Raw genomic sequence first — 56521 nt, forward strand, 5'->3', positions numbered from 1 at the left:
TATGGTCGGATCGAGGAAGTCCGCGACCGCGTCGATCTCCACCCCGCGGCCGGCCAGCACCCGTGCCAGCATTTCCGGCAATTGGTGCTGTTGCACGATGGCGAGCGCCTTGGCCGCCCCGCGCGCATCCAGCCGGTCGCGCCAGACCTTGTCGGTGAGCGAGCGCGCGACGCCCAGGAACGCCTGGGGCGTCTCGACGGGGAGTGCCGATGCAGGAGGAGCCATATTGCTTCAGTCCGTACGACGAGGGTAGCACATGGGGCAATCACCCGATGCCGCGGCCGACGGGTTTTGCACAGCGGAGCCGGGATTTTCGGCATCTGGCGGGACGCCGGAATCCACCCGCTCTGCACAGCATCTCCTGAAAAGCCCCGTATTTCGGCCCATCGGAACGCGCTGATATCCCGTCGGATCGACATCCGCAGGGGCAATCATGCAGGCCGCAACCTTGGACGCCGGCGTCATAAAGGACGCGGTCTCGCGGTTCGCAATCCCCTTCTGGGCCACGCTCGCTCTCAACATCATCGCGCGTGGCCAGGCCCTGTTTGCGCCGATGTACTCCATCGACAGCTACGACGTCGCCCGGAAGTCGTTCAGCGGCGAAATCGCCTATTCGCTCAGCGACGGGCGCTTCGTTCGTGCGGCAATATGGTGGCTGCAGGCGCAAATCGGGTTCCTGCCGATCGAATCCATGTCGGCGTCGATGTCGCTGTCGGTTCCGCTTTTCATCATTTCTGGCTTCATCTTCGCGGCCGCGATCATCGAGGATATCAGGCCGCAAGAAGCATTCGCATTTGCGGCACTGTTCACGCTGCATCCCTTCGCCACCGAATATTTCTATTACGGCGAAGTCACCTTCGCGACGGTCCTGGCCGTCTTCTGCGCGGCGGTGGCTGTATGGAGCGCCTATCGCGCGCCGCCGTCCTGGCACTGGCGTTCCCTTGCTATCGGAGCCGTCGTCCTTGCCCTGGGTAACTATCAGGTCGTGATCGGCCACATTGCTGCAGCAGGTCTGCTTGTCCTCGTCGCTGACCTCAGCCGCGGTACCGCTTCGAAGTCCGGGCTTTCGGTTCTGCTCGGTCGTTTCGTGCGCCGCACGATTGTGCTGCTGGCCGGCCTCGCCGTTTATGTGCTGTGCTTGATGGCGACCAGGCATCTGTTTCCTGCGGTTGCTTCAGGGAGGGCCTTTCGTTCCGGTTCACCGGATCTCTCTCAAAAGCTTCACACGCTCGGGGCGGCGATGCGGATTTCCTTTCTGCCGGCGCAGGACGCGATCCCCGCGATTTCGATCGTGGCAGTCCTCGCGCTCGTGCTCGGCGTCCTCCTGCTGCTGCGAATGATCCGGCAGCGACGGGGCATTGTCGCAGCGCTCGTTGCGGCACAGGTCATCGTGCTTGCGACGGCGTGTGCCGTGGTTGCCCCACTCATCGGCGGTGTCGCCTCGCTCGCGCCGAGACTGCTGTCGCCGGTCGCGCTATGTATCGCGGCGCTCGGCGTGCTCGGCTTTCGATCCGCGTTCGCCAAGCTGAGCCTCTGTCTCGCCGTCGCATTTGCCATTGTCGTCGCGGGTTACGTTGGGGCCGATGCCTCGATCCTGTTCGATCAGCGGCGCATGAATTTGTGGGATCATCAGGAAGCAAGCCGCATCATCGCGCGGCTTGAAGCCGAGCCCGCCTTCGGCCAGGTAACATCGCTGGCTGTCGTCGGTCGTCGGAAGACCCATCCTCTTGCGCTGCGGACGTCGTCTGTCGACATGAACACATCCGGTCTCGGCTCGCCGTGGTCCAAGCTGGGGCTGTTCGAGCAAGCGACCGGCTACCGCTTCGCGTCGCCGACGGACGCCCAATGGCAAACCGCGATCGACTATTGCGGGCACGGGGCGGTCTGGCCGGCGCCAGGTTCGGTCGGCCTGATCCGAGAGCTGGCCGTTGTCTGCCTTCCTCAGTCCCGCTGATCTCGCGAAACGCGGGTCGCGCCGGCGCCCGGATTGCCGCTTTGTTGCGCGGGCTGACTATCATTTGAGCAGCCCGCAAAACAGCAAATTAAGCAGGCGTTAGGCGGAATCTTCGAAAAAGAATCGTATTCGATCTGTGATTTGTAGTTCCGGGTTCGTTGCAGATCAGACCTCATTGCCAAAGGGAAATCCCCGATGTCTGCTGCGCTGGGTCTGAAAGCCAAGCCGATTGCCGCCGAACCCGCTGACGACGATTCCGACATCTCCGCGCTGATCAATCGCCTGACCGCGGAGGTCAACCAGATCGCGGTCGACAAGACCAAGGCGATCCAGCAGATCACCAACCAGATGAAGATGCTGGCGCTGAACGCGCTGATCGAGAGTTCGCGCGCCGGCGCACAAGGCGCGGGCTTTGCGGTGGTGGCGCAGGAGGTGCGCGGCGTCGGCCAGCAGGTCGAGACCATCGCCCGCGAGCTCGAAAGCCAGCTGACGAAGCGGACCGGCGACCTCGTCTCCTCGATCGACCGCATGAGCCAGCGTTCGCGCGGCGAGCGGATGATGGATCTGTCGCTGAACGCGATCGAGCTGATCGACCGAAACCTCTATGAACGCACCTGCGACGTGCGCTGGTGGGCGACCGATTCCGCCGTCGTCGACTGCGCGGCCTCTCCGAGCGCCGCTGCCGTCTCCCACGCCTCGCAGCGCCTCGGCGTCATCCTCGGCGCCTATACCGTCTATCTCGATCTCTGGCTTTGCGACCTCGACGGCAATGTCATTGCCAACGGCCGCGCCGACCGCTTCCGCGCCGTCGGCCAGAACGTCGCCCACACCAAATGGTTTCGCGAGGCGAAGGGCCTGCGCTCCGGCGACGACTATGTCGCCGGCGATGTCGAGAACCAGCCCCTGCTCGGCAATGCACAGGTCGCGACCTATTGCGCCAGCGTCCGCGCCGGCGGCCAGGCCAACGGCGCGCCGATCGGCGTGCTCGCCATCCATTTCGACTGGGAGCCGCAGGCCCGCGCCATCGTCCAGGGCGTGCGCATCGGCGACACCGACAAGGCGCGCGTGCTGCTGGTCGATTCGAACTTCCGCGTCATCGCCGCCTCCGACGGCCAGGGCATCCTCAGCGAGCGCATCTCGATCTCGCTGAACGGCCAGCGCTCGGGCTTCTATCACGACCGCACGGGCGCGCTGGTCGCCTTCCATGCGACGCCGGGCTACGAGACCTATCGGGGCCTCGGCTGGTACGGCGTGATCGTCTGCGGGGCGTGAGCCTGCAGGCCGACTTCAAAATTGCGAAAACAACCCCATGCACAGTAGGCTCGGGGTTGTTTTCATTGCTGTTTTTCAATCGCCAGAATGCTTCGCCAAGTGCTTTGACCCGTCGGGCAAAACACCGGCGATAGGCGACGCTCGATCCTGGCGAGAATGCCTTCAGGCCGTCGAGGTTTGCGCAGCCGTGCGCGGAAGCGAGGCCAGAAAAAGAACGGCGCAGACGCACAGCAGCACGATATCCTTGAACAGGAACTCGCCCGCCAGATTCCACGCCATGGGATCGGTCGAGAGGCTCCACTTCACCACGCCCGGCGTCGTGAAGAAGAACGACCACGTCACCGCAAAGGTGACGATGCCCATCAGCGAGCCCAGCGCCGACAGCATGGGGCTGAAGGCCCCGGCCGCGAGCAGGCCCGCAATCGCGAATTCGACGATGCCGAGAAGATAGGCCTCGCCACGGAGCCCGAACAGCGACAGCCACGACACGAACGGGCTGTTGGTGATGAACTGGGCGATCCCCTGGGCCGACTGCAACGTGAATTTCTGCATGCCGAACGAGATGAAAATCACGACCATGACCCAACGCAGGATGGCCAGCGGCCGGTAGGAGCCGCTTCCCTTTTCGGCGACATTGAACGATATGCTCATTTGAGGCACTTCTTCCCTTGACGTTTGATTGAACCAGCCCTCGCCATCGCTCTCTACGGTCGGCTGACCCCGGCGTTACGGTCATCTGCCGACCCGCCTCTCACAAGAGCGTGCGTGCAGTGTGAACGCTCCCAGACGGCGGTCGACCGAAGTCGCTGTGCGACATCCCTGGGAGGACGGCATCTTTCCACCTCAGGTTCCAACGCATTCTCTCGGGCGATTTCGACAAGGAACCCCTGTTTCGGGCGAGAGAGCCTCACGGCTCTGCTAGTATGGGCTCGGGATCCTGATGGGCGTGAGCGCGAGAGCAGGAACCAGCCCTCATCATCGCGGCCCGTAACGTTGAGGAGATAGGCCATGAAGATTGTCGTGATCGGCGGCACCGGATTGATCGGATCCAAGCTCGTGGCACAGCTCAAGCAACACGGCCATGAGGCCCTGGCAGCTTCGCCCAAATCGGGCGTGAACGCCGTGACCGGCGAAGGCCTCGCTGCGGCGCTGGCGGGCGCGGATGTCGTCGTCGATGTCGCCAACGCGCCGTCCTGGGAGCCCGCCGCCGTGCTCGAATTCTTCACGCGTTCGAGCAAGAATCTCGTCGCGGCGGAAGCGGCCGCGGGCGTGAAGCATCACGTGGCACTGTCGATCGTCGGGACGGAGCGGTCGCCCGACATTGCATATTTCCGAGCCAAGCTGGCCCAAGAGACCATCATCAAGTCCTCTGCAGTCCCCTATTCGATCGTGCGCGCCACCCAGTTCTTCGAATTCCTCGGCGCCATCGGCGAAATGGGCGCGATTGACGGCAAGATCGTCGTTCCCTCGGCGCAGTTTCAGCCGATCGCGGCCGAGGACGTGGCCGATCGCCTGGCAGAGGTCGCAACGGGCAAGCCGCTCAACGGCACGATCGATATCGCAGGGCCGGAGAAAGCTCCCTTCAACGAATTCATCGCGCGCCGCCTGAAAGCGTCCGGCGACGCCCGGCCAGTGATCGGAGACGCAAAGGCGTCCTACTACGGCGCCCCCATCGACGATGCATCGCTGAACCCGCTCGGCGAAGCCCGGCTTGGGAAGATCCCGCTCGCAACATGGCTCGCGAGCCTCTGAGACGGACGTCCTCTTCGCCGTTTCTGCACGATCAGCCGGCGCGGCGCCCCGCCATCTCCGCCGCCAGCAGCACGGCGGCGCGGCTGGCGCCGATCGAGGCGATGCCCTGGCCCGCGATGTCGTAGGCGGTGCCGTGCGCGGGCGTGCAGATCGGGAACGGGAAGCCGCCGAGCAAGGTCACGCCGCGATCGAAGCCCATCAGCTTCATCGCGATCTGGCCCTGGTCGTGATACATCGTGAGCACCGCGTCGAACGCGCCGCCCTTGGCGCGCAGAAACACGGTATCGGCGGGAAACGGTCCCTCCGCGACAATGCCCTTGCGCTGCGCGTCCGCGACCACGGGTGCGATGATGTCGATCTCCTCGCGGCCGAAATTGCCGCCGTCTCCGGCATGCGGATTGAGCCCGGCGACCGCGATGCGCGGCTGCGCGAAGCCGGCCTTGCGCATGCAGGCATCGGTCAGCTCGAGCGCGCGCTGGATGCGTTCGCTCGACAGCCGTTCGGCGACATCCCGGAGCGGAATGTGTGAGGTGACCCGCGCGTTCCACAGTTCGCCCAGCACGTTGAATTCGCTGGCAGGCGTCTTGAGGCCGACCACCTCCGCGGAGAAAGCGATCTCGTCATCATATCCGGCGCGGGCAAGCCGCATCGCCTGCTTGTTGAAGGGGGTGAAGCAGACAGCATCGACACGCGCGTCGCGACCAAGCTCCAGCGCATGCCTGTAGTTGGCGAGCGCGAACCGACCGCCGGCCAGCGTCGCGGTTTTCGGCTCGACCTCTGCGAGGGCGAGATGGCGGAGATCGACAAATAGCGCATCACCCTCTGCAGCGCGCGGGTCAGCGCCCTGCTCCACGGGCGTCAGCTCCGGCTTGACGCCCGCGATACGCATCCCCTCGTCGAAGATGCGGCGGTCACCGATCACGACGAGCCGGCAGCGGGCGCGGATGTCACTCTCGGCCAGGAGTTTCGCCGTCAGCTCCGGGCTGATGCCGGCGGGATCTCCCATCGCCAGCGCAACGAGCGGCTTTGCGGTCATATGATCACTTTCTCCTGGGCCGTCTCGGCCGTGGGCGATGCGGGCTTGCGCCAGAGGCGCGTCAGCTGCAGCACGAGCGGCAGCAGCAACAGCGCGATGCCGGCGACGATCAGGCATGTCACCAGCTTGTTGGCGAAGAAGATGCCAAGGGACCCCTTCGACATCAGCATCGACTGCCGGAACGCGTCCTCGGCCTTGTCGCCGATGACGATGGCGAGCACGAGCGGCGCCAGCGGATAGAACAGTTTCTTGAAGAGATAGCCGACGACGCCGAAGCCGAGCATCATGACCACGTCGAGATAGGAGTTCGAGACGGAATAAGCGCCGACGACGCAAATGATCACGATCAGCGGCGCGATCACCACGAAGGGAATCCGCATCAAGGCGGCAAAGACCGGAACGGTCAGCAGCACCAGGGCCACGGCGACGATATTCCCCACATACATCGAGGCGATCAGGCCCCACACAAAATCCTTCTGGTCGACGAACAGCATCGGCCCGGGATTGAGGCCCCAGATCATCAGCCCGCCCATCATGACGGCCGCGGTCGCCGAACCGGGAATGCCGAGCGAGAGCATCGGCAGCAGCGCGCTGGTGCCGGCGGCATGATCGGCGGTCTCCGGCGAGATGATGCCTTCGACCTCGCCCGTGCCGAAATAGCGGCCACGACGCGAGAAGCGGCGGGCGATGCCGTAGCTCATGAACGATGCCGCGGTCGGGCCGCCCGGCGTGATCCCCATCCAGCAGCCGATCGCGGCGCTCCGCAGCAGCGCCACGCCATGCCGCGGCAGGCGGCCGACGGCGCGAAACACCTCGGCCCAATCGATCTTGGAAGAGACCGCGCGGGCGTGAAACTCCTCCTCGACCGCAACCAGCAGCTCGCCGATGCCGAACAGGCCCATCACCGCGACGACGAAGTTGACGCCTTTCACGAGCTCGTCGACGCCCATGGTGAGGCGGACGCTGCCGGAGACCGTGTCGATGCCGATCGCCGCGATTGCAAAGCCGATCGCGAGCGCCACGATTGTCTTGACCGGCGCGGCGCCGCCCATGCCGACGAAGCTGGCAAAGGCCAGGAAATAGACCGCAAAATATTCCGCCGGTCCAAAGGCGAGTGCGACCTGCGCTACCCAGGACGCCAGGAAAGTGATGAGGATGACGCCGATCAGCGCGCCGAACGCGGCCGAGCCGAAGGCGGTGGCGAGCGCCGTGGTCGGCCGGCCGTCGCGCGCCATCGGATAGCCGTCAAAGGTGGTGGCGACCGACGAGGGCTCGCCGGGGATGTTGAACAGGATGGAGGTGACGGAGCCGCCGAACAGCGCGCCCCAATACATGCTGGAGAGCAGGATGATCGCCGACACCGGCTGCATGCCGAAGGTCAGCGGCAGCAGCAGCGACACCCCGTTGGGGGCGCCCAGCCCCGGCAGCACGCCGACGAGAATGCCGAGCAGCACGCCGACCACCATCAGCGCGAGATGCGGCACCGTAACTGCGATGGTGAAGCCGTGCAGGAGTTCCCCGAGATTATCCATCGGCCTCTCCGTCAGAAGCCAAGGGCGGCAGCGAGCGCGCCATGCGGCAGGCTGACCTGGAACATGCGCTCGAACACAACATACAGCGCCGCTGCCGTTGCCCCCGCCATGGCGAGCGCGCGCGGCACCGATTGGTGCCGCGGGATCGCCAGCACCGCAAAGACGTAGAGCGCCGAGGCGACATACATCCCGGCAAGCGGGATCGCTGCGACGAAGATCGCGGCGGGCACGAACAGGCCGGCGAGCCGGCGCAGCTCGACCTGTGTGATCGCGATTGGCACGTGAGCCAGGGACGCCATCGGCAGCACGCCCCGCACCAGATTGTAGAGGCTTCCGAGCACGATGATGCTGCCTGTCAGGAACGGAAACGTCCCGGCGTCGACGCCCGCGCTCGACCAGCCGATGCCGTTGTCGAGACTCTGGACCACGACGGCGACACCAAAGCCGCCGGTGAGGATTGCGGTCGCAAGTTCGAGCGCGCGGCGCGAGATCATCGGGGGCTCCGCTGCGGCGGCGTATTGTGGTCGAGTGTGACCCAAGCATTTTCCCAGCGCTCGGTGTCGTCCCTGCGAACGCAGGGACCCATAACCCCGGGAGCAGATTGACGACGATACGACGCCACGTCGGTATGACGACCAATGCACATCGAGAGATCACGCGGTATGGGTCCCCGCGTTCGCGGGGACGACAGCGGAGCGTGTGGCACGATGCGAGCGTCCCGCCTCACTTGACGAGCCAGCCCTGCTCGCCCGCGACCTGCTTGACGTGCTCGAGATCCTCCTTGATGAACTTGTCGAACTCGGCGCCGGTCAGGAAGGTGTCCACCTGCGAGGTCTTCTCGATGTAGTCCTTCCACTCCGGCGTCGCCTGCACCTTCTTCATGAGGTCGACATAGAACGCGGCCTGGTCCGGCGTGACCTTTCCGGGCAGCCACACCGTGCGCGGCTGCTCATATTGCTTGATGTCGAGGCCTTGCTCGACGCAGGTCGGAACGTCGCCCCAACCTTCCGTCGCCGTGACCTTGGCGCCTTGCGGCAGCCGCTTGGGGCTGAACACGCAGAGCGGTCGCTGCGTGCCGCCGCGCCATTGCCCGAGGCTTTCGCTGGGATTGTTGACGTGGGAATCGAGGTGTCCGCCGGCGAGCTGCACGGCAGTCTCGGCGCCGCTCTTGAAGGGGATGTAGGTCAGCTTGACCTTGCTGGCCTTCTCGATCATGCGCGTCAAGACCTCGTCGGTGTCCTTCGACTGCGCGCCGCCCATCTTGAACTCGCCCGATGCGGCGGCCTTCAGATAGTCGCCTGCATTTTTGTAGGGCGCGTCCTGCTTGACCCAGAGCAGGAACTCGTCCTGCGCCATCGCCGCGATCGGGGTGAGATCGGTGTAGTTGAAGGCGACCTTGGAGACGAGCGGCTGCTGCCAGGCATTCGAGGTGCCGAAGATCACCTTGTAGGGATCGCCCGCCGAGGCCTTGCCGTAGACATAGCCTTCCGCGCCGCTGCCGCCGCCCTTGTTGACGACGACGATCGGCTGCTCGGTCAGCTTGTGCTTGGTGATGATGTTCTGCACGGCGCGGGCGAGGTTGTCGGTGCCGCCGCCGGGGCCGGCGGTGGCGACGAACTCGATCGGCTTTTGCGGTTGCCAGGCGGCGAGCGCCGGCATCGTGCCGGCAAATACAATTGCGGCTGCGGAGAGCAGAAACGTTGACGGCCGACCCATGATTTCCTCCAGCTGATTTTTGTCTTTGTTGTCTTATCGACGGTCCGGTCAGGCGACGCGTTCCTCGCGTCGTTCCCGGGCCGAAACGATTGCGCCTTCTTTTTCGAGCGCTTCGATCTGCGTCTGGTCGAAGCCGTGCTCGGCCAGAACCTCTCTTGTGTGCTCGCCGTAGACCGGCGCGCCCGACAGCACCTTGCCCGGGGTCTCCGAGAACTTGACGGGAAGCCCGATCGTCTTCACGGGACCGAGCGTGGAATGATCGACCTCGACGACCATGTCGCGCGCCAGCGTCTGGGGATCACTGAGCGCCTCCAGCATGTCGTGCACCGGGCCGCACGGCACGCCCTTCTCGTCCAGCGCCGCGAGCCAATGCGCCCGCGATTTGGTGCGGAAGCGCTCGCTGAGGACGGCTTCGAGCTCCTTCAGATTGGCCATGCGGTCGGAGCCGTTGACGAAGCGCGGATCGGCGGCCAGCTCGCTGGCGCCGAGCGCCTCCAGCATCAAGAGCCAGTGCTTCTTGTTGGCGCCGCCGACCACGAGCCAGCCGTCCGAGGCCTCGAACGCCTGATACGGCGCGTTGAGCGGATGGGCCGAGCCCATCGCGCGCGGCGCAGTGCCCGCGGCGAGCGCGATGGTCGACTGCCAATAAGTCTGCACCAGGGCGGCCTCGTAGAGCGAGGTCTCGACCCACTGCCCTTCCCCGGTCTTGAGGCGATGTGTGTAGGCGGCAAGAATGCCCATGCTCGCGAGCAGGCCGGCGGTGATGTCCGACAGCGGCGGGCCGCATTTCACGGGCGGGCCATCCGGGCGCTCGCCGGTGAAGCTCATGATGCCGCTCATGGCCTGGGCGACCAGATCGAAGCCGCGGCGATGCTTGTAGGGGCCGGTGCGTCCGAAGCCCGACAGCGAGCAGTAGATCAGCGAGGGGTGCTGCTTGTGCAGCTCTTCATAGCCGAAGCCGAGCCGCTCCATCGCGCCCGGCGCAAAATTCTCGACCAACACGTCCGCATCCGCGATCAGCCGCCGCAGCACCTGCTTGCCGCCCTCGGTCTTGAGATCCAGCACGATGCCGCGCTTGTTGCGGTTCATCATCAGGAAGGACGCCGCCTCATCGCCGATCTTGGGCGGCACCGAATGACGGGTGTCGTCGCCGTTCGGGGATTTCTCGATCTTGATGACGTCGGCGCCCATGTCGGCCAGCATCAGGGTGCAGGTCGGCCCCGCCATGACATGGGTGAGATCGATGACCTTGAGGCCGGCCAGCGGTCCCGAACGGCGGGAGCCGGATTGCGAGCTTTGCATCAGGGGGCGTCCTATTGGCCGCGCCATTGCGGCGCGCGCTTGTTGAGGAAAGCATCGAGCCCTTCGCGAAAGTCCTGGCTCGTGTAGCACATCAGGATGAGGTCCTCGCCCTCGTCCTTCGTCAGCCGCTTCTGCAGGCGGGCCACCGCCTGCTTGGTCGCATTCAGCGTCAGCGGCGCATGACTGGCGAGGAGCCGGGCGACCTCCTCGGCCCGCTTCTCCAGTGCGGCGAGATCCTCGACCACCTCGCCGAGCAGCCCGACACTGGCGGCCTCCGCGGCGTCAACCAGACGCGCCGTGAAGATCAGATCCTTGACGCGCGCGGCGCCGATGAGCGCGGTGAGACGGCTGACATTGGACATCGACAGGCAGTTGCCGAGCGTCCGGGCGATCGGAAACCCCAGCTTGGCGCTCCGCGTGCCGATGCGCAGGTCGCACGCCGCGGCAATGCCCGCCCCGCCGCCCGTGCAGAACCCGTTGATCGCCGCAATGGTCGGCACCCGGCACTGTTCCAGCGTGGTCAGAACCCGATCGATGCGGTTCTCGTAGTCGATCGCGTCCTGGGGTGTCTTGAATTCGCGGAACTGGTTGATGTCGGTGCCCGAAGCGAAGGCTTTGTCGCCGGCCCCGCGCAGCACCAGCACCTTGATCGAATGGTCGCGGTTGGCTTCCTCGCAGATCCCGGCGAGGCGCTCATACATCGCGAAAGTAAAAGCGTTGCGGGCCTGGGGGCGGTTGAAGGTGATCCACCCGATCCCATCGTTGCATTCAAAAACGAGGTCGTCCGCCTGCGCCGCCGGGTCCATTTCCTCATATCCTCTTGTTTTTTACATTTTTGAATGCAAAATCTGCGATTAGCAAGCCGGAACTTGGAAATACCTGTCGGCTATTCACATTTTGCATTCAAATCGGAGCGCTGGTCCCATGCTTCACGAGGAGGTCGTCGGACGTATCCGCGCCATCCTGCTCGACGGCGAGATCCCGCCGGGCGCACGGATTCCCGAGCGCGAGCTGTGCGAGCGGCTCGAGATCTCGCGCACACCGCTGCGCGAGGCGCTCAAGGTGCTGGCCGCCGAGGGGCTCGTGCAGTTGCTGCCGCATCGCGGCTCGCGTGCGGCGAAACTGACCGACAAGGACATGCGCGACCTGTTCGAGGTCTGCCAGGGTCTGGAGGCCCTCGCCGGCGAGCTCGCTTGCGAGCGCATCACCGATGCGGAGATCGACGCGATTGCCGCGGCGCATGCGGCCATGGTGCAGCATTATCGCGAGAGCGACCTGATCCAGTACTATCGCGGCAACCGCGCCATCCACGAAGCCATCGTCGCAGCGGCCGGAAATCCCGCGCTCACAGGGCTTTACACATCCGTGACGGCGCGCATCCGCCGCGCGCGCTATGTGACGCCAATGACGCCGCAGCGCTGGGCGCTCGCCGTGAAGGAGCACGAAGCCATCCTCAATGCGCTGGAGCGCCGCGACGGAGCCGGCCTCTCCCACATCCTGCGTGCGCATCTGCGCCATAAGCGCGAAGAGGTTTTGCAGGCAGGTTTTGCCGAGACCGAGGGCAACGATCTCGCATTGCGGATCGCGTAAGCGGGGCTGCCGGCGACACAATCGGCAGACATAATCGCGACACAATCATTGATTGCATTGCTGCAAGCCTGAGAGGGTCATCCTGTCGACGATAGTCGGCAGCCGATGCTTTTTGTCGTGCGCCGGAATTGCATTTCGAATTCCGACGCGCTCCGCACGCTGGAAACCAATTCTACTTGCTAGCTTGTCTGAACCGGCGCAGCATCCAACCGCTGGCTTCAGGCCGACATAACGCGCGACAAATTCGCGCAACTCAAAAGAACAAGTGGAGGAAACGAATGACACTTAATGTCTCACGTCGATCCCTGCTCGCGCTCGGCGCAGGATTGGGAGCCAGCACCATGCTCGGCAGCAGCGCGATCGCGCGCGCACCCAAGCTCGGCACCCAGACGCCCTACTGGCACCGCTTCAATCTCGGCGATGCCGAAGTGACCGTCGTCTCCGACGGCCCGCTTCCGCTCGGCGATCCCTCCGGGACCTTCACCGGCGTTCCCAAGGAGGAGGTGAAGAAGATGCTGGCGGACAATTTCCTGTCGCCGGACAACGTCGTGCTCGAGCAGAACTCGCCGATCGTGAACACCGGCGACAAGCTGATCCTGTTCGACACGGGCATGGGCTCGTCCAAGATGTTCGGTCCCACCACGGGCCGGCAGCAGAAGAGCATGACCGAGGCCGGCATCAAGCCCGGCGACATCGACGCCATCGTGTGCTCCCACGCCCATATCGATCACATCGGCGGTATCGTGGACGACGGCGGCAAGCCGCTGTTTCCGAACGCGCAGATCTACATCTCCCAGACCGATTTCGATTTCTGGACCGACGAGGGCAAGCTCGGCAGTCCGGCCAAGGACTTCGTCGTTCACGCCCGCAAAAACCTGCTGCCGGTCCGGGACCGGATCAAGTTCTTCAAGGATGGCGAGGAATTCCTGCCCGGCGTGCAGGCGATGTCGGCGCCCGGCCACACCGTCGGCCACACCATCTTCATGGTGTCGTCGGCGGGCAAGTCCTTTGCCTTCCTCGGCGACCTCTCGCACCATTCCGTGCTGCTGCTGGAGCGGCCGCGCATGGAGTTCTCCTACGACACCGATCCCAAGCAGGCGGCGGAGTCGCGGGTGAAGCTGCTAACGATGCTCGCGGCGAACAAGATTCCCGTGATGTCGTACCACTTCGCATGGCCGGGCTACGGCCACGTCGCCAAGGCGGGTGAAGGTTTCCACTATTATCCCGAACCGATGCAGATGACGCTGTAGGTTTTCGCACACGGGTCCGGGCGGCATATGGCGCCCGGACCATCTCTCCACCGCACACTACAATTTCTGCTCTTCCTAATATCGACGAAGTCGATAGTAACCGTTGATATTATTCGTTTGTCAAAATCATTCTCCTGCGTAGCGTGAGCGACGTGGCATCGCCGGCTGGCCGCAAAGGCCGTGTCTGGCAGACGCCTCACGCACACCAGGAGCGACCATGACCACGACATCACAGAGCGACGAGTCATTCTCCCAACTGCTGCTCCGCTGGATCGCCTATCGGCTGTCAGTGACGATGGTGGCGATCACGCCGGTGCACCGCGCCAGCGACATCGCGGCCGCAGCAGCGGCGAGCAACAATCCCTGCGGGACATAAGCCGGCCGTCAGCGGCGCTTGCGCAAGTTGCGCGCGGGCGCTTCCGAAACGCGACGGGTCTGCTCGGCGGCGAGATCACGCATGAGCGCGATCGCGCTCGCAACGTGCTCCTCCGGCTGGTCGGCCGAATAGACCACATAGGCCGGCATCGAGAATTTCGGCGCGCCGCCGACCAGATGCAGCCGCCGCGCCTTCAGCAGCGGCTCGACGATCCGCTGCGCGAAATAGCCGGCGCCGCCGTTCGCCAGAACGTGCTGCAGCCCGAGCCAGCCGATATTTGCCGTCAGCGCAGGCCCGGCGAAATTCGGGAAGACGGCGGCGTGGCGGGCGTAGAACTCCGGGCCCCAGTCGACATAGACGTAGCCGTCCTGCGGCTCGGGTTCGCTCCTGGGGTTGGTCGAGACCAGCACGAGCTGCTCCTCGAACAGCAGCTCGACCTTGAGGCCCGGCCGGCTTTGCGGCGTGTACATCACGCCGATGTCGATACGTCCCTCGACCAGCCCTTGCATCAGCTCCGGCTCGAGCGCGCTCTCGGCGCGGATCGAGATCTGCGGATTGGCCTCCTGCATGCCGGGGACCCACAGCAGCAAAAATTCCTCCCAGAGGCCGATGCGTCCGCCGACCACGAGCCCACCGCTGAAACCCTTGGGCACTCCGACGTCGTGCCGGGCCTGCTCGACGGTGCGCACCAGCGTCGCGGCGTGGCGTTGGAACTGCCGCCCCGCCGCCGTCAGGGCTGCGCCCGCCTTGTTGCGAACGAACAGCGTGCAGCCGAGCAGCTCTTCGAGGGAATGAATCCGCGTGCTGACCGTGGACTGGCTGACATGAAGCCGCTCGGCGGCCGAGATGAAATTGCCGGTCGCCACCACCGTCAGAAATGTCCGCGCGAGCTCGGTATCCACGGCACGCTCCTCACATCGATCTTTTCGATATGAAAGACGTTCGTTTTGGGGATGTCAAACCAGCAAGCTAGCCTATTCCGCCGGCTCGGCGGCGGGAGCCGAAACCGGCACGCCCGCGTCCGTCCGCCTGCCCGGGAAGATCCGCTTCACCAGCACGAACAGCGCCGGCACGAAGAAGATGCCGAGCACGGTGGCCGCGATCATGCCGCCGGCTACCCCGATGCCGACCGCGTTCTGGCTGGCCGAGCCCGCCCCTGTCGCCACCGCCAGCGGCAGCACGCCGAGGATGAAGGCGAGCGAGGTCATCAGGATCGGGCGAAGCCGCTGGCGGGCCGCATGCAGCGTTGCGTCGACGAGGCTGCGACCGGAGGCGATCTGGTCCAGGGCGAATTCGACGATCAGGATGGCGTTCTTCGAGGCGAGGCCAATCGTCGTGAGCAGGCCGACCTGGAAATAGACGTCGTTGGCCTGGCTGAACAGGCTCGCCGCCAGCAGCGCGCCGAGCACGCCGATCGGCACCGTCAGCATCACCGCGAAGGGGACGGACCAGCTCTCGTACAGCGCGGCGAGGCTGAGGAAGACGATCAGCAGCGAGATCGAATAGAGGTACAGCGTCTGGCTGCCGGTCAGCCGCTCCTGGAACGACAGGCCGGTCCATTCGTGGCCGTAACCTTTGGGGAGCTTGGCCATCTGCTCCTCCACCGCCTGCATCGCGACGCCCGAGCTGGTGCCCGGCGCGGCCTGGCCCTGCAGCTCGACGGCGGCAACGCCGTTGTAGCGCTCGAGGCGCGGCGAGCCAAAGCTCCAGCGATCGGTGGCGACCGCCGAGAACGGCACCATCGAGCCCGCGGCGTTGCGGACATACCAGCGGCCGATATCGCTGCTGTCCATGCGGAACGGTGCATCGCTCTGCACATAGACCTGCTTGACGCGGCCGCGGTCGATGAAGTCGTTGACATAGGCCCCGCCCCACGCCGCCGACAGCGTGGTGTTGAGATCGCTCAGGTTGACGCCGAGCGCCGTGGCCTTGGCCTGGTCGACGTCGAGATTGAACTGCGGCGTGTCGTCCTGGCCGTTCGGCCGCGCCTGCGCCACGCGCTTGTCCGCCGCGAGCTGGCCGAGCAGCTGGTTGCGGGCCTGGATCAGCGCGTCGTGGCCGTTGCCGCCGGTATCCTGCAGATAGAGGTCGAAGCCGCCGGCATTGCCGAAGCCCGGAATGGAGGGCGGCAGCACCGCGAACACCATGGCGTCGCGGATCTTCATGAACGCCCCCATGGCGCGGCCGGCCACCGCCTGTGCCGAGGCTGCGGGGCTCCTGCGCTCGTCGAACGGCTTCAGGCTGACGAAGGCAAGGCCCACATTCTGGCCCTGCCCCGCGAAGCTGAAGCCGCTGACCGCGAACACGCCTTCGACCGCATCCTTCTCGTTGTCGAGATATTGGTGCTCGACCTGCTTGATGACATCGAGCGTGCGCGTCGAGGTCGCGCCGACCGGAAGCTGGATCAGCGTCATGATCGTGCCCTGGTCCTCCTCGGGCAGGAACGAGCTCGGCAGGCGCTGGAACAGGACAACCATGCCGGCGACGATGGCGGCAAAGGCGACCAGCACGACCGCGACGCGCCGGATCGCACCGCCCGCGGTGCGCTGATAGCCGTGCGCCATGCGCTCGAAGCCGCGGTTGAACAGGCCGAACAAGCCGCGCTGGTTGCCATGGTGCTTCGCCGGCTTCAGGATCGTAACGCACAGCGCCGGCGTCAGCACCAGCGCCACCAGCACCGACAGCAGCATCGCCGTGACGATGGTGAGCGCGAACTGGCGATAGATGATGCCGACCGAGCCGTTGAAGAACGCCATCGGGATGAACACGGCCGAGAGCACGACGCCGATGCCGACCAGCGCGCCCGTGATCTCGCGCATCGATTTCTCGGTCGCCTCGCGCGGGCCGAGGTTTTCCTCGGCCATCACGCGCTCGACGTTCTCGACCACGACGATGGCATCGTCGACCAGCAGGCCGATCGCCAGCACCATCGCGAACATCGTCAGCGTGTTGATGGAATAGCCCGCGAGCGAGAGCACGCCGAAGGTGCCGAGCAGCACGACGGGCACCGCGATGGTCGGAATCAGGGTCGCGCGCCAGCTCTGCAGGAACACGAACATCACGACGAAGACCAGCGCGATCGCCTCGAACAGGGTGTGGATCACCTTCTCGATCGACAGCTTGACGAAGGGCGTGGTGTCGTAGGGATACACGACCCGCAGCCCCTCCGGCATGGTCGCACTGAGCTGGGCCACGCGCGCCTTCACCGCTTCCGAGGTCGCAACCGCATTGGCGCCGGTCGCAAGGCTGATGCCCATGCCTGAGGCCGGCTTGCCGTTGTAGCGCGCCGCGGAATCATAGGACTTCGAGCCGATCTCGACACGCGCGACGTCGCCGATGCGCACCGTCTGGCCTGATGTCGCGGTGCGCAAAATGATGTCCTTGAACTGCGCGACCGTCTGCAGGCGGCTCTGCGAGGTGATGGTGGCATTGAGCTGCTGGCCGCCGACCGCCGGCAGGCCGCCGAGCTGGCCGGCCGTCACTTGCGTGTTCTGGGTCTGGATCGCGGCGGTCACGTCGCCGGGCATCAGATTGTATTTCGCCAGCTTGTCGGGATCGAGCCAGATGCGCATGGCGTATTCGGCGCCGAACAACGTCACCTGGCCGACGCCCGCGACGCGGCTGATGGGATCGTTGACGGAGGATGCCACGTAATCGGCGATGTCGCTGGCGGCTAGCCTTCCGTCCTCGGAGACGAAGCCGAGCACCATCAGGAAGCTCGCCGACGACTTCACGACCTTGATGCCCTGCTGCTGCACGACCTGCGGCAGCAAGGGGGTGGCGAGCTGCAGCTTGTTCTGCACCTGCACCTGGGCGATGTCGGCATCGGCCTCGTTGGTGAAGGTCAGCGAGATCTGCACCTGACCGGTCGAGGTGCTCGACGACGACATGTACTGGAGATAGTCGAGACCGGTCATGTTCTGCTCGATGACCTTGGTCACCGAGTTCTCGGCCGTCTCGGCGTTGGCGCCGGGATAGGTCGCCGTGATCGTGACCACGGTCGGCGCGATTTGCGGATATTGCGCGATCGGCAGCCGCATGATCGCGAGCACGCCGCCCAGCATGATCAGGATGGCGATGACCCAGGCAAAGATCGGCCGCTTGATGAAGAAATGGGACATGACTTTATTGTTCTGTGGTGGCGGATGCTGGCCGCGCATCGGCCTGCCGCGTCGGGTTCACGGTGAGGCCGGTTGCAGTATCGACCGCGACCTCGACGGTCTTGACGGGGGCGCCGGGGCGCGCCTTCTGCGTTCCCTCCAGGACGAGGCGATCGCCGGCCTTGGCGCCGGAGCGAACCAGCCAGTTGCTGCCGACACCCTCCCCGAGCTCCAGCGTGCGCTGCTCGACCTTGCCGTCCTTGTCGACGAACATCGCCACCGCCTGCCCCAGCGGATTGCGCGAGACGGCGCGCTGCGGCACCAGGATCGCGTTGGGATCGACGCCGGCGACGACGCGGGCGCGCACATACATGCCGGGCAGCAGCGCCCGCTCGGGATTGGCGAAGACCGCGCGCGAGGACACCGAGCCGGTGCTCTCGTTGACGCTGGCGTCGGTGAAACCGTACTTGCCCTTGTGGCCGTAGGTCTTGCCGCTCTCCATCAGGAGCTCGACCTGCACGCCCTCGGCGGGTCGCTTGAGCTTTCCGCCTGCGATCTGGCTGCGCAGGCACTCCATCTCGGAGGTCGACTGGTCGAGATCGACATAGACGGGATCGAGCTGCTGGATCGTGGTCATCGCCGTCGCCTGGCTCGCAGTCACGAGCGCGCCGGGCGTGATGGTCGACTTGCCGATGCGGCCCGAGATCGACGCGGTGACCTTGGTGCGGTCGAGCGAGATCGCGGCGGTGTCGCGGTTGGCTTCCGCAGCCTTCAGGTCGGCCTCGCCCTGCTTGTAGGCGGCAACGGCATCATCGACATCCTGCTGGCTGGCCGCGTTGGTTTGAAGGAGCTGGGTCTTGCGCGCAGCCTTCAGCTTGACGCTGACGAGGGTTGCCTCCGACTTCTGCACCGCGGCCTCGGCGCTCGCCAGACCTGCCTTGTATTGCACCGGATCGATCTCGTAGAGCAGATCGCCTTCCCTCACCTCGGCGCCTTCGACGAAGTCGCGCTTGAGCAGAATGCCGGTGACTTGCGGCCGCACCTCGGAGACCTGGTAGGCGACGACGCGGCCCGGCAGAACCGTCGAGATCTTCGCCTCCTGCGGCTTCAGGGTCATGATGCCGACCTCCGGCACCATCTGCGGCGACGACGCCTGCGGGCTCTGCTCGCCGCATGCCGCAAGCAGCAGCGCAATCAGGGGGGCGGCGCGGAAGATCAGGGGAGTCATCAAGACGATCCATGGGTAAGCCTGCGGTCCGTCAAACGGAAACACGCACGGAAACATTCGGAAACTATTCAGTTTCCATCTGGAAACTTGGTAGTTTCCTTGCCTTAAGTCAAGTGCTAGGCTGCCTCCGAAACGGCGTTCAAGCAGTCGTGAAGCAGCTCAGATTCAAGGCGGGTGTTTCCATGGCGAGAGAATCCAGCAGTCAAAGACGCGCGAACCCGCCGTCGGAGCGGACCGGGACGACCGCGGGTCTCCCCGCCCCGGACGCGCGCATGTTACAATTGCTGGCGGCGGCAAAGGACACCTTCACCAGCAAGGGCTTTGCCGCGACCACCATGGACGACATCGCCAGTGCCGCCGGGATGTCGAAGAAGACGCTCTACAAATTGTTCGAGAGCAAGACCGAGCTGTTTCGCGCCATGCTGCTGCGCAGCCTGCCCGCAGCGGACTTCACCGATGCGTCCCTGGAAGGCTCACCCGTGACCCGGCTTCGCAGCATGCTGCGCGAGGCCGCCGACGTGGCGTTGTCGCCGGGCGAGATCGCGCTGCAGCGCCTGATCATCGGCGAGCGCCAGGCCTCGCCTGCGCTCGGGCGCATGTTCGCCGAGGTCATCATGGACTCCGGCACCGATCAGGTCGTCGAGCTGCTCAAGGCGGCGGGTCTGGAGCCTCGCTTCGAAGGCGTGCCGCTTCGCCTGGTCGCCGAGATGCTGTTCGGCATGGTGTTCGGCCACGACCATTTCAGGCTGTTGACCGATACCGGATTCAAGCTCAATCGCCGCGTGCTGGACAAGCGGATCGATCTGGCGATCGCGACGTTCTGTGCGCCCGACGATCAGGCGAGCGCGCCGCAGCGCCCGGTCTGAGCGAAGCTCAGCAGCCGAGCTTGTCGGCGATCCCGCCGAAATCCCTGGCGACGATGTCCCAATTGCCGGTGGCCTCGAAATCGACCTTCTGAAGCGGGCCGTACTCGGTCGGCCTCGCCACGAACGCGGTCTTCAGCCCGTTCTTCTGCGCAGCGGCGAGATCGCCATTGTGCGCGGCGACCATCATCACCTCGTCCGGCTTGAGGCAGAGCAGCTTGGCCGCGCCGAGATAGGTCTCGGGATCCGGCTTGTAGTGCTCGAACAGCTCGGCCGACATGACGAGGTCCCACGGCAGGCCGGCGAACTTCGCCATATTGGTGAGCAACGCGACGTTGCCGTTGGAGAGCGGCGAGATCACGAATTTCGTCTTCAGCCGCGTCAGGCCGGCGACGCTGTCGGGCCAGGGATTGAGGCGGTGCCAGCCTTTGGTAAGGTGGTCGAGATCGGCTTCGGTGAGGCCCTTGATCGCGAATTGATCGACCAGCTTTTCCAGCGAGCGGCGATGCAGATCGTCGAGCATGACATAGCCGCGCTCGGGATGCCGGCGCACGTCGTCCATCGAGGCCATGTACATGCCGCGCCAGCCGTCGACCAAAGCGGTCCAGTCGGCCTTGATACCACGCTGCCTGCTCCACCACATGAAGTCGGAGATCAGGCTGGTGCGCCAGTCCACGACCGTGCCGAAGACGTCGAAGACGAGGGCTTTGACGGCGGAGAGATCGGACATGCGCGCTTCCCTCTTGTTGTTCTTGTTGTCATTCCGGGGCGACGGGACCGCGCAAGGCGCGGCCCGGAGAGCCCGGAATCCATTTCACACCGACTTTGCCGCCCGATGGATTCCGGATTCTCCGGGCCGCACTTTGCGCGGGCCCGTCGCCCCCGGAATGACGGAGGTCTTAGTCCAGGTGGAACTTGGCGAGCTCGCGGTGCTCGGCCTTGATGTAGCGCACGGTACCAGTGACGGAGCGCATCACCACCGTCTCGGTTTCGATCACGCCGTCCTTGCGGAATTTCACGCCCGACAGCAACGAGCCCGTGGTGACGCCGGTGGCCGCGAACAGGCAGTCGCCGCGCGCCATGTCCTCGATGCCGTAGATCATCTTGGGATCGTTGACGCCCATCTTGGCGGCGCGCTCGATCTTCTCGCCGGAATCCAGGATCAGGCGGCACTGCATCTGGCCGCCGATGCAGCGCAGCGCAACGGCCGCGAGCACGCCTTCCGGCGCGCCGCCGGTGCCGAGATACATGTCGACACCGGTGTTGTCGGGGTCGGCGCAGTGGATCACGCCGGCGACGTCGCCGTCGGTGATCAGGCGCACGGCAGCGCCGGTCGAGCGCACGCTCTCGATGATGCTGGCATGGCGCGGACGATCGAGCACGAGCACCGTGATGCCGTCGGGCTGGACACCCTTGGCCTTGGCGAGGCGGCGGACGTTGTCGGCGGGCGAGGCATCGAGATCGACGACGCCCTTGTCGTAGCCGGGGCCGATCGCGAGCTTCTGCATGTAGACGTCGGGGGCGTGCAGCAGGGTGCCGCCGTCGGCCATCGCCATGGTGGCGATCGAGCCCGGCATGTTCTTGGCGCACAGCGTGGTGCCTTCGAGCGGATCGACCGCGATGTCGACCTGCGGGCCGGCGTTCATGCCGACCTTCTCACCGATGAAAAGCATCGGCGCCTCGTCGCGCTCGCCCTCGCCGATCACGATGGTGCCCTCGATCGGAAGCTTGTTGAGCTCGCGGCGCATGGCGTCCACCGCGGCCTGATCGGCCGCCTTCTCGTTGCCGTGCCCGCGCAGCCGCGCCGACGATACCGCCGCCCGCTCCGTCACGCGCACGATCTCCAGCGTCAGGATGCGCTCGAGCAAGGCTTGCGGCGGGACTGAAATATGGGTCGACATCGGCTAACTCCTTCGAAACGGTTCTGGACGGAAATCTCCGCCCGCATCAACTCGCAACAACGGCGGTTCGTTCGAACCGCCTGGTGGCTTTCACGCTCAGTTCTTCTCGATCCTGATGACCTGCGGCCGCCCGCTGATCACCTTGTCCTTCTGCACGGCGGCGAGCGCGCGGCGCACGGCGTCCTCGTGGGTGGCGTAAGTGATCAGGATGACGGGCACGGGGACCGCCTTGCCGTTCGCGGGGGCAACGCCGCCATTGGGATGACGCTGCACGATCGACTCGATCGAAATCTTCTGCTCGGCAAGCCGCGTCGCGATCGCAGCCGCGGTGCCCGGGAAGTCGCGGGCCAGGAGGCGGATGTAATAGCCGCCCTCGTGGCGCTCCATCGGCGCCTTCTTGGTGTCACGCAGCTGCGCGATCGGCCGGCCGAACGGATTGGCGCGGATGCCGCGCGCAACGTCGGCGATATCGGCGACGACGGCGGACGCGGTGGCAGCGCCACCCGCACCGGGCCCGACCAGCGTGATCGGCGGAATCCCCTCGCCGTCGATCGTGACCGCATTGGTGACACCCATCACCTGCGCGATCGAGGAGGATTTCGGAACCATGGTCGGATGCACGCGCTGCTCGATGCCCTTGGCGGTGCGAACGGCAACGCCGAGCAGCTTGAGCCGGTAACCGAGATCGTCGGCGGCGCGCAGATCCTCCGGCGCAATGGATGAGATGCCTTCGACATACACCGCGCTTTGAGCAACTTTCGTGCCGAAAGCGAGGCTGGCCAGGATCGCGAGCTTCTGCGCGGTATCGTGACCGTCGACGTCGAAGGACGGGTTGGCCTCGGCATAGCCGAGCCGTTGCGCGTCCTTGAGACATTCGGCGAAGGACAGCCCTTCCTGCTCCATCCGCGTCAGGATGTAATTGCAGGTGCCGTTGAGGATGCCGTAGACGCGGTTGATGCCGGTGCCGGCAAGACCCTCGCGCAACGTCTTGATCACGGGGATCGCAGCGCCGACGGCTGCCTCGAAATTCAGCGCGCCGCCGTGCTTTTCGGCGGCTTTCGCGAGCTTGATGCCGTGCTTGGCGAGCAAGGCCTTGTTCGCGGTGACAACCGACTTGCCGGCGTTCAGTGCGGCTTCGACCGCGGAGAGCGCGGGATCGCCGGCGCCGCCCATCAGCTCGACGAAGCAATCGATGCCGGGATGCGTCGCCAGCGCCATGGGGTCCTTGGCCCATTCGACGCCGCGCAGGTCGATGCCGCGCTTCTTCGCTTTCGAGCGCGCGGTGACGGCAACGACGCGAATGCCGCGGCCGCTACGGCCCGCGAGCACGCGCGCCTGCGTTTCGATCAAACGGACCACTTCGGCGCCCACGGTGCCGAGCCCCGCTATGCCCACTTTCAGGGGTGCAACCATGATGTCTTAGAAAACCTGCCGAAGAGAACTTAACGCCGATTGGCGAGCGGAACGACGTTGTGCAACGTTTCGATGCCGCTTTCAAGGAAGCGGCGCACGCCGCGGGCGGCCTGCCTGATCCGTTGCTCGTTTTCCACCATGGCGATGCGGACATATCCTTCACCATGCTCGCCGAAGCCGACGCCGGGCGAGACCGCGACGCCGGATTTCTCCACCATCAAGGTGGCGAACTGCATGCTGCCGACGCTGCGGAAGGCTTCCGGCAGCGGCACCCAGGCGAACATCGAGGCCTCCGGCGGCGGGATGTCCCAGCCGGCGCGGCCGAACGATTCCACCAGCGCGTCGCGGCGCTTGCGGTAGGTGTCGCGCATCTCCTTGATGCAATCGTCCGGGCCGTTCAGCGCGGCGGTCGCCGCGACCTGGACCGGCGTGAAGGCGCCGTAATCGAGGTAGGATTTGACGCGGGCGAGCGCGGCGATCACGCGCTCATTGCCGACCGCGAAGCCCATGCGCCAGCCGGCCATCGAATAGGTCTTGGACATCGAGGTGAACTCGACGGTGACGTCCATCGCGCCCGGCACCTGCAGCACCGAGGGCGGCGGGTTGCTCTCGTCGAAATAGACCTCGGCATAAGCGAGATCGGACAGGATCAGGATCTCGTGCTTCTTCGCGAAGGCGACGAGGTCCTTGTAGAAATCGAGGCTCGCGACATAGGCGGTCGGGTTCGAGGGATAGCAGACGACGAGCGCGAGCGGCTTCGGGATCGAATGGATGATCGCCCGCTCGGCCGCCTCGAAGAATTCCGGCGTCGGCTCGGAGGGCACCGAGCGGATCACGCCGCCCGCCATCAGGAAGCCGAAGGCGTGAATCGGATAGCTCGGGTTCGGACAGAGGATGACGTCGCCGGGCGCGGTAATCGCCTGCGCCACGTTGGCGAAGCCTTCCTTGGAGCCCAGCGTCGCCACCACCTGGGTGTCGGGATTGAGCTTCACGCCGAAGCGGCGGGCATAGTAGGCGGCCTGGGCCTTGCGCAGGCCGTTGATGCCGCGGGAGGCCGAGTAGCGGTCCGTGCGCGGCTTGCCCAAGGTCTCCTTGAGCTTCTCCAGCACATGGGCCGGTGCCGGCAGGTCCGGATTGCCCATGCCGAGGTCGATGATGTCGGCGCCGGCATTCCGCGCGGCCGCCTTGGCCCGGTTGACCTGCTCAAACACGTAAGGCGGAAGGCGGCGGATGCGGTAAAATTCTTCCATGGCTCTCTGGGCTCCGGGCAACCGGTCAGGACAGAATCGACAGGACGGACGGCGATTCCGACTGGGGCTCCGCGTCGCCGTGAAAATTACTCAAAATCAAATACTTAGAGCAATCATCGACAACGAGAGCTGAAGTCGTTCGCCCTGACTCTCGGCTGAACTGGCATCTTTTAGCACGGCAAGGCGGGGGCGCCAGCGATTACCTTGCACTGCCTCATTTCGCATCCTTGCCGGCAACGGCCTGGCGATCGCGCGCGGCGGCGAGCTCGGCCTCGATCTTGGCGCGCTGCTCGGGCGAGATGACGGCCTGATCGCGATCGGGGGGCAGATCGTGCACCGGCAGGTAGGAGCCGGGTTCCTTGGGATGCGCCTGCGCGTCCGCCGGCGTCATATCCGCGAGCTGACTCGAACAACCGCCCAGCGCGAACGCCACGCTCAGCAGCGCGCCGCAGAGCAGCGACTTTTGCAGGTCCCTCAACGCCAACACTTGGGAAATCCCCTACTCGTCCCAATGCAAGCTGCCGCACACTAACCCGACAACCTGCCCAAGCTCAAACCATTGCTGCCCACAAATGGTACGAGCGAGAAAACATCCAAGGCCCACGGCCAAAAGGGTTGCACCGCGATTGTGACAAAACCAAGAAACTTTGTCGCAGTGCAGCACATCTTGGAGCGTGTTTAACGCCAAACATGCGAGCTTCGCGGTGACGAATACGGAATGAGTCGTTACTGTTCTGCCCATGAGTATGGCCACGACTGAAACGCCCAAACCCGAGACGAAGTTCGATGCGGAAGCCTTCGCGATGAATGTCGCGCGGGCGATGGAAAGCGGCGGCAAGGCGCTGGCCGCCTATCTCAAGCCGCGCGAGAGCGGCGAGGTGCAGGATCGGCCGCCGGCCGAGCTGGCCGAAGTGATCAAGGCCTTCACCTCGGTCGCCGAATACTGGCTGTCGGATACGTCCCGCTCGTCCGACCTGCAGACCAAGCTCGCCAAGGACTATCTCGACCTCTGGGGTTCGGCGGCACGCCGCATGGCCGGTCAGGATGCTCCCCCCGCGATCGCCCCCTCGCCGCGCGACAAGCGCTTTGCCGATCCGGAATGGAAGTCGAACCAGTTCTTCGATTTCGTGATGCAGCTCTATCTGCTCACGACCAAATGGGCGCAGGACCTGGTGCGCGACGCCGAGCTCGATCCGCACACCCGCCGCAAGGCCGAGTTCTACGTCCAGCAGGTCACAAACGCGCTGTCGCCATCCAATTTCGTGCTGACCAATCCGGAAGTGCTGCGCGAGACCGTGGCCAGCAACGGCGGCAACCTCGCGCGCGGGCTGACGATGCTGGCCGAGGACATCGCGGCCGGCAAGGGCATGCTGAAGATCCGCCAGTCCAACCCGGACAACCTCGTCGTCGGCGTCAACATGGCGACGACGCCGGGCAAGGTGATCTACCAGAACGAGATGATGCAGCTGATCCAGTATTCGCCGACCACGGAGACGGTGCTGCGCACCCCGCTCCTGATCGTGCCGCCCTGGATCAACAAGTTCTACATCCTCGATCTCAAGCCGGAGAAATCCTACATCAAGTGGTGCGTCGACCAGGGCATCACCGTGTTCGTGATCTCATGGGTCAATCCCGACAAGCGGCTCGGCAACAAGAGCTGGGAAGACTACATGAAGGAAGGCCCGCTCACGGCGATGGACGTGATCGAGAAGCTTACCGGCGAGATGAAGGTGCACACCGCGGGCTATTGCGTCGGCGGCACCATGCTCGCGACCACGCTGGCCTGGCTCGCCGAGAAGCGCCGCCAGCGCGTGTCGTCGGCGACGTTCTTCGCCGCGCAGGTGGACTTCACCCATGCCGGCGATCTTCTCGTGTTCGTCGACGAGGATCAGATCGCCGCGCTCGAGCAGGACATGAAGACGGCCGGCGTGCTCGAAGGCTCGAAGATGGCGATGGCCTTCAACATGCTGCGCTCCAACGACCTGATCTGGTCTTACGTCGTCAGCAACTATCTGAAGGGCCAGCAGCCGAGCGCGTTCGACCTGCTGCACTGGAATTCCGACGCCACGCGCATGACCGCGTCGAACCATTCCTATTATCTGCGCAACTGCTATCTGGAGAACCGGCTCTCCACCGGCACCATGGTGCTGGACAACACGCTGCTCGATCTCTCCAAGGTCAAGGTTCCCGTCTACAACCTCGCCACGCGCGAGGACCACATCGCGCCGGCGGAATCGGTGCTGTACGGCTCGCAGTTCTTCGGCGGCCCGGTGAAATATGTGCTCTCGGGCTCCGGCCACATCGCCGGCGTCGTCAACCCGCCCGCCTCGAACAAGTACCAGTACTGGACCAACGACAACGTCAAGGACGTCAACGTCGCGCAATGGATGAAGGGCGCGGTCGAGCACAAGGGCTCGTGGTGGCCGGACTGGCGCCAATGGCTGGGCGAGCTCGATCCGGAGCAGGTTCCGGCGCGCAGCGTCGGCAGCGACGCCCTGCCCCCCATCGAGGATGCACCCGGCAGCTATGTCAGGGTTCGCGCATAGCGGAATCGGCTGCGCTTTCGTATAGACTCTTCGCTCACCACAGCGACGACAGAGGGGACTGAACCATGACGCGCGAATTGTTCTGGCTGACACTGACGGTGATCCTGACCGGGATCCTCTGGGTCCCCTACGTCATCAACCGCTGTCAGGTTCGCGGCCTCGGCGGCGCCATGGCCAATCCCTCGCGCGGCGACAAGCCGCAATCCGAATGGGCCAACCGGCTGATGTTCGCGCATGACAACGCGGTCGAGAACCTCGTGATCTTCGCGCCGCTCGTGCTGATCCTGAACGCGATCGACTATTCGACGAAATGGACCGTGCTCGCCTGCGCCGTCTATTTCTGGTCCCGCGTCGCGCATCTCATCGTTTATGCGATCGGCATCCCCGTGTTCCGCACGCTGGCCTTCAGCGTCGGCTTCGCCGCCCAGGCCGTGCTGGCTCTGGCGATCTTCAAGGTGCTGTGAGCTTTCGGAAAGCCGTCGCAAGCCCCGGCGACCTGCGTTATTATCGCGCGGGTTGAGGCAACCGAAGCGAGGATCCCGATGCGGACCTTTCTTTCAGCCGTGGCAATGATCGCGCTCGCCGGATTTGGCGGCGAGGCGCAGGCCCAATGCCCCGAACTGGCCCGCCTGCGCGGCGAGGCCGTCGAGGCGACAAAGCCGATGAATCGCGGATTGATGCCGAACCGCTGCGACGCCTACATCCGCGCATCGCTCGCCTGGAGCTCCTTGCGCAGCTACGCGCAGGACCACCAGGAGACGTGCGGGATTTCCAGCCGCTCGCTCGGCGACATCGAAAAGTCTCAACGCGACGCGGTGATGGCGCGCAACAACGTCTGCGCCGGTCGCCCCGTTCGACCGTTTCCGGCTGACATCGTCTTGCAGTGAATGAAGTCCCGGTGCGGTGAGGCCCGGGCCCCGGCTTTGCAGCGCATCACTGAAGAAGTGCTGCGCTGCGTCGGGGCACGAGACTGCCCTACATCTCCGGCAGGCCCAGCATCAGCCGCATGTTCTGCACGGCGGCGCCGGATGCGCCCTTGCCGAGATTGTCGAGCCGGGCGACCAGCACCGCCTGGTGATATTTGTCGCTGGCGAACACGTAGAGCTCGAGCATGTTGGTTTCGTTGAGCGCCTCCGGCTCGATCCGGCCGCCTTTGCTCGCCTCGTTCTGCAGCGGCATCACCTTGACGTATTTCGAGCCGGCATAGCGCTTGGCGAGCGCGGCCTGAAGGTCCGCTCCACCGGGCTTGCCCGGCAGCGTGTCGAGCTGGAGTGGCACCGACACCAGCATGCCCTGCCGGTAATTGCCGACCGAGGGAACGAAGATCGGCCGCCGCGTCAGGTTCGAATAGAGCTGCATCTCCGGTAGATGCTTGTGCTCGAAGCCGAGGCCGTAGAGCTCGAAGGACGGCGCGCTGCCGTCTTCGAAGCTCGCGATCATCGACTTGCCGCCGCCGGAATAGCCGCTCACCGCGTTGACGGTGACGGGATAGTCTGAGGGCAACAGACCGGCATCCACGATCGGCCGCAGCAGCGCAATTGCGCCGGTCGGATAGCAGCCGGGATTGGAGACTTTCTTCGCCGCCTTGATCTTGCCGGCCTGGTCAGCCGTCAGCTCCGGAAAGCCATAGGCCCAATCGGGCGCGACCCGATAGGCGGTGGACGCATCCAGCACCTTCGGGCCCGAGGCGCCCATGCTGTCGACGAGCGCGACCGTCTCCTTGGCGGCATCGTCGGGCAGGCAGAGGATGACGAGGTCCACCTCCTCCATCAACGCCTTCTTGGCCGCGGGGTCCTTGCGCTTGTCGTCGGGAATCGTCTTCACGACGACGTCGTTCTGGAGCTTGAGCCGCTCGTTGATGCCGAGCCCGGTGGTGCCGGAGCCGCCGTCGACGAAAACGGTGGCCGGCTTCTTGGCCGCGCTGGTGGTCGGGGCTTTGGCGGTGTCCGTTAGGCTCATGATACGGTCCTTTCGAGCTTGTTCGTGTCGTGGCGGCTCGCCTTATGGAAACAGCGCGATCTGCTCCAGGCCCGCGGTTTCCGGCAATCCAAACATCAGGTTCATGTTCTGGATCGCCTGACCGGCCGAGCCCTTCACCAGATTGTCGAGCGTCGAAAGCACGATCGCCCGATCCTTGATGCGGTCGGCGACGACGCCTATCTGAACATAGTTGGAGCCGCGCACATTCTGCGTCTGCGGCAGCACGCCCTTTTTGGCGACATGCACGAACGGCTCGTTGGCGTATGCAGTCTGCAGCGCTTCCCGCAGATCGTCGGGCGTTGCACCGTTGAGCTTGACGTAGGAGGTGCAGAATTCGCCCCGCGCCATCGGGATCAGATGCGGCGTGAAATTCACCGTCACCGCGGCGCCCGCCGCGAGGCTGATTTCCTGCTCGATCTCGGGCGCGTGCCGGTGAGTGCCGACCGAATAGGGCGACAGCCCCTCGCCCGCTTCGCTGAATAGCGTGTTCTGCTTCAGCCCGCGGCCGGCGCCGGTGAGGCCTGATTTCGCGTCGATGACGATGTCGTTCACGTCGATCAACTTGGCCTTCGCCAGCGGTACCAGCGCCAGCAAGACCGCGGTCGGATAGCAACCGGGACAGGCGACCAGCCGGGCGGAAGTGATCTTCTCCCGGTAGAATTCGGTCAGCCCATAGACAGCCTCGCCTTGCAGCTCGAACGCCCGATGCTCATGGCCGTACCACTGCGCGTAGGTGTCCTTGTTGCGCAGCCGGAAATCCGCGGACATGTCGAGGATCTTGATCCTGGGATTGGCCTTGAGCACGGCCGCGATGATCTCCTGCGTGGTGCCGTGCGGCAGCCCGCAGAGCACCGCGTCGAGCTTGGTCCAGTCGACCTTTTCCCACTCCACGAGTTCTGGCAGGTCGAGCATGAAGAAGTGCGGAAACACCTCGCTCATGGCCTTGCCTGCATGGGTGTTGGCGGTGAGCGCCGAGATCTCGGCATTCGGATGCCGCGCCAGAAGGCGCACCGCGTCGGCTCCGGTGTAGCCGGACGCACCGAGAATGCCGATCTTCTTCCTGCTCATCACACGCCCCCTTCAGGCGTCATCGCTTGCTGCGCTTGTACCGTGTCTGTTGCGAAGGCCAACGGTCTCGCTTCGCGCATCAGGCCTGCGACCGTGCGCGAGTCCGCATCCGTTTGCGCGCCGAGCGCATTGGCGATCGCCGCATAGTCGGCTTCGGACTTGTGCTGGTTCAGCTTGAAGCTGCCCTCCACCTCCTCGACGGTCATGACCATGCCCACGATCCCCTTCTTCATCGCCTCGAGCCGTCCCGCCGTCATCTTGCCCGAGGTCCACGGCTTCTTCGGCAGCAGCCAATTCTCGAACTTGTCGCTGAGCGTATCGATCTGCACCGCCAGCTCGTCGTCCGACAACAGCCGCACCGGCCCGCTCAGATGCACCGACTGGTAGAGCCAGGTCGGAACCTGATCCGGCGAGACGTACCAGTCCGGCGACACATAGGCATCGGGGCCGTTGACCGCGAGCAGCCAGGACGCATCGCCGCCCGCCAGCTTTAGCAAGGGATTGTGACGGGCGACATGAAAGGCGGCCTGCGGCGTGCCGTCGGCGGCATAGGTCAGATAGAACGGCAGCGGGGATGCGACCGGCTTCTTGCCGTCGAAGGCACACATGGTGCCGAAGCCGCGCTCCTCGGCGAATTTCAGGCTCGCGGTGCGATCTTGCTTGAAATGGGGTGGCGTATACATCGTGGTCTCCTGCGGGGCCTCGTTGGGGGCCGCCGGATCAGATCGCGCTGACAGGAGAGAGAATGCCGCGGATCGGATCCAGCGGCAAAGACGATGATCTCAAACGCGATCGACCGCCCAAACCGCAAGACTGCGGCGGCGGCGACGGGCGAACAGAATGGTCGCGGCGTTGATCATGGCGCGGGGCTATAAGGCCGGATCGCGTTTTCGTCAAGGTAACCACTGTCATTCCGGGGCGATGCGCAGCATCGAACCCGGAATCTCGTGCCAAAACCTCCAGATTCCGGGTTCGCTCGCTTTGCAAGCGCCCCGGAATGACTGCAACTAGATCACCCGCCAGATCCATTCCATGATCTTGGCGAGCACGTCACCGAACAGCAGGAGCACGGCCGACCAGACCAGGGCGGAGATGAAATTGGCGGCCTGGAAGCTCCAGTAAGGCATCTCGAAGATCCCGGCCGCGAGCGGCACCGAGGCGCGCAAGGGGCCGAAGAAGCGACCGATGAAGATGCTGGGGATGCCCCAGCTGCGGACGAAGGCCTCGCCCCTCGGCAACAGTTCGGGATAGCGCGAGAGCGGCCACATCTGGGCCACCCGCTCCTTGTAGCGAAAACCGAACCAGTAGGAGACCCAGTCCCCCAGCGCCGCGCCAAGGCCGCCTGCGATCCAGACCGGATAGAAACTGATGCCGCTCACCCCGATCAGTGCGCCGATCGCGACCAGCGCGCCCCAGGCCGGGATGAGCAGCGAGATGAAGGCCAGCGACTCCCCGAAGGCGAGCAGGAACACGACGGGAGCCGCCCAGGCCTGGTGAGCGCGCACGAAATCGGCCAGGGCGTGCGCAAATTGCTCCATCAAAAATAGCCTTCCCGCCCCGTCTCAAGGTGCTGCTCGATGAAAAAGACTGGTAAGCCAAGGGCTTGTGTGACATCAAGTCACAAAACCCGACCCGGGCCGGACCGGGACGTCAAATTGCCGGGATTTGGTTGGCCTGCGGCGTAAAATCGCCGGGATTGGCTCCCAACCACGCGGCCCGGCCGGCCCTGCGATAACCTTTCCAAGTCAGAAGTGGCATAGTCGGCCTAACCGATTCGCCGCCTACGCGGCCCCGAAAGCACATCAAGACATATGTCCAAGCAATTGAAGCCCAAAGCAAAAGACGATTTTTTCGGCGGCGACGAGCCGAAGCCCCGCGCGGCCGCTAAAGCGGCGCCGCGCGGAACCGGCGGAGAAGCCGATTACACCGCAGCCGACATCGAGGTGCTCGAAGGCCTGGAGCCGGTGCGGCGCCGGCCGGGCATGTATATCGGCGGCACCGACGAGAAGGCGCTGCATCATTTGTTCGCCGAAGTCATCGACAACTCGATGGACGAGGCGCTGGCCGGACACGCGACCTTCATCGGCGTCGAGCTCGGTGCGGACGGGTTTTTGACCGTCACCGACAACGGCCGCGGCATTCCGATCGATCCGCATCCGAAGTTTCCGAAGAAGTCGGCGCTCGAAGTCATCATGTGCACGCTGCATTCGGGCGGCAAGTTCGACAGCAAGGTATACGAGACCTCGGGCGGTCTGCACGGCGTCGGCATCTCCGTGGTGAACGCCCTCTCCTCGCGGCTCGAAGTCGAAGTCGCACGCGGTCAGAAGCTGCATCGCATGACCTTCGAGCGTGGCCATCCCAAGGGCAAGCTCGAGGACCTCGGCAAGGTCAACAACCGCCGTGGCACGCGCGTGCGCTTCAAGCCCGACACCGACATCTTCGGCGCCAAGGCCGCGTTCAAGCCGCAGCGCCTGTTCAAGATGACGCGCTCGAAAGCCTATCTGTTCGGCGGCGTCGAGATCCGCTGGAACTGCGCACCCGAGCTGCTCAAGGGCGTCGAGGATGTGCCGGCGGAAGCGACCTTCCACTTCCCCGGCGGCCTCAAGGATTACCTGGCGGCGGCGATCCACGCCGACACGCTGGTGCATCCCGACATCTTCTCCGGCAAGTCCGGCCGCAACGGCGCGCATGGCGCCTGCGAATGGGCGGTGGCCTGGACAGCGGATGCCGACGGCTTCCTGTCCTCCTACACCAACACCGTGCCGACGCCCGACGGCGGCACACATGAATCCGGCCTGCGCAGCGCGCTGCTGCGCGGCTTGAAGGACCACGCCGAGCGCGTCGGCCAGGGCAAGCGCGCCTCGTCCATCACCTCGGAAGACGTGATGGTGGGGGCGGCCGTGATGCTCTCCGTGTTCGTGCGCGAGCCTGAATTCCAGGGCCAGACCAAGGACCGTCTCGCCACCGCCGAAGCGCAGCGCATCGTCGAGCAGGCGATGAAGGATCCGTTCGATCACTGGCTGTCGGGCAATCCGAACATGGCCAACAAGCTGCTCGACTTCGTGATCGACCGCGCCGAGGAGCGGCTGCGGCGACGGCAGGAGAAAGAGACCGCGCGCAAGACGGCAGGCAAGAAGCTGCGCCTGCCCGGCAAGCTCGCCGACTGCACCGATGCCGGCACCGAGGGCTCTGAGCTCTTCATCGTCGAGGGTGACTCGGCAGGTGGCAGCGCCAAGCAGGCGCGCGACCGCAAGACCCAGGCTGTGCTGCCCTTGCGCGGAAAAATCCTCAACGTCGCTTCCGCCGGCAAGGACAAGCTGACGGCGAACGCGCAGCTCTCCGACCTCGTGCAGGCGATCGGCTGCGGCCAGCTTCTGCAGTATCGCGAAGAGGATCTGCGCTACCAGCGCATCATCATCATGACCGACGCCGACGTCGACGGCGCGCACATCGCTTCGCTGCTGATCACCTTCTTCTACCGGCAGATGCGGCAGTTGATCGACGAGGGCCATCTCTTTCTCGCGGTGCCGCCGCTCTACAAGCTGACCCACGGGCAGAAATCGGTCTACGCGCGCGACGACAAGCACAAGGAAGCGCTGCTCAAGAGCGAGTTCAACGCCAACGCCAAGGTCGAGGTGAACCGCTTCAAAGGCCTCGGCGAGATGATGCCGGCGCAGCTCAAGGAAACCACCATGGATCCGCGCAAGCGGACGCTGCTCAAGGTGGTGCTGCTTCCCGACGACCGCGACACCACGGCCGATTCCGTGGAGCGCCTGATGGGCACCAAGGCCGAGGCGCGCTTCGCCTTCATCTCCGACAAGGCCGAGTTCGCCAGCGAGGAATTGCTGGACGTCTGAGACCACGTTCTGACGCGTCACGCCAAGGCCCCGGTCGTTCGCCGGGGCCTTTTTCGTCTGCTGGGGCTTCAGCCCGGGAGATTCTCGCGTCCCGACTCAGGCGCGCGGGACCGAGTCGGCCAACGACTCAGGGCGCCAGGGCTGAGGCAGGACTGCCTCGGTTTCGGACAAAGCCGAATTTGCTAACGAGAAGTTACCCAAAATCGTAGGGCCGAAATATCATCTAATATCTTGATTTTACATGTGAATTTCGATTCTTGGAGCAGCCGTTCCAAATCCGCCCGGCGCCGCGTTTTCCGGCGACTGTGCCTGCCCTGCAACAGCATTTCGGATGGAAACGTCTATAGTCCGGGACATCAGATGAAACGAACTTCAGTGCGCTCGCGCCTGTTACGACAGACCAAGGTTGGGGATTTAGACATGAAAAAGGTTTTGCTCGCTCTGACCGCGGTTGCCGCGATGACCGGTTCGGCCTCGGCGGCCGATCTGGCTGCCCGTCCCTACGTGAAGGCCCCGATGGCGGCGCCCGTCGCGAACTGGACCGGCTTCTACGTCTTCGGCGGCGGCGGCGGCGGTCTCTCGAATGCTGACCAGCACGTCCAGACCACCGTCGGCGCAGTTCCGCTGACGATCGACCAGCGCCAGGGTGGCTCGGGTTGGTTCGGCACGGTCGGCGCTGGTTACGACTGGCAGTTCAGCGGCACCTGGGTCGCCGGCGTGTTCGCTGACGGTCAGTTCGGCAGCATCCGCGCCACCATCCAGGATCCGACCATCGGCATCACCGGCAACCAGAAGCTTGAAACCTCCTGGGCCGCGGGCGTTCGCCTCGGCTGGCTGGTCGCTCCGAACGTTCTCTCCTACGTCAACGGCGGTTACACCGGCGCTCACTTCGGTCAGACCAACTTCACGACCCTCGGCGGCACCCCCGCCGGCGTTCACCTGAACAGCTACAACCGTAACGGCTGGTTCGTCGGTGGCGGTGTCGAGAACAGCCTGAACATCTTCGGCGTCTCCTCGCCCGGCTGGTTCATGAAGACCGAGTATCGTTCGGCTTTCTACAACGCCAAGACCTCGGACGAGCTGTTCGACGGTACCAACGCGCTGGTCGGCAACTCCATCCGCGCCAACAGCTGGAACCAGACGATCTCGACCTCGCTGGTCTACCGCTTCAACTGGACCGGTCCGGTCGTCGCGAAGTACTGATCTGATCTCACGATCAAACGTCAAAGCCCCGGCATCGCCGGGGCTTTTTCGTTATGGGCCCTTTCGTTATGGGCCTGTCGATGCGGGCCGCGGAATGTCACGCGCTGCACGCCTCGACGCGGCGGCGCTTTGCGCCGTCGCCCAACTGCATCCCTGATCGCTTCTGCTTCGCCACTTGTCTTGGGACGAGGCCTTCTCCCCGCTCGCGGCTGGCGGCTGGCGCCGCCATTGTATCCAGGCCGAAGCTACGGCTAGTGTGCGCTCCAAGCTTTCGCGCCGGCGGTGATCCTTCATCGCCGCATCGTGACGGAAGCGGGCCGATGGGGAGGAACGCATGCGCAGATTTCTGCTTGTAGCAGGCCTGTTTGCCCTCGCCGTCGGACTGCTCTGGATCGGACAAGGCACGGGCACCATTGCCTGGCCGCGGTCGAGCTTCATGGTCAACCAGTTGCAATGGGCCGGCTATGGCGCTGCCATGGCCGGCTTCGGACTGGTCCTGATCTGGCAAAGCAACCAATAGAAGAAACGGGAAAGAAGAAGCATGACATCCAACCGGTTCGATCTCCGCGGCAAGGTCGCGATCGTCACAGGAGGCAATGGCGGCATCGGGCTCGGCCTGGCGCACGGACTTGCCGACGCCGGCGCCGACATCGCCGTGGTCGGTCGCAACGAGGCGAAGTCCAAGGCTGCCGTCGACGATCTCAGGGCGCGCGGCGTGAAGGCGATCTCCGTCACCACCGACGTCACCGACAAGGCGGCGATCGCCGCGATGGTGGACCGCGTGGTGGGCGATCTCGGCCGCATCGACATCCTCATCAACAATGCCGGCATGAGCATCCGCAAGCCACCGCACGAGCTCGAGCTCGACGAGTGGAACACGGTGATCCAGACCAATCTCACCAGCGCCTTTCTGTGCTCGAAGCTCGCCTATCCCGCGCTGAAGGCGTCCGAGAACGGCAAGGTGATCAACATCGGCTCGATGATGTCGATCTTTGGGGCAAGCTTCGCCACCGCCTATGCGGCGAGCAAAGGCGGCATCGTGCAGTACACGCGTGCTTGCGCAAATGCCTGGGCGCCCGACAACATCCAGGTCAACGCGATTCTGCCGGGCTGGATCGACACCGACCTCACCCGCGGCGCTCGCAAGCAGGTCTCCGGCCTGCACGAGCGCGTGCTGGCACGTACGCCGGCGGGACGCTGGGGCGACATCGACGACTTCGCCGGCATCGCCGTGTTCCTCGCCTCACCCGCCTCGAACTTCGTCACGGGTACCGCGATCCCCGTCGACGGCGGCTTCTCGGTGATGGCGTAAGACGTCCGCCCATGAAGAAGCCCCGGCGTGACAGCCGGGGCTTTTTCTATTCTTCCTGGCGATCAGTATTTCGCCATCACGGGGCCGCCGAACTTGTAACTGACGCCGACTGTCACTGTCTGATACTGGCTGGCGACACTGTAGGGAATGTTGCCGTTGGGCGTTACGAGCGGAGCGCCGCCGCGGGCGTAGCGCTCGAAATCGTAATAGCGATACTCGACCTTGCCGAGCCAATTCGGAGCAAACGCGTATTCCACGCCCGCGCCCGCCGTCCACCCGCTGGTGTTCGACGAGAAGGCATCAATGCCGACTCCAAGATTGGTGTTCACGTGGCGCTGCTCGCCATAGGCCCAGCCGCCCGTTGCAAAGAACAGCCATTTATTGAACGCAACGCCGGCACGGCCGCGAATGGTGCCGACCCAGCGCAGCGTGGTCTCGTCCCTCGTGCCGCCTATGAAATTGTCGTCGCCCTTGATGTCCGCCCAGGCCAGATCGCCTTCGACGCCGAGCACGAAATTCCTGATCTGCCAGTTGTAGCCGGCGAGGCCGCCGGCGATCGGACCGCCCGAGCTGTAGCTGTTTGCAAAGCCGGCATCGTTGAGGCGATCGTGATTGCCCCAGCCGTATCCGCCAAACCCGCCGATGTAGAAGCCGGTCCAATTGTACATCGCCACAGGCGGCGCGATTGGCGCGGCCTTGACGGCCATGTCGGCAGCCGAAGCGATGCCGGGCACGGCGACCAGAAGAGACATCATTCCTGCGAACGCCAAAGCCTTTTTCATCGGTATTGCTCCAGAAAAAGTTGCAAGACAGCGAAATGGTCTACGAGCGAATTTATACGCCTCGCGGCTCGTGCCGTGACGCCGAATCCGCCGTGCTCCCCGGTTCCCGCGCGCTATTCGGGAGAAAGTGGCATTTGGACAACGCAAAGGTCTGCGGGATTGACCTTCTTCAGCGCAAAAAAAGAAGCCCCGGACAAGTCCGGGGCTTTTGAATTTAGGCAGTGCTTTTCTTGATCGTTGGTCGCGTTGCGTCGTCGACTTGCTCAGTAACGGATGACCGGTGCGTCGAACTTGTAGCTCGCGCGCACAACGGCCCACTGGATGTCGCGCGGCTTGGCATCGAAGGTATAGTTACCCGAGGTGCCGCCGAGCTGATAGGTCTGGCTGCCGAAGGCCGCGTAGTTGTATTCGAGGCCGACGATCCAGTTGCGGGTGATGCCGTATTCCCAGCCGGCGCCGACGGTCCAGCCGTTGGCCCAGTGAGTCTGTCCGCCCGAGCCTGTGGCCGGGCCGACCGTGTCGGTCACCGAAAGACGATTGTTCACGCCGGCGTAGCCGCCCTTGACGTAGAAGAGGTTGTTCTGAACGGCGAAGCCGGCGCGGCCGACCACCGTCGCGAGCACGTTGGCGCGCCAGGAGAACACGTCGTCGCCGGCACCGAACGCGGTGTTCGTGAACGAGCCCTTGTTGTCGAGGCCGGAGATCGTGCCTTCCATGCCGAACACGTAGTTGTTGGCCTGCCAGTTATAACCGATCTGGGCGCCGCCCATGATGCCCGATCCGCGCTGACGATAGCCCTGCCCCGGGACGAGATCGCCGAACGCAGCACCAGTTCCGTTGTTGATGAACTGCTCGTTGGTCCATGCGCCACCGATGTGGCCGCCGACATAGAAGCCGGTCCAGTTGAACAGCGGCTCGACATAAGCCGGCGCCTTGGTGTAGCGCGCGCCGAGATCGGCAGCGGACGCCACACCCGTCGAAACCAGAGCGGTCGTGCAGGCGAAGGCGGCAATCAATTTGTTACGCATGGTACACCCCGTGTCCTTTGATGGATGCACGGTCACAGACGGGCGTTACTAAAATTGGAATCAACAGAGTTAACGCGCCGCGTCGGCCTTCGCCGACATGCAAATGCGTCGGCGCTGTTGCAGACTCGCAACGCCGGACGCGCGATTTAACGCGGCATTATCCCTACCGAATTGCGACGCTACGATCCCGCAGCCGCCTTCGACTGTACATGCTCGGGCCGCACGCCGAGCCCGAGCAGGCGCGCGGGAATACGCTGTAGCCATGGCAGCGCCGTGATGAGGCGCACGATCAGCGGCACCTTCAAAGGACGGTCGCCGCTCCCAAGGGCACCGCTGACGATGTTGTTCTGCACGACCATTTGCATGCGCTGCGTCATCTTCACCGGAAACTCGCGGCGACGGCGCACGGCATCAAGCTCGTCCTCGGACGGGCAGCCGCGCTGCAGTCTGTCCGCCAGCAGATTGGCCGTCGCGACCGCGTCCTGCACGGCGAGATTCACGCCGACGCCCCCGACCGGCGACATCGCATGCGCGGCATCGCCGATGCACAAAAGGCCCGGCCGCGTCCAGCGCGTCAGGCGGTTGATCGCAACGGTCAGCAGCTTGACGTCGTCGAAGCTCTTCACGTCGACGATGCCTGCCTTAAGGACCGGCGCCATGCGCACGACGTCGTCGAGCAGAGCCTGCAGCCCCCTCGCCTTCACCGCCTCGTGCTGTCCCTTGGCGATGACATAGGCGCATTGCCAATAGTCGCCGCGATCGAAGGTGATCATCATCTTGCCGGGCTCGACGCGCGCGAACAAATTCTCCGTCTCGTCGGCCTTGCGGCCGACGCGAAACCACAGCACGTCCATGGGCGCGCCGATCTCCTCGACCGCAAGGCCTGCGCGCTCGCGCACCGTCGAATGCCGGCCGTCGCAGGCGATGGTGAGATCGGCTTCGATGTCGACAACGCCATCCGGCGTCCTTGCCCGCACGCCGGCGATGGTCTCGCCGCGGCGGATCAGGTCGACCGCCTCGGTGCTCATCATCACCTCGAGCGAGGCAAAGCGCCGGCCGGCCTCGCGCAGAAAATTCAGGAAATCCCATTGCGGCATGAAGGCGATGAAAGGGTATTTGGTGTGGAGCCGGGAAAGATCGGCAATACGCACCGGCGTACCGCCGAACAGGCCGTCCATCTTCTGCAGGCGTTGATGCGGAAGCTTCAGGAAGCCGTCGATCAGGCCGAGCTCGTCCATCACCTGCAGCGTCGAGGGATGCACGGTGTCGCCGCGGAAATCGCGAAAGAAATCCGCGTGCTTCTCCAGCACCACGACTTCGATGCCGGCACGGCCCAGGAGATAGCCGAGCATCATGCCGGCAGGCCCTCCGCCGACGATGCAGCAACGGACCTTTTTGGTCCGGCTCGATGGTTGGTCGGATGTCATTGCAGCTGCGATCCGCGCGTAATGCTCAAAATGTCGCAGGCAATGTAGCGCCAATTCCCGGCGTTTGGCGCCTGAATCTGGATGCGGGATGCGACCTCCAATGCCGGCCGGCAATCTGGATCAGGCCCGCGCGTCTGCCCCCGGGAATAGACCGACCTGTCGGTTGTTGTTACAAGGGAACACGACCCAAAAGGGCATCCAGAGGAAACGTTCAACGTGGCATGGTTGCTTGCAGGCGTGGCAGCCTGGCTGGCCATCAACATCGCGCTGGTCTATCTGCGCACGCGCCGAAACCGCGACACGGAAGAGAGCGAGCCGCGGGTCTAATTGTTGCGGCGCGCAGCGCCGTTCGCGTCAGGGCGGCGGCTTTCACTCCGCGTGCAACGAGAAAGGCCCGCGCGACGCGGGCCCTCATCGACAAGGCCAGCTACTTCTGATCCTCGTTGCTGGTGCCGGTGCCTGGACTGCCGATCGGCGCCCCGTTCTGCGCATGACCGACGCCGGAGTTCCGTTCGGCTTGCGCCGCAGCCGGTGTCTTTCCATTTGCGGTCGGCGGCTGAACGTTCGGATTGTTCTGGCTGTTGTTGCTGTTGACGTTCGCGCCCGTGGTGGTGCCGTGCGTCCCCGTCCCTGAAGACGCCGACGGACCCGAATTGGCGCTGCTGGACGACGTGCCCATTCCGGCACCCGAGCTCGCCGCAGATCCCGCCCCGCCGGTGCCTGTCCCGGCGGCAGCGCCGGCCCCGCCACCCGCACCACCGCCCGCGCCTCCTCCGCCGCCACCACCCCCCTGAGCATAAGAGGTTGTCGAAAGCGCAATGCACGCGAAGGCTAAGAGGATGGACTTGCGGATCATGGATTGTCTCCCTGGTTTGCTGGACAATCCAGGGACCCGAGGAGTTGTTCCTCTATCTGCGGCCTTGCCGAACCTGGCACGCTTCAGCCGTGGGATGCCGCAGCCCTCAGCTTTCGTCGCTCTGCCAGAAGCTCAGTGATGGCTGGACCACGACCGCAAACGTTGCGAGTGCGACGATGGCGACAGCGATAAATGCAATTGCGAACTCTTCCATGGAGTCTCCTGGCGCCACAGCCCTCTCCCGGCATGGATGCCGGACCGTTGCGGCGGCATGGTGGCTCCAAGGTGGATTTAACATGCCTTTTGAAGACGGGTTCCTCGCCAGTCCTACTCGCTCAGGCACAGTCGGACCGCTCTCTTCAGGACATGAGCCTCGCGATGACGATCACCGCTCTCGCTACTTGCGAGAGCGGTTCGAGGCATAATCCAAAGTCAGACGGCTTTTTCCTTCAGTTCGAAATCCATCTGCCAGGTCGATTGTCCGGGCTGCTTTCGAAATATCCAGATGGTGAGGGTAGAACCTGCTGGAATGACGATGCTGTCGCCTTCATGCATCGTGAATTGCCGTATATTGTTCTCTGTTGCCCAGATTGAATGAGAGTAAACATCCTTGTCGCTGGCCTTGGTGCAGCTCAGGACTCCCCCACCGATGACTGCGCGGGTGATGGTCTGGCTAATTGACGAGTCCATGTGAATGGTAGTCATCTCGGCATTCTCCAAAAATATGAATAAAACGCCAGATGCTCCCTCAAGTTGTGCCGCTCTGTCAACAACCCGCTCTCGGATGTCGACTGTTTGCCTCAGGCGCAGGACACAATCGACATTCGCCGCGACGCGTTCAACGTCGAGCAATCGTCAATTGTTGCTCCGGTTCGCGCTGCGAAAGCTCTTGATCTCGGACACGCTGCCGTCGCGATAGGTCAGCTCCACCGAGATCGACTGCGTCGCTGGCGCGAGCTTCATGTAGAGCGGCATGCCGGCGGTGATCGCGCTGGGGTCGCGCATGTCGCAGGGCGGCATCTTCAGCACCTGGTTGGGCACGGCGCTGTCGATGCCGATGCGCACCTCGCGGATGGCGCAGCGATAGGACACGAGGTGGGTGTAGTAGACCAGCAGCCCGTTGAATTCGCGGAACGACAGCCAGCTCGTCGCGGTCATGTCGAGGATCTTGCGCTGGTCGCGGATCAGCGCGGCCTCGGGATCGAACCGGATCGGGAACGGCCCCTGCATGTCGCCGGACTGATCGACATAGCGGACCTCGATGGTGCCGGCCTGCGCATCCACAGGCAATTCGATCGACGGGTTCGGCATCCGCTTGCGCGTGCGCGGATCGAGCGTGTCGATGAATCCGGTCTCGCGGAAGTCGCCCTTTCCGGCCATGCGCCAGGAAATGCCGAGCGTCGGGTCGGCAAAGGAGAACACGACGCTCCAGCCGCCATTGTGCCGCGAGAAGCTCGCAATGGGCGCGTTGAGGGTTTCTTCCTTCGGCAGTTTCGGCACCGACACCGGCGGCAGCGCCGCGAGCTTCTGCTGCGGCGGATCGGCCGGCCGCGCAGTGTCCTTGGTCGTGCCGCTGAGGAAGACATCGTCGACCATCTGGTCGAAATAGACCGGCACCTGCCGGTGCTTCACGGTATCGGCCATCTCGCTGACGGCACGGCGGGTGCGCTGCGCCACCTGCACGAGGTTCTCGCCGGGCTGGAGCAGCTCTTTCGCGAAGGTGCGCGTGAATACCGAATTGGGATTGGCGTCGTCGTTGGACAGACGATCGAGCGCGGTCTGGCGGGGACCGGCCGAGAACACCGAGAACACGCCTTCGGGCAACTGCACCATCGGAGCAAGGCCGCCGCCGCCGGCGACCGCGCGGGTGCCCTTGCGTTCGAACGGGTTGTTGCGGCAGGCATCGAACACCAGGATTGAGGTGCGCGCCTTCTTGTTCTGGAGGCGCTCGACGATGCGGTCGGCCAGGATGGAGGCGTCGCGCACCAGCTCTTCCTGACCTTCGGTCGCCGCGGGGACGTCGGTCGGCAGCAGATAGTTCTGGCCCGCGATCTCGAAGCCGTGGCCGGCGTAGAAGAAGAACGCGGTGTCGCCGGGCTCGATCGCCTTGTCGAAAGCGAGCAGCGTCTCGGAGAATTGCTGCCGGTTCTGGTTCTCCGCGACCATCACCGAGAAGCCGAGCTGCTTGAGCGTGTCGCCCATGGTGCGGGCATCGTTGACCGCCTTGAGCAGCTTGGGAACGTTCCTGTAGTCGTTGTTGCCGACGACCAGCGCAACGCGCTTGTCGGCATGAGCGGGAAGCGCAAAGCCGCTGAGGCCCGCTGCCAGGCCAAGGGCTGCTAGAATTCTGAAAAGCCGACGCGTCATCGCAAGTTTCCCGTTGCAGAGCGGCGCAGAGGCCGCTTCCTTCGAACGTCGGTTCATTGGACCCCCCGCCGCTGTGTGATAGTCGGCCCAGACGTAATGGCGGTTCAAGGACCTGGGCTCCGGTTCCATGAACTGGCTATGGCAGATTCCCGTGGAATCTGCTCTTTCTGAGGCAATTGCGCTGCAAGCGGGGGCTGCCGTGTATCGCTGGTGTACCGACGAGGTCGAGCCGAGTGAACGCTTCGACTATTGGCGCGAGGTCCGCTCCAAGGGATTGTTCGGCGTCACCGCGGAGCTGGGGCGCGAGCGGCGCGCCGACTTCTCCGGTGAATTCTCGCTGCGCCAGCTCGGCGGCGCCGGCCTTGTCGAGCTGAAGGCCTCTTCCTACACGGTCGAGCGCAGCACCTCCGACATCGCCTACGCGCCGGGAGATGCGATCTGCGTCTACCAGCAGCTCGGCAGCGGCGGCTGGTTCGGCGGCATGCGCGGAAGCGACTTTGCGATTGCCAATGGCAGCTTCGCCACCAGCCACACCGACCTGCCTTACCGCACCGCACCGCTCGGTGCCGGCGGCTTTCACCTGCGCATCCTCAAGATCCCGGTCAGCAGCATCTCGGCGCAGGACAAGCGCATGCGCGAGCTTTCGCCCCGGACGTTCGGGGATCCCACGCTGGCACCCCTGCTCGGAGCCTGCTTCGGCGACCTCAACGAGGCCGCCGATGACGTCGCGCTCGATGCGCCTTCCCTCGTCCAGGCCCTCGCCCACCTCGCGCTAATCGAGCGCGGTATCGTCAGGCCCGGCAGCCGGAGCGGACAGGCCGCATTGCGCACCGCCCGCCACTCGCAGGCCCGCCGCCTCATCGCGCGCCACCTGCAAAACCCGGTTCTGGCGCCGACCATGGTGGCCGACGAGCTCGGCATATCCGTGCGCCACCTGCACATGCTGTTCGAGACCGCGGCGAAGAGCTTCTCGCAGACCGTGACGGACGAACGGCTGAAACAGAGCCGCCGCCTGATGCGCGAGGCCCCCGAGCGGCTGATCGCCGACATCGCGGCCTCCTGCGGCTTCGAGAGCCTGGCGACCTATTACCGGGTCTTCAACGCCGCCTACGGCATGGCCCCAGGTGACTTCCGGTCCGATTTCCGGGCTCAGGGCCCGGAGGGGCGCTAGCCGCGGTTTTGGCGTCTCTGTCCGGAACGCGGGGCCAGACGGAAAACCTGAGCCGCGCCCGCGATTTGGGCAAAACATCAGGCTTTTAGGGCCTTCCCGCGCCCGCTCCATTGACTTTGGCGGATTTCGCCCTATGTTCCGTGACGACGCGGCTCAGATCGAAGACCGATTCTCGAGCCTTGCGCTTTGTTCGCGTGAGTCAGCACCCCCAGCTTCTTTGAGAGCGCGCCGTTTCGGGGTGGAACGCGACAGCCTTATCACTCTCGATTCCGAACGGCGGTTTCGACCAGAGGCTCAATGTCCTTTACAGATCTCGGACTGTCCGAAAAAGTCCTCGCCGCAGTCGCGGCCACCGGTTACACCACCCCCACCCCCATTCAGGAACAGGCGATCCCCCACGTCCTCGCACGCAAGGACGTGCTCGGCATCGCCCAGACCGGCACCGGCAAGACCGCGGCCTTCGTGCTGCCGATGCTCACGATCCTCGAGAAGGGTCGCGCCCGGGCGCGCATGCCGCGCACGCTGATCCTGGAGCCGACCCGCGAGCTTGCGGCGCAGGTGAAGGAAAACTTCGACCGCTACGGCGCCGGCCAGAAACTCAACGTCGCCCTGCTGATCGGCGGCGTCTCCTTCGGCGACCAGGACGCCAAGCTGACGCGCGGCGTCGACGTGCTGATCGCAACCCCGGGCCGCCTGCTCGACCATACCGAGCGCGGCGGCCTCTTGCTCACCGGCGTCGAACTGCTCGTCATCGACGAAGCCGATCGCATGCTCGACATGGGCTTCATTCCCGACATCGAGCGCGTCTGCAAGCTCGTCCCCTTCACGCGGCAGACCCTGTTCTTCACCGCGACCATGCCGCCGGAAATCCGGCGCATCACCGAAGCCTTCCTGCACAATCCGCAGAAGGTCGAGGTCTCCAAACCCGCCACCACCGCCGTCACCGTGACGCAAGTCCAGGTGCCTGCCGGGCGCGAGGCGCATGAGAAGCGCGATCTCCTGCGCCGCCTGCTGCGCGAGGCCAAGGACCTCAAGAACGCGATCATCTTCTGCAATCGCAAGCGCGAGGTCGCGATCGTTCACAAATCGCTGCAGAAGCACGGCTTCAGCGTCGGTGCGCTACACGGCGACATGGATCAGTCGGCCCGCACGGCGGCACTCGAACAGTTCCGCAAGGGTGAGCTTCCGCTGCTGGTCGCCTCCGACGTTGCCGCCCGCGGCCTCGACATTCCCGAGGTTAGCCACGTCTTCAATTTCGACGTTCCCCATCACGCCGACGATTACGTTCACCGCATCGGCCGCACCGGCCGCGCCGGGCGCACCGGCACTGCGATCTCGATCGTCACGCCGCTCGACCAGAAGTCGATGGTGGCCATCGAGAAGCTGATCGGCCAGAGCATTCCGCGCGCCGAAGGCGATTTCGAAATCCACACCGAGGCCGGCGATGCGACCGAGCGTCCGCGCGAGTCGCGTGGCCGCGAGCGTTCGCGTGGCGGACGCGGCAAGCCGCAGCGCGGCCGTGACCGTGAGCGCAGCCACGAGCCGCGCGAAGCGCGTGGCGAGCCGAGGCAACCTTCCGAGGCAAGGCATTCGTCCGAAGCCAGGCAGCCCTCGGGAGCAAGGCAACCCTCCGAAGCGCGGCATCGCTCCGAAGAGAAGCATGCGAGCGAGCCGCGTCGCAGCGCACGACAACAGCCGGCCAACGATTCGCACGTGCCGTCGATCGGCCGTCCCGAGCCGCGCCGCCAACGCGAAGCCGATACCGAGCCGGGCGATCATTCGCACCTGCCGGCGTTCCTGCTCCGGCCCGTGCGGTCGTCTCCCGCTGGCGCTTGACGCGCGCCAGCGCGTCCGGTTTCAGTTGCGGAAACGGGAAGCACACGTTTTTAGACGTTTCGTGGACGTATATTTACGGGGCGTTCACGAACGTCCGTTAGCCTACGAACATAATTTAAGTATTGCTGCGGTCGACGACGCACCGACCGCTGTGGGGTATGTTCCGTGGTCAAGGTGCTCGACGAACACGAACGCACGATGGCGTTCGCCGAAGTAGCGCTCGGTCAGATCCGATCGCTTCGGCAGACGGCAATTCCCCGCAATTACGAGATCTGGTACGTCTACGCCACCGGCTACAACGCTCCGCTCAACAAGATCGTCAACGAGACGCTCGCGCGCAGCGGCAAGCTGACGGAAGCCGATCTCGAGCAGATCTACGAGACCTACCTCTCCCACATCAAGACCACCGACCGCATCGACAAGGTCGGCGCGCGCGTCATCGGCGAGATCGACGACGTCATGCGAGTCCTCGGCGATGCCCTCGGCATGACCGGCTCCTACGATGCCAGCCTGTCGGGCGCGACCAAAGAGCTGTCGTCGGCCAAGAGCCGCGACCAGATCAAGACGATCGTCGAAACCTTGCTGCGCTCGACCAGCGAGATGCGCGAGACCAACAAGGCGCTTGAAGACCGCCTGACGCTGTCGAAGAACGAGATCAGCAATCTCCAGCAGAGCCTGGAGGCGATCCGCGCCGAGAGCCTGACCGATCCGCTCACCGGCCTCGGCAATCGCAAATATTTCGACCGCATGATCGGCATGGCCGTGCAGAGCGCGCTTGCCTCGGGCGAGCCGCTGTCGCTGCTGCTGTTCGACATCGATCACTTCAAGTCGTTCAACGATTCCTACGGCCATCTCACCGGCGACCAGGTGCTGCGGCTCGTGGGCCTGTCGCTGAAGCAGACCATCAAGGGCCAGGACATCACCGCGCGCTATGGCGGCGAGGAGTTCGCGGTGGTGCTGCCCAATACCGCGCTGCGTCAGGCCCTCACTGTGGCCGACCACATCCGACGCGCGGTGATGGCCAAGGAATTGAAGAAGAAGTCCACCGGCGAGATCCTCGGCCGCGTCACCATCTCGGTCGGCGTCTCCATGCTCAAGGCGGGCGACGATCCCGACGCCTTGATCGAACGCGCCGATGCCTGCCTCTACGCCGCCAAGCGCAATGGCCGCAACCGCGTGATCTGCGAAGCCGATCCGGAATACGCGATCGAGACCCACAGCCGCGTGGCGTAGGTTTTTCCGCCTTTGCCGCAAGGGTGGGCAAAGCGCAAGCGTGCCCACCACCTGTCTCGATCTTGGAAAGACCGTGGGCACGGCGCTGCGCGCCTTTGCCTACCCTACGGCACCGCCGCTTGACATTCTTCGGTGGCAAGCAACATCTTCCTCGCGCCCGACCGCGAGGACTTGTCATCGTGCCCAATCCTCATGACTTCCACACGCCGCAGCCGTCCTACACCCGGGACGAACTGCTGAGATCGAGCGACGGCGGCTATTTCGGCCCCGGCAACGCGCAATTGCCTGCGCCGCCGATGCTGATGATGGATCGCATCACGGAGATCAGCCTGGACGGCGGCGCGTATGGCAAAGGCCATATCGTCGGCGAGTTCGATATCACGCCCGATCGCTGGTTCTTCGATTGCCACTATCGCGGCGACGCGGTGATGCCGCCGACGCTGGGGCTCGACGCCATGTGGCAGATGGTCGGCTATTGGCTCGGCTGGTCGGGCTCACCGGGCAAGGGCCGCGCCATCGGCGTCGGTGAGGTGGAGGCGACAGGGCTCATCTCACCGGAGACGCGCTGCGTGCGCTACGAGGTCGCCATGCGCATGGTCCGTCGCGGCAAGCTGGTGCTCGGCATTGCCGACGGCCGCGTGCTCGCAGATGGCGTCTGCGTGTTCACGGCCAAGGATATGAGAGTCGGTTTGACCCAAGCCGCGGACTGAACTCTCGTAGGGTGGGCAAAGGCGCAACGCGCCGTGCCCATGATCTCGACGTGACTATTTCGAACCGTGGGCACGCTTCGCTTTGCCCACCCTACGCACTGCCTTCTTGGCAGCCTTCTTGGCCACGGACTTCTTCGGCGCGACCTTCTTCTTCGCCGCTTTCTTCCCCTTCGGCCGCGTCTTCACCTTGGCACGCTGGGCGGCCGCGAGCGCGGCCCTCGCCCATCGCACGAAATCCTCGGAATCGTCGAACAGCCGCGCCGGCAGCTCCCAATAGGAGTTGACCACCACCGTCTTGGCGCGGGTCGAATATTGAAACGGCTTTGAGCCTTCGGCTTCGAAATCCGGGATCGTCACGTCGTCGACGCGAAAGAACAAGCCCGCACGCAAGGCGAGCGCGAAGTTGACGCCCTCGACCGAGATGCCGTGGCCGGAGAACATCTTTCGGATGGTGACGGGGCCGAAATCGGCGAACAGGTCGATCAGGAATTCGCGGTCCATGAGCACGCTTTCTCGTGCCCCGGACGCAGCGCGCCGTGAAACGGTGCGCTGCTGAGCCGGGGCCCAGTCCCCTTATGATTGGAACTATAGCGTGGGTCCCGGCTCTGCGCAGCAGCGCAAGCGCGCTGCAGCGCGTCCGGGACACCAGAGCGGAACGCTGGGTGAATTACCCGTCGATCTTGGCCGGGCGCAGCTCGACCGACTCGCCGCAGCCGCAGGCGGAGATCTGGTTGGGGTTGTTGAAGACGAACTGGGCCTGCATCTTGTCGGCCTTGTAGTCCATCTCGGTGCCGAGCAGGAACAGCACGGCCTTGGGGTCGACCAGGATCTTCACGCCCTTGTCCTCGACGACCTCGTCGGTCGGGCGGACGTCGTGGGCGTATTCGACCGTGTAGGACTGGCCGGCGCAGCCGCCGTTCTTGACGCCGACGCGCAGGCCCACGATCTCGGAATCGGCGCGCTGGGTCAGCTCGCTGATGCGCTGGGCGGCGGCATCCGTCAGCCGCATCACCTGCGGGCGCGGACGCCGCGGCTTCGGAGTGGATGCTGGGGTTGCCTGTGTCATGTCAGTGATGTGGTCCGTTGCGGAGCGAATTCAATATCGAGGTTACGCGTCACCACATGTTGAGGACGAGGCGCGCCTCGTCGCTCATGCGCTCGGGCGACCACGGCGGCTCCCAGACGACCTTGACGTCGACCACGCCGACGCCGGGCACGCTGGCAACCGCGTTCTCGACCATGGTCGGCAGCTCGCCGGCGGCCGGACAGTTCGGCGTCGTCAGCGTCATCTGGACGTCGACCGAGCGGTCGTCCTTGATCTCGACCTTGTAGATCAGGCCGAGCTCGTAAATGTCGGCCGGAATTTCCGGGTCGAACACGGTCTTGAGCCCGGCGATGATCTCGGTGGTCAGACGTTCGGTCTCCTCCGGCGGCAACGCCGAATGGGTCTCCATCGGACTAGCTTTGATTTCGGCCGTGTCACTCATGCGAACAAATCCCGCGCCTTCAAAAGCGCCTGTGCCAGATGATCGACTTCTTCCCGCGTATTATACATGCCGAACGAGGCCCGGCAGGTGGCCGTGACGTTGAACCGCTCTAAAAGCGGCATCACGCAATGGGTTCCGGCGCGCACCGCGATGCCCTGGCGGTCGATGACGGTGGCAATGTCGTGAGCGTGCGCGCCCTTGAGCTCGAATGAGATCACCGGGCCCTTGCCGCGCGCCGTGCCGATCAGCCGCAGCGAGTTGATCTCGCGCAGCTTCTCCTGGGCATAATTGGTGAGATCGGCCTCGTGGGCGGCGATGCGCTCCTTGCCGATCGAATTGACGTAGTCGATGGCTGCGCCCAGCCCGACGGCCTCGACGATCGCCGGCGTGCCCGCCTCGAACTTGTGCGGGGGATCGCCATAGGTGACGATTTCGCGCGAAACCTCGCGGATCATCTCGCCGCCGCCATTGAAGGGACGCATCGCGACGAGGTGGTCGTATTTGGCCCAGAGCACGCCGATGCCGGTCGGCCCGTAAACCTTGTGGCCGGTGAAGACGTAGAAGTCGCAGCCGATGTCCTGGACGTCGATCGGCAGATGCACCGCGCCCTGGCTGCCGTCGACCAGCACGGGAATGCCGCGCGCATGGGCGATCTTCACGACGTCCTTGACCGGCACGATGGTGCCGAGCGCGTTCGACATCTGGGTGATCGCGACCAGCTTGGTCTTCGAGGTCAGGAGTTTTTCGAACTCCTCGATCAGGAAATTGCCCTCGTCGTCGACCGGCGCCCATTTGATCACGGCACCCTGGCGCTCCCTCAGGAAGTGCCAGGGCACGATGTTGGAATGGTGCTCCATGATCGAGATGACGATCTCGTCGCCTTCCCCGATGTTCGGCCCACCCCAGGACGACGCGACCAGATTGATCGCCTCGGTCGCGTTGCGGGTGAAGATCACTTCTTCCGTCCGGGGCGCGTTGATGAACTGCGCCACCCTGGTACGGCCGCCCTCATAAGCTTCCGTCGCCGCATTGGCGAGGTAGTGCAGGCCGCGATGCACGTTGGCGTATTCGGATTGATAAGCCTGCGTCATGCGGTCGAGCACGGCACTCGGCTTCTGCGCGGATGCGGCGTTGTCGAGATAGACCAGCGGCTTGCCATAGACCTGCATGCCGAGCGCCGGAAAATCCTGGCGCACGCGCGCGACGTCGTAGGTGCCGTTCTTGACCGCGGGATGCGTGCTCATTGGCGACGCTCCAGCCAGCGCTCGGCAATGCCGATCACGTGCTCGCGCAGGGTATCATCAGCGATCTGCTCGATTGCCTCGCCGACGAAGGCCTGGATCAGCAGCGCCTGGGCCTGCTTCTCCGGCAGGCCGCGGGCCTTCAGATAGAACAGCAGGCTGTCGTCGAGCGCGCCGGCGGTGGCGCCGTGGCCGCAGGAGACGTCGTCGGCGAAGATCTCGAGCTCCGGCTTGTTGTCGGCCTCGGCTTCGTCCGAGAGCAGCAGCGCCCGGATCATCATCTTGCCGTCCGTCTTCTGCGCGTCGGGACGGACGATGATGCGGCCCTGGAATACCGAGTGCCCACGATCGTCGATCACGGCGCGGAAGACTTCACGGCTGACGCAGTTCGGCACGGCGTGGTCGACCACCAGGGTGGTGTCGCCATGCTCGGTCTTCTGCAACAAATTGACGCCGTTGGCGGAGAGCTCGCTGCCCTCGCCCGCCAGCGTGATGAAGCCCTGCAGACGGCTCACGGCAGCGCCGGTGGTCATGTTGAAGAAATTGTACTTCACGTTGGCGCCGATGGTGACGAAATGCGACGAGATGTTCGCCGCGTCGGGCGCATCGTCCATCAGCCGGATATGAGCGACGTCGGATTCATCGGCCACCGTGATGATCACGGCGTCGTTGACCTGGTAGGCCTTGGCGCCAGCTGCGACGAAGGTCTCGACGATGGTGGCGTGAACGCCCTTCCCGATCGCGACCTGCGAACGGGAGAACGCGGAGGCCGACGCTGATGTCGCGACGTGAATGATCTGGATCGGGGCGGACAGTTTTGCGCCGTCGGCAATCGACAGCACGACACCGTCGGTCGCCATCGCTGCGTTCAGTGCGATCACGGCATCGGTAGTTGCGGTCGTCAGCAGACCCGCGTCCTTGTCCAAAGTCTCCCGCAAAGTCCTGAAGCCAGCTTCAGCAGCAACCGACTTCACGTCAGACAGATCGGCCGCGAACACGCCATCGACCAGCACCAGCTTGCGGGCGCCGGGGATCGCGTGCGCCTTCACCGCTTCTGCGGCGCGCTTGAGCGCGGCGGCGTCCGGCGCGGCCGCCAGCGGCAGCACCTCGCCGACCAGCGCGCGCAGGTCAGTGTATTTCCATTCCTCGATCCGGCGGTGCGGCAGGCCGAGACGCTCATAGGTCTCGAACGCCTCGCGGCGCACGGCGATCACGGAAGGCGAACCCGGCAGCCGGCCCTCGGCGCTGGTGAAGAGATCGCTCACCGCGCGGCCCTTTCCGGTCTTTGCCACAGCAACGTTCATTGCAAACAATCCTTACGCGGCGTCCTCGAACTGGGCGTAGCCGGATGCTTCCAGCTCCAGCGCCAGTTCCTTGCCGCCGCTCTTCACGACACGGCCCTTCGACATCACGTGCACGATGTCGGGCACGATGTAGTTCAGCAGCCGCTGATAGTGGGTGATGACGACCATCGCGCGCTTCGGCGAATGCAGCGCGTTGACGCCGTCGGCCGCAATGCGCAGCGCGTCGATGTCGAGGCCGGAATCCATCTCGTCGAGGATGCACAGGCTCGGCTCGAACAGCGCCATCTGCAGCACCTCGTTGCGCTTCTTCTCGCCGCCGGAGAAGCCGACATTGACGCCGCGCTTGAGCATGTCCTGCGGGATGTTCAGCGACTTCGAGACCTCGCGGACCTTCTTCAAAAAGTCTGGCGTCGAAAACTCGCTCTCGCCACGCGCCTTGCGCTGGGCGTTCAGGGCGGTGCGCAGGAAGTTCATGGTGGCGACGCCGGGAATCTCGACCGGATACTGGAACGCCAGGAACACGCCCTTGGCGGCGCGCATATCGGGCGACATCTCCAGCAGGTCCTCGCCCCTGAACAGGATCTGGCCGTCGGTGACCTCGTAGCCGGGCTTGCCGGCGATGACGTGCGAGAGCGTCGACTTGCCGGAGCCGTTCGGCCCCATGATCGCGTGGATCTCGCCTTCGTTCACGGTCAGCGTCAGCCCGTGGAGGATCTCACGCTCCTCGACACGAACCTTGAGGTCTTTCACTTCAAGCAAAGCCATCTTGGTATCCAGTTTATTCAATTGATGTTGGAGCGCGAGATGCGCACCGCGAGGGTCGGCAATTAGCCGACCGACCCTTCAAGCGAGATCGAGATCAGCTTCTGCGCTTCCACCGCGAATTCCATCGGCAGTTGCTGCAGCACGTCCTTGACGAAGCCGTTGACGACGAGGCCGACCGCCTCTTCCTGGGAGAGGCCGCGCTGGATGCAGTAGAACAGCACGTCCTCGGAGATCTTCGAGGTCGTCGCTTCGTGCTCGAAGGTCGCAGACGAGTTCTTCGCCTCGATATACGGCACGGTGTGCGCGCCGCATTTGTCGCCGATCAGCAGCGAGTCGCAGGCGGTGAAGTTGCGCGCGCCGGTCGCTTTCCGATGCGCCGTGACAAGACCACGATAAGTGTTCTGCGACTTGCCGGCCGCGATGCCCTTGGAGATGATCCGGCTCGACGTGTTCTTGCCGAGGTGGATCATCTTGGTGCCCGAGTCGACCTGCTGATAGCCGTTCGAGATCGCGATCGAGTAGAACTCGCCACGCGAATTATCACCGCGCAGGATGCAGCTCGGATATTTCCAGGTGATCGCAGATCCCGTTTCGACCTGGGTCCAGGAGATCTTGGAGTTGTTGCCGCGGCAGTCACCACGCTTGGTGACGAAATTGTAGATGCCGCCCTTGCCTTCCGAGTTGCCGGGGTACCAGTTCTGCACCGTCGAATATTTGATCTCGGCATCGTCATGCGCGACGAGCTCGACCACGGCGGCGTGCAGCTGGTTCTCGTCGCGCTGCGGCGCGGTGCAGCCTTCGAGATAGGAGACGTAGGAGCCCTTGTCCGCGATGATCAGCGTGCGCTCGAACTGGCCGGTGTTGCGCTCGTTGATGCGGAAATAGGTCGACAACTCCATCGGGCAGCGCACGCCCGGCGGCACGTAGACGAACGAGCCGTCGGAGAACACCGCCGAGTTCAGCGTCGCGTAGAAATTGTCGGAGGTCGGGACCACCGAACCCAGGTATTTCTGGACGAGTTCGGGATGCTCGCGGATCGCCTCCGAGATCGGCATGAAGATCACGCCGGCCTTCTTCAGCTCCGCCTTGAAGGTGGTCGCAACCGAGACCGAATCGAACACTGCATCGACCGCGATCTTGCGGCGCGCAGGATCTTCCTCGCCGGGCTTCGGCTCGACGCCTTCGAGCATGGCGACTTCCCGCAGGGGAATGCCGAGCTTCTCGTAGGTCTTCAGGATCTCCGGATCGATCTCGTCGAGCGAGGTGACCGTCTTCTTCGGCTTCGGCGCCGCGTAGTAATAGAGGTCCTGGAAGTCGATCTTGGGATAGTCGACGCGCGCCCAGGTCGGCTCCTGCATGGTCAGCCAGCGCCGATAGGCCTCGAGCCGCCACTGGAGCATCCAGTCGGGTTCGTTCTTCTTCTGCGAGATGAATTTTACGATCTCTTCCGACAGACCCTTGGGGGCCTTTTCGGTGTCGATCAGGGTCTCAAACCCATAACGATACTGGTCGACGTCGATGCGCTTCACGCGCTCGACCGTCTCTTGTACGGCTGGCATTCCATCCTCCGCTCGCGGTTTCAAGGACCGCGGTGGATCAAACTTCGACGAGTATTACGATGTTTCTGTGCGGAAAGCACGGGCTTAGAACCGTTCAAGCCGTGTTTCATCGCTTAGGTCTTAAGTAGGCTATTACCGAGCTTTCGCCAAGCCTCTAACGCCCTGTTGATGTCATCCGGTTCCGTGGACCAGCCCAGACTGAGGCGCACCGCTCCCTGGGCCACCGCGGGGTCGAAGCCCATGGCCGACAGAACGTGGGACGGCTGGACCTTGCCCGAGGAACAGGCGGAACCCGAGGACACGGCGACGCCTTCGAGATCAAACCCAATGACCGCGGTCTCGGCCTTGAGACCGGGCGCCGTGAACAGGACGGTATTCGGCAACCGCTCGACGGCATCTGAGAAGATCGTTGCGCCCGGAACGCTTCGGATGCCATTTTCCAAGCGATCTCTGAGGGTTGCCACACGCTCCGCATCTTTCGGCAGAGCCTGAAGCGCCATCTTCACCGCCGCACCGAAGCCGGCGATTCCTGCCACGTTCTCGGTTCCGGCGCGGCGATTCAGCTCCTGGCCCCCGCCCAGCAGCACCGGCTCAAGTCCTGCGATCCCGTCGGCCACGACAAGTGCACCGATGCCCTTGGGGCCGCCAATCTTGTGCGCAGAAAAGGTCGCAAGGTCAGCGCCTATGGCCTTGATGTCGAATGGAATCTTGCCCAGCGCCTGGATCGCATCGACGTGCAGGAGGCCGCCGGCCTCGTGGACGATCCGCGCCGCCTCCGCGACCGGCTGAAGCGCGCCCGTCTCGTTGTTGGCGGCCATGACCGAAACCAGCGCCGGCGGACCATCGGCAAGGCAAGCCTTTAGGACTTCCAGATCGATCACGCCGGAGCGCGTGACCGGGATGAGGCCGATCGTGGCCTGCTGGAATCGCCCGCCGGCCAGCACCGAGGGGTGCTCGACCGCCGAGACCAGGAGCCGCTCCACGGGGCCGCTGGATGGCCCTCGCAGACCCGGTGACAGGGCCAGCGCATTGGCCTCGGTTCCGACCGACGTGAAGATCACGTTCCGCGGCAGGGCTCCCACCGCCACGGCGAGCGCGGCCCGCGCCTCTTCGACCAGCCGTCGCGCCTCCCGCCCCTCGGCATGGACCGACGACGGATTGCCGACCAGATCATAGGCGGCAACCATCGCCGCCCGCGTCTCGGGGCGCAGCGGCGTGGTCGCGTTCCAGTCGAGATAGACCCGGGTCGGCATGTCGCCCTCTTAGCACCTTTTGCCATCCCGCCAATCGGACTGCGGCGCGCATCAGGCCGGCTGGTGCTGCTCGATCCTGTGAACTGTCCGCGGCATCGCGCGCAATCCGAACAGCGGCCGCAGCCAGGCGATCCGCCTGACGACTTCATAGGTCACCACGCATGTGAGTGCGGTCCCGATGATCACGATGGAGGCCTCGATCCCGGCGGGAAGGCCGCTGCCGTGCAGTTGATGCGCGATCACGATGATCGCGGTCTGATGCACGATGTAATACGGGAAGATCGCATCGGTCAGATAACGCCGTACCGCGCTGTCGGCTGTGAGATGGCGCCGCGCAAAGCCCAGCACCGCGACGATCGCGAGCCATTGGTAGCAGCCGTAGGCCGAGGCGGCGCTCCACTTCAGCACAGGCGATGGCGCAAACAGTCCGGCGCGAACCAGGATGAACGCGGAGAAGCAGGCACCTGCGGCCACCAGCGCCGCCCAGCGCCGGCGCTCGACCTCGCGCCAGACCTCCTCCTGCTTCGCCAGCAGGAAACCGAGCAGGAAGGCGGTGGCGTGGTCGGCGTGGTTGTACCAGTCGCCGAACAGCGCATGCGTCGACGGGAAAGCCGGGAACAGCACCAGGCGCCAGGCCACGTACAGCAGGCACGGCGCGACCAGCAGCCATGGCCCGGCAAGCACAGCGGCCAGCTTCCGGCCAAGCCAGTCGGCGCCGGCGGGCCAAAGCGCGAGCACGCCGATCAGGGCCATCGTGTACACCCAGAGATAGACCACGAACCAGAGATGGTTCCAGGTCGGGAGCACGATGCAGGGGTTCGGACAGAACTGCGCCCCGAAAGCGAAGTAGTGCCTCGCGTAGAAGTCCAGGAAGCCCGCGGGGTAGCCGAGGCTTTCGACGATCTGGAGATAGGACTGCGGCGGCACGATCACGAGCATGCCGAAGATGAGCGGAATCAAGAGCCGCGCCGACCGCGCGCGGGCGAGCGAGGCCAAAGTCG

The 56521-nt window shown here is 64.5% G+C and carries 54 protein-coding genes (2 of these 54 running past the window's edge); 18 read left to right on the forward strand and 36 right to left on the reverse strand.

The window, feature by feature from the left end; translation table 11 throughout:
- Positions 1–225, reverse strand: the 5' portion of a protein-coding gene (recJ, locus tag QRQ56_RS07450) for a single-stranded-DNA-specific exonuclease RecJ (protein WP_438738783.1). The gene continues 1617 nt to the left of window position 1, outside the view; 225 of the gene's 1842 nt are visible here — the first part of the coding sequence; the start codon lies at positions 223–225; the stop codon falls past the left edge of the window.
- Positions 226–433: 208 nt separating this feature from the next.
- Here recJ and QRQ56_RS07455 point away from each other — a divergent pair, with 208 nt between their 5' ends.
- Positions 434–1954, forward strand: coding sequence for a glucosyltransferase domain-containing protein (locus QRQ56_RS07455; RefSeq protein ID WP_438738785.1), 1521 nt, complete (start codon positions 434–436; stop codon positions 1952–1954).
- 195 nt (positions 1955–2149) lie between these two features.
- Entirely contained in the window at positions 2150–3226 is a 1077-nt protein-coding gene (locus tag QRQ56_RS07460) for a methyl-accepting chemotaxis protein (protein ID WP_438738787.1), read from the forward strand.
- Positions 3227–3388: 162 nt separating this feature from the next.
- Here QRQ56_RS07460 and QRQ56_RS07465 read toward each other — a convergent pair whose 3' ends face one another.
- Positions 3389–3877 carry a DUF417 family protein gene (locus QRQ56_RS07465; RefSeq protein WP_438738788.1) on the reverse strand — a complete coding sequence of 163 codons (489 nt, stop codon included), beginning with the start codon at positions 3875–3877 and terminating at the stop codon, positions 3389–3391.
- Positions 3878–4234: 357 nt separating this feature from the next.
- Here QRQ56_RS07465 and QRQ56_RS07470 point away from each other — a divergent pair, with 357 nt between their 5' ends.
- The gene (locus tag QRQ56_RS07470; protein WP_438738790.1) at positions 4235–4978 is read left to right on the forward strand and encodes an SDR family oxidoreductase; all 744 of its coding nucleotides are present in this window, start codon (positions 4235–4237) and stop codon (positions 4976–4978) included.
- A 31-nt stretch (positions 4979–5009) separates the two neighbouring features.
- Here the strand turns inward: QRQ56_RS07470 and QRQ56_RS07475 are convergent, their stop codons facing one another.
- The 6 genes from QRQ56_RS07475 to QRQ56_RS07500 form a co-directional block, all read right to left on the reverse strand.
- Positions 5010–6014, reverse strand: a complete 1005-nt coding sequence (locus QRQ56_RS07475) for a 4-hydroxythreonine-4-phosphate dehydrogenase PdxA (RefSeq protein ID WP_438738792.1) — start codon at positions 6012–6014, stop codon at positions 5010–5012.
- Positions 6011–7546, reverse strand: coding sequence for a tripartite tricarboxylate transporter permease (locus tag QRQ56_RS07480; protein ID WP_438738794.1), 1536 nt, complete (start codon positions 7544–7546; stop codon positions 6011–6013). Before QRQ56_RS07480 ends, QRQ56_RS07475 begins: the two co-directional genes overlap by 4 nt.
- Before the next feature lie 11 nt (positions 7547–7557).
- Positions 7558–8040 carry a tripartite tricarboxylate transporter TctB family protein gene (locus QRQ56_RS07485; protein ID WP_438738796.1) on the reverse strand — a complete coding sequence of 161 codons (483 nt, stop codon included), beginning with the start codon at positions 8038–8040 and terminating at the stop codon, positions 7558–7560.
- Positions 8041–8269: 229 nt separating this feature from the next.
- Positions 8270–9262, reverse strand: coding sequence for a Bug family tripartite tricarboxylate transporter substrate binding protein (locus QRQ56_RS07490; RefSeq protein ID WP_438738798.1), 993 nt, complete (start codon positions 9260–9262; stop codon positions 8270–8272).
- Positions 9263–9310: 48 nt separating this feature from the next.
- The gene (locus QRQ56_RS07495; RefSeq protein ID WP_438738800.1) at positions 9311–10564 is read right to left on the reverse strand and encodes a CaiB/BaiF CoA transferase family protein; all 1254 of its coding nucleotides are present in this window, start codon (positions 10562–10564) and stop codon (positions 9311–9313) included.
- 11 nt (positions 10565–10575) lie between these two features.
- Complete coding sequence (locus QRQ56_RS07500) at positions 10576–11370, reverse strand: enoyl-CoA hydratase/isomerase family protein (protein WP_438738802.1); 795 nt, start codon at positions 11368–11370, stop codon at positions 10576–10578.
- 118 nt (positions 11371–11488) lie between these two features.
- Between QRQ56_RS07500 and QRQ56_RS07505 the strand changes: the two genes are divergently transcribed.
- Positions 11489–12154, forward strand: a complete 666-nt coding sequence (locus QRQ56_RS07505; protein WP_438738804.1) for a GntR family transcriptional regulator — start codon at positions 11489–11491, stop codon at positions 12152–12154.
- 45 nt (positions 12155–12199) lie between these two features.
- Here the strand turns inward: QRQ56_RS07505 and QRQ56_RS07510 are convergent, their stop codons facing one another.
- Positions 12200–12439, reverse strand: a complete 240-nt coding sequence (locus QRQ56_RS07510; protein WP_438738805.1) for a hypothetical protein — start codon at positions 12437–12439, stop codon at positions 12200–12202.
- Between QRQ56_RS07510 and QRQ56_RS07515 the strand changes: the two genes are divergently transcribed.
- Together QRQ56_RS07515 and QRQ56_RS07520 are read left to right on the forward strand one after the other, a co-directional pair.
- Positions 12433–13404, forward strand: coding sequence for an MBL fold metallo-hydrolase (locus QRQ56_RS07515; protein WP_438738808.1), 972 nt, complete (start codon positions 12433–12435; stop codon positions 13402–13404). The genes QRQ56_RS07510 and QRQ56_RS07515 overlap by 7 nt on opposite strands.
- Positions 13405–13621: 217 nt before the next feature.
- Complete coding sequence (locus QRQ56_RS07520) at positions 13622–13780, forward strand: hypothetical protein (RefSeq protein ID WP_438738810.1); 159 nt, start codon at positions 13622–13624, stop codon at positions 13778–13780.
- Positions 13781–13788: 8 nt separating this feature from the next.
- Here QRQ56_RS07520 and QRQ56_RS07525 read toward each other — a convergent pair whose 3' ends face one another.
- From QRQ56_RS07525 to QRQ56_RS07535, 3 genes are all read right to left on the reverse strand, one after another.
- Positions 13789–14682 (reverse strand): LysR family transcriptional regulator, encoded by an 894-nt coding sequence (locus QRQ56_RS07525; RefSeq protein ID WP_438738812.1) that lies wholly within the window; start codon positions 14680–14682, stop codon positions 13789–13791.
- A 72-nt stretch (positions 14683–14754) separates the two neighbouring features.
- Complete coding sequence (locus QRQ56_RS07530) at positions 14755–17901, reverse strand: efflux RND transporter permease subunit (RefSeq protein ID WP_438738813.1); 3147 nt, start codon at positions 17899–17901, stop codon at positions 14755–14757.
- Positions 17902–17905: 4 nt separating this feature from the next.
- Positions 17906–19108 carry an efflux RND transporter periplasmic adaptor subunit gene (locus QRQ56_RS07535; RefSeq protein WP_438738815.1) on the reverse strand — a complete coding sequence of 401 codons (1203 nt, stop codon included), beginning with the start codon at positions 19106–19108 and terminating at the stop codon, positions 17906–17908.
- Positions 19109–19380: 272 nt separating this feature from the next.
- Here QRQ56_RS07535 and QRQ56_RS07540 point away from each other — a divergent pair, with 272 nt between their 5' ends.
- Positions 19381–19974 carry a TetR/AcrR family transcriptional regulator gene (locus tag QRQ56_RS07540; RefSeq protein WP_438738817.1) on the forward strand — a complete coding sequence of 198 codons (594 nt, stop codon included), beginning with the start codon at positions 19381–19383 and terminating at the stop codon, positions 19972–19974.
- 7 nt (positions 19975–19981) lie between these two features.
- Here the strand turns inward: QRQ56_RS07540 and QRQ56_RS07545 are convergent, their stop codons facing one another.
- The 5 genes from QRQ56_RS07545 to QRQ56_RS07565 all read right to left on the reverse strand — a co-directional run bounded on the left by QRQ56_RS07545 (position 19982) and on the right by QRQ56_RS07565 (position 25022).
- A complete protein-coding gene (locus tag QRQ56_RS07545; protein ID WP_438738819.1) occupies positions 19982–20701 on the reverse strand; it encodes a haloacid dehalogenase type II in 720 nt (239 codons plus the stop codon).
- A 169-nt stretch (positions 20702–20870) separates the two neighbouring features.
- A complete protein-coding gene (glpX, locus tag QRQ56_RS07550; protein ID WP_438738821.1) occupies positions 20871–21872 on the reverse strand; it encodes a class II fructose-bisphosphatase in 1002 nt (333 codons plus the stop codon).
- A gap of 96 nt (positions 21873–21968) precedes the next feature.
- Positions 21969–23285 (reverse strand): homoserine dehydrogenase, encoded by a 1317-nt coding sequence (locus tag QRQ56_RS07555; protein WP_438738823.1) that lies wholly within the window; start codon positions 23283–23285, stop codon positions 21969–21971.
- Positions 23286–23314: 29 nt separating this feature from the next.
- The gene (locus QRQ56_RS07560) at positions 23315–24535 is read right to left on the reverse strand and encodes an LL-diaminopimelate aminotransferase (protein ID WP_438738825.1); all 1221 of its coding nucleotides are present in this window, start codon (positions 24533–24535) and stop codon (positions 23315–23317) included.
- 214 nt (positions 24536–24749) lie between these two features.
- The gene (locus QRQ56_RS07565; protein WP_438738826.1) at positions 24750–25022 is read right to left on the reverse strand and encodes a hypothetical protein; all 273 of its coding nucleotides are present in this window, start codon (positions 25020–25022) and stop codon (positions 24750–24752) included.
- A gap of 253 nt (positions 25023–25275) precedes the next feature.
- Between QRQ56_RS07565 and QRQ56_RS07570 the strand changes: the two genes are divergently transcribed.
- The 3 genes from QRQ56_RS07570 (at position 25276) to QRQ56_RS07580 (ending at position 27968) form a co-directional block, all read left to right on the forward strand.
- Entirely contained in the window at positions 25276–27081 is a 1806-nt protein-coding gene (locus QRQ56_RS07570) for a PHA/PHB synthase family protein (RefSeq protein ID WP_438738827.1), read from the forward strand.
- A gap of 65 nt (positions 27082–27146) precedes the next feature.
- Entirely contained in the window at positions 27147–27545 is a 399-nt protein-coding gene (locus tag QRQ56_RS07575; RefSeq protein WP_438738828.1) for an MAPEG family protein, read from the forward strand.
- A 105-nt stretch (positions 27546–27650) separates the two neighbouring features.
- On the forward strand, positions 27651–27968 hold the full coding sequence (locus QRQ56_RS07580; protein ID WP_438738829.1) for a hypothetical protein: 318 nt from the start codon (positions 27651–27653) through the stop codon (positions 27966–27968).
- 88 nt (positions 27969–28056) lie between these two features.
- Here the strand turns inward: QRQ56_RS07580 and argC (QRQ56_RS07585) are convergent, their stop codons facing one another.
- The 4 genes from argC (QRQ56_RS07585) to QRQ56_RS07600 all read right to left on the reverse strand — a co-directional run bounded on the left by argC (QRQ56_RS07585) (position 28057) and on the right by QRQ56_RS07600 (position 31667).
- A complete protein-coding gene (gene argC, locus QRQ56_RS07585) occupies positions 28057–29040 on the reverse strand; it encodes an N-acetyl-gamma-glutamyl-phosphate reductase (protein ID WP_438738830.1) in 984 nt (327 codons plus the stop codon).
- A gap of 42 nt (positions 29041–29082) precedes the next feature.
- Positions 29083–30129 (reverse strand): N-acetyl-gamma-glutamyl-phosphate reductase, encoded by a 1047-nt coding sequence (argC, locus tag QRQ56_RS07590; protein WP_438738831.1) that lies wholly within the window; start codon positions 30127–30129, stop codon positions 29083–29085.
- The gene (locus QRQ56_RS07595; protein ID WP_438738832.1) at positions 30129–30812 is read right to left on the reverse strand and encodes an FMN-binding negative transcriptional regulator; all 684 of its coding nucleotides are present in this window, start codon (positions 30810–30812) and stop codon (positions 30129–30131) included. Before QRQ56_RS07595 ends, argC (QRQ56_RS07590) begins: the two co-directional genes overlap by 1 nt.
- A 324-nt stretch (positions 30813–31136) precedes the next feature.
- Complete coding sequence (locus tag QRQ56_RS07600; protein WP_438738834.1) at positions 31137–31667, reverse strand: DedA family protein; 531 nt, start codon at positions 31665–31667, stop codon at positions 31137–31139.
- Positions 31668–31940: 273 nt separating this feature from the next.
- On the opposite strand from QRQ56_RS07600, the gene parE reads away from it, so the two are divergent.
- The 4 genes from parE to QRQ56_RS07620 all read left to right on the forward strand — a co-directional run bounded on the left by parE (position 31941) and on the right by QRQ56_RS07620 (position 36501).
- Positions 31941–33986 carry a DNA topoisomerase IV subunit B gene (gene parE, locus QRQ56_RS07605; protein WP_438738836.1) on the forward strand — a complete coding sequence of 682 codons (2046 nt, stop codon included), beginning with the start codon at positions 31941–31943 and terminating at the stop codon, positions 33984–33986.
- 420 nt (positions 33987–34406) lie between these two features.
- On the forward strand, positions 34407–35189 hold the full coding sequence (locus QRQ56_RS07610) for an outer membrane protein (RefSeq protein WP_438738839.1): 783 nt from the start codon (positions 34407–34409) through the stop codon (positions 35187–35189).
- 334 nt (positions 35190–35523) lie between these two features.
- A complete protein-coding gene (locus tag QRQ56_RS07615) occupies positions 35524–35709 on the forward strand; it encodes a hypothetical protein (RefSeq protein WP_063194318.1) in 186 nt (61 codons plus the stop codon).
- Between the two features lie 21 nt (positions 35710–35730).
- Positions 35731–36501 carry an SDR family NAD(P)-dependent oxidoreductase gene (locus QRQ56_RS07620; protein ID WP_438738842.1) on the forward strand — a complete coding sequence of 257 codons (771 nt, stop codon included), beginning with the start codon at positions 35731–35733 and terminating at the stop codon, positions 36499–36501.
- 62 nt (positions 36502–36563) lie between these two features.
- On the opposite strand, the gene QRQ56_RS07625 is transcribed toward QRQ56_RS07620, so the two are convergent.
- The 6 genes from QRQ56_RS07625 to QRQ56_RS07650 form a co-directional block, all read right to left on the reverse strand.
- Entirely contained in the window at positions 36564–37283 is a 720-nt protein-coding gene (locus QRQ56_RS07625; RefSeq protein ID WP_438738844.1) for an outer membrane protein, read from the reverse strand.
- 263 nt (positions 37284–37546) lie between these two features.
- The gene (locus tag QRQ56_RS07630) at positions 37547–38311 is read right to left on the reverse strand and encodes an outer membrane protein (RefSeq protein ID WP_438738846.1); all 765 of its coding nucleotides are present in this window, start codon (positions 38309–38311) and stop codon (positions 37547–37549) included.
- Positions 38312–38490: 179 nt separating this feature from the next.
- Positions 38491–39738: an FAD-dependent oxidoreductase gene (locus tag QRQ56_RS07635; RefSeq protein ID WP_438738848.1), complete on the reverse strand. Its 1248-nt coding sequence runs from the start codon at positions 39736–39738 to the stop codon at positions 38491–38493.
- Between the two features lie 427 nt (positions 39739–40165).
- A complete protein-coding gene (locus QRQ56_RS07640) occupies positions 40166–40417 on the reverse strand; it encodes a hypothetical protein (protein WP_438738850.1) in 252 nt (83 codons plus the stop codon).
- A 609-nt stretch (positions 40418–41026) separates the two neighbouring features.
- Entirely contained in the window at positions 41027–41446 is a 420-nt protein-coding gene (locus QRQ56_RS07645) for a hypothetical protein (protein WP_438738851.1), read from the reverse strand.
- Positions 41447–41449: 3 nt separating this feature from the next.
- A complete protein-coding gene (locus QRQ56_RS07650; protein ID WP_438738853.1) occupies positions 41450–42961 on the reverse strand; it encodes a caspase family protein in 1512 nt (503 codons plus the stop codon).
- Between the two features lie 199 nt (positions 42962–43160).
- Here QRQ56_RS07650 and QRQ56_RS07655 point away from each other — a divergent pair, with 199 nt between their 5' ends.
- The 4 genes from QRQ56_RS07655 (at position 43161) to fabA (ending at position 47911) form a co-directional block, all read left to right on the forward strand.
- Positions 43161–44132, forward strand: a complete 972-nt coding sequence (locus QRQ56_RS07655; protein ID WP_438738854.1) for a helix-turn-helix transcriptional regulator — start codon at positions 43161–43163, stop codon at positions 44130–44132.
- A 297-nt stretch (positions 44133–44429) separates the two neighbouring features.
- Entirely contained in the window at positions 44430–45968 is a 1539-nt protein-coding gene (locus tag QRQ56_RS07660; protein WP_438738855.1) for a DEAD/DEAH box helicase, read from the forward strand.
- 165 nt (positions 45969–46133) lie between these two features.
- Complete coding sequence (locus QRQ56_RS07665; protein WP_438738857.1) at positions 46134–47201, forward strand: GGDEF domain-containing protein; 1068 nt, start codon at positions 46134–46136, stop codon at positions 47199–47201.
- A gap of 179 nt (positions 47202–47380) precedes the next feature.
- Entirely contained in the window at positions 47381–47911 is a 531-nt protein-coding gene (gene fabA, locus QRQ56_RS07670) for a bifunctional 3-hydroxydecanoyl-ACP dehydratase/trans-2-decenoyl-ACP isomerase (RefSeq protein ID WP_438738858.1), read from the forward strand.
- A 54-nt stretch (positions 47912–47965) separates the two neighbouring features.
- On the opposite strand, the gene QRQ56_RS07675 is transcribed toward fabA, so the two are convergent.
- The 9 genes from QRQ56_RS07675 to QRQ56_RS07715 form a co-directional block, all read right to left on the reverse strand.
- Positions 47966–48412: a TfoX/Sxy family protein gene (locus QRQ56_RS07675; protein WP_438740109.1), complete on the reverse strand. Its 447-nt coding sequence runs from the start codon at positions 48410–48412 to the stop codon at positions 47966–47968.
- 166 nt (positions 48413–48578) lie between these two features.
- Positions 48579–48977 (reverse strand): HesB/IscA family protein, encoded by a 399-nt coding sequence (locus tag QRQ56_RS07680; protein WP_195798296.1) that lies wholly within the window; start codon positions 48975–48977, stop codon positions 48579–48581.
- Between the two features lie 49 nt (positions 48978–49026).
- A complete protein-coding gene (locus tag QRQ56_RS07685) occupies positions 49027–49398 on the reverse strand; it encodes an SUF system Fe-S cluster assembly protein (RefSeq protein WP_018323035.1) in 372 nt (123 codons plus the stop codon).
- On the reverse strand, positions 49395–50642 hold the full coding sequence (locus tag QRQ56_RS07690) for a cysteine desulfurase (RefSeq protein ID WP_438738861.1): 1248 nt from the start codon (positions 50640–50642) through the stop codon (positions 49395–49397). The genes QRQ56_RS07685 and QRQ56_RS07690 overlap by 4 nt, the downstream gene beginning before the upstream one ends.
- Positions 50639–51943: a Fe-S cluster assembly protein SufD gene (sufD, locus tag QRQ56_RS07695; protein ID WP_438738862.1), complete on the reverse strand. Its 1305-nt coding sequence runs from the start codon at positions 51941–51943 to the stop codon at positions 50639–50641. Before sufD ends, QRQ56_RS07690 begins: the two co-directional genes overlap by 4 nt.
- A gap of 12 nt (positions 51944–51955) precedes the next feature.
- On the reverse strand, positions 51956–52708 hold the full coding sequence (sufC, locus tag QRQ56_RS07700) for a Fe-S cluster assembly ATPase SufC (protein ID WP_438738864.1): 753 nt from the start codon (positions 52706–52708) through the stop codon (positions 51956–51958).
- Positions 52709–52770: 62 nt separating this feature from the next.
- The gene (sufB, locus tag QRQ56_RS07705; RefSeq protein WP_438738866.1) at positions 52771–54267 is read right to left on the reverse strand and encodes a Fe-S cluster assembly protein SufB; all 1497 of its coding nucleotides are present in this window, start codon (positions 54265–54267) and stop codon (positions 52771–52773) included.
- 113 nt (positions 54268–54380) lie between these two features.
- Positions 54381–55520, reverse strand: a complete 1140-nt coding sequence (locus QRQ56_RS07710; RefSeq protein WP_438738868.1) for a cysteine desulfurase family protein — start codon at positions 55518–55520, stop codon at positions 54381–54383.
- A 51-nt stretch (positions 55521–55571) separates the two neighbouring features.
- Positions 55572–56521 carry the 3' portion of an acyltransferase family protein gene (locus QRQ56_RS07715; RefSeq protein ID WP_438738870.1) on the reverse strand. It continues 244 nt past the right edge of the window, so 950 of the gene's 1194 nt are visible here — the last part of the coding sequence; its start codon lies beyond the right edge, outside the window; the stop codon is at positions 55572–55574.

The organism is Bradyrhizobium sp. U531 (assembly GCF_051710265.1).
Classification (GTDB): Bacteria; Pseudomonadota; Alphaproteobacteria; order Rhizobiales; family Xanthobacteraceae; genus Bradyrhizobium.

Excerpts from the sequence above, each read along its gene's own strand:
- QRQ56_RS07500 (WP_438738802.1), bottom strand. The coding sequence starts at position 11,370 with ATGGACCCGGCGGCGCAGGCGGACGACCTCGTTTTTGAATGCAACGAT.
- QRQ56_RS07460 (WP_438738787.1), top strand. The coding sequence starts at position 2,150 with ATGTCTGCTGCGCTGGGTCTGAAAGCCAAGCCGATTGCCGCCGAACCC.
- QRQ56_RS07600 (WP_438738834.1), bottom strand. The coding sequence starts at position 31,667 with ATGGAGCAATTTGCGCACGCCCTGGCCGATTTCGTGCGCGCTCACCAG.
- QRQ56_RS07475 (WP_438738792.1), bottom strand. The coding sequence starts at position 6,014 with ATGACCGCAAAGCCGCTCGTTGCGCTGGCGATGGGAGATCCCGCCGGC.
- QRQ56_RS07615 (WP_063194318.1), top strand. The coding sequence starts at position 35,524 with ATGCGCAGATTTCTGCTTGTAGCAGGCCTGTTTGCCCTCGCCGTCGGA.
- sufC (WP_438738864.1), bottom strand. The coding sequence starts at position 52,708 with ATGGCTTTGCTTGAAGTGAAAGACCTCAAGGTTCGTGTCGAGGAGCGT.
- sufB (WP_438738866.1), bottom strand. The coding sequence starts at position 54,267 with ATGCCAGCCGTACAAGAGACGGTCGAGCGCGTGAAGCGCATCGACGTC.
- QRQ56_RS07675 (WP_438740109.1), bottom strand. The coding sequence starts at position 48,412 with ATGGACCGCGAATTCCTGATCGACCTGTTCGCCGATTTCGGCCCCGTC.
- QRQ56_RS07685 (WP_018323035.1), bottom strand. The coding sequence starts at position 49,398 with ATGAGTGACACGGCCGAAATCAAAGCTAGTCCGATGGAGACCCATTCG.
- QRQ56_RS07575 (WP_438738828.1), top strand. The coding sequence starts at position 27,147 with ATGACGCGCGAATTGTTCTGGCTGACACTGACGGTGATCCTGACCGGG.
- QRQ56_RS07545 (WP_438738819.1), bottom strand. The coding sequence starts at position 20,701 with ATGTCCGATCTCTCCGCCGTCAAAGCCCTCGTCTTCGACGTCTTCGGC.
- QRQ56_RS07470 (WP_438738790.1), top strand. The coding sequence starts at position 4,235 with ATGAAGATTGTCGTGATCGGCGGCACCGGATTGATCGGATCCAAGCTC.
- glpX (WP_438738821.1), bottom strand. The coding sequence starts at position 21,872 with ATGTCGACCCATATTTCAGTCCCGCCGCAAGCCTTGCTCGAGCGCATC.
- QRQ56_RS07570 (WP_438738827.1), top strand. The coding sequence starts at position 25,276 with ATGAGTATGGCCACGACTGAAACGCCCAAACCCGAGACGAAGTTCGAT.
- QRQ56_RS07555 (WP_438738823.1), bottom strand. The coding sequence starts at position 23,285 with ATGGTTGCACCCCTGAAAGTGGGCATAGCGGGGCTCGGCACCGTGGGC.
- QRQ56_RS07465 (WP_438738788.1), bottom strand. The coding sequence starts at position 3,877 with ATGAGCATATCGTTCAATGTCGCCGAAAAGGGAAGCGGCTCCTACCGG.
- QRQ56_RS07480 (WP_438738794.1), bottom strand. The coding sequence starts at position 7,546 with ATGGATAATCTCGGGGAACTCCTGCACGGCTTCACCATCGCAGTTACG.
- QRQ56_RS07640 (WP_438738850.1), bottom strand. The coding sequence starts at position 40,417 with ATGGGCACGTCGTCCAGCAGCGCCAATTCGGGTCCGTCGGCGTCTTCA.
- QRQ56_RS07635 (WP_438738848.1), bottom strand. The coding sequence starts at position 39,738 with ATGACATCCGACCAACCATCGAGCCGGACCAAAAAGGTCCGTTGCTGC.
- QRQ56_RS07530 (WP_438738813.1), bottom strand. The coding sequence starts at position 17,901 with ATGTCCCATTTCTTCATCAAGCGGCCGATCTTTGCCTGGGTCATCGCC.
- QRQ56_RS07610 (WP_438738839.1), top strand. The coding sequence starts at position 34,407 with ATGAAAAAGGTTTTGCTCGCTCTGACCGCGGTTGCCGCGATGACCGGT.
- QRQ56_RS07505 (WP_438738804.1), top strand. The coding sequence starts at position 11,489 with ATGCTTCACGAGGAGGTCGTCGGACGTATCCGCGCCATCCTGCTCGAC.
- QRQ56_RS07520 (WP_438738810.1), top strand. The coding sequence starts at position 13,622 with ATGACCACGACATCACAGAGCGACGAGTCATTCTCCCAACTGCTGCTC.
- QRQ56_RS07660 (WP_438738855.1), top strand. The coding sequence starts at position 44,430 with ATGTCCTTTACAGATCTCGGACTGTCCGAAAAAGTCCTCGCCGCAGTC.
- QRQ56_RS07535 (WP_438738815.1), bottom strand. The coding sequence starts at position 19,108 with ATGACTCCCCTGATCTTCCGCGCCGCCCCCCTGATTGCGCTGCTGCTT.
- QRQ56_RS07690 (WP_438738861.1), bottom strand. The coding sequence starts at position 50,642 with ATGAGCACGCATCCCGCGGTCAAGAACGGCACCTACGACGTCGCGCGC.
- QRQ56_RS07650 (WP_438738853.1), bottom strand. The coding sequence starts at position 42,961 with ATGACGCGTCGGCTTTTCAGAATTCTAGCAGCCCTTGGCCTGGCAGCG.
- QRQ56_RS07495 (WP_438738800.1), bottom strand. The coding sequence starts at position 10,564 with ATGCAAAGCTCGCAATCCGGCTCCCGCCGTTCGGGACCGCTGGCCGGC.
- QRQ56_RS07485 (WP_438738796.1), bottom strand. The coding sequence starts at position 8,040 with ATGATCTCGCGCCGCGCGCTCGAACTTGCGACCGCAATCCTCACCGGC.
- argC (WP_438738831.1), bottom strand. The coding sequence starts at position 30,129 with ATGAGCAGGAAGAAGATCGGCATTCTCGGTGCGTCCGGCTACACCGGA.
- parE (WP_438738836.1), top strand. The coding sequence starts at position 31,941 with ATGTCCAAGCAATTGAAGCCCAAAGCAAAAGACGATTTTTTCGGCGGC.
- QRQ56_RS07710 (WP_438738868.1), bottom strand. The coding sequence starts at position 55,520 with ATGCCGACCCGGGTCTATCTCGACTGGAACGCGACCACGCCGCTGCGC.
- QRQ56_RS07540 (WP_438738817.1), top strand. The coding sequence starts at position 19,381 with ATGTTACAATTGCTGGCGGCGGCAAAGGACACCTTCACCAGCAAGGGC.
- QRQ56_RS07580 (WP_438738829.1), top strand. The coding sequence starts at position 27,651 with ATGATCGCGCTCGCCGGATTTGGCGGCGAGGCGCAGGCCCAATGCCCC.
- sufD (WP_438738862.1), bottom strand. The coding sequence starts at position 51,943 with ATGAACGTTGCTGTGGCAAAGACCGGAAAGGGCCGCGCGGTGAGCGAT.
- QRQ56_RS07490 (WP_438738798.1), bottom strand. The coding sequence starts at position 9,262 with ATGGGTCGGCCGTCAACGTTTCTGCTCTCCGCAGCCGCAATTGTATTT.
- QRQ56_RS07515 (WP_438738808.1), top strand. The coding sequence starts at position 12,433 with ATGACACTTAATGTCTCACGTCGATCCCTGCTCGCGCTCGGCGCAGGA.
- argC (WP_438738830.1), bottom strand. The coding sequence starts at position 29,040 with ATGAGCCTAACGGACACCGCCAAAGCCCCGACCACCAGCGCGGCCAAG.
- QRQ56_RS07595 (WP_438738832.1), bottom strand. The coding sequence starts at position 30,812 with ATGTATACGCCACCCCATTTCAAGCAAGATCGCACCGCGAGCCTGAAA.
- QRQ56_RS07680 (WP_195798296.1), bottom strand. The coding sequence starts at position 48,977 with ATGACACAGGCAACCCCAGCATCCACTCCGAAGCCGCGGCGTCCGCGC.
- QRQ56_RS07620 (WP_438738842.1), top strand. The coding sequence starts at position 35,731 with ATGACATCCAACCGGTTCGATCTCCGCGGCAAGGTCGCGATCGTCACA.
- QRQ56_RS07560 (WP_438738825.1), bottom strand. The coding sequence starts at position 24,535 with ATGGAAGAATTTTACCGCATCCGCCGCCTTCCGCCTTACGTGTTTGAG.
- QRQ56_RS07630 (WP_438738846.1), bottom strand. The coding sequence starts at position 38,311 with ATGCGTAACAAATTGATTGCCGCCTTCGCCTGCACGACCGCTCTGGTT.
- QRQ56_RS07625 (WP_438738844.1), bottom strand. The coding sequence starts at position 37,283 with ATGAAAAAGGCTTTGGCGTTCGCAGGAATGATGTCTCTTCTGGTCGCC.
- QRQ56_RS07455 (WP_438738785.1), top strand. The coding sequence starts at position 434 with ATGCAGGCCGCAACCTTGGACGCCGGCGTCATAAAGGACGCGGTCTCG.